Below are 54,569 nucleotides of genomic sequence, written 5' to 3' on the forward strand. Positions count from 1 at the left end.
AGGCCGCGCCCGCCGAGAACCGCGAACTCTGGCGGGGGCTGGCGCAGCTCGCGGTCGGCATCACCCACGTCCAGCGCGGCAACCGGCCAGGCGCACAGGCCTTGTTGATGCGGGCGTCGGCGGCGATCGCGCACGGTCCCGCCGTGCACGGAGTCGACGTGCCCGGCCTGGTCGCCTACGCCGACGGGCTGGTCGAAGACCTCTCCGGCGACGCCGACATCGGCCCGGAGCGGCTGCGGCCACGCTTGACGGGTGCGTCCGGCGGCCGCGGGTGAAGATGTGAACATGACCGGTCCCCGCATCTACCTCAAGGCCTGCATCAACGGCGCCCGCACCCCGGACCAGCATCCGGGCCTGCCAGTGAGCCCGGACGAGTTGGCCGCTGCCGCGCTGGCCGCCCACCACGCCGGCGCGAAGGCGGTGCACCTGCACCCGAAGACGGCGGACGGCGTCGACTCGCTGCAACCCGACGTCGTCGCCGCGGCGGTGACGGCGGTCCGTCAGGCGGTGCCCGGCCTGCCGCTGGGGGTGACCACCGGCTACTGGGCGCTGCCGGACGCCGCCGAACGGCAACGTGCCGTCGAGAGTTGGGACGTGCTGCCCGACTTCGCGTCGCTGAACTGGCACGAGCCGGGATCCCCCGAGCTGGCGGCGGTGCTGCTGGCCAAGGGCCTGGGCGTCGAGGTCGGGATCTTCCATGCCGAGGCGGCGCAGTCGTGGGCGACCAGCGAGATCGCCAGGCACTGCATGCGGGTGATGATCGAGTTGCAGGCCGACGCCGACACCGAACTCGCGGACGACCTGCTCGGTCAGGTGAACGCGGCCGGCTCACCGGCGCCGGTGCTGCTGCACGGTCTGGACGAAAGCTGTTGGCCGCTACTGGAACACGCCGGGATTCGCGGTGTGCAGACACGCATCGGGCTGGAGGACACGGTGCACCTGCCCGACGGTTCGCTCGCGCCGGACAACGCCGCGCTGGTCTCGGCGGCCGTGGAACTGCTCAGCCGGTAGGGCCGGCCAGTGCGAAGTCGGCGAAGTCGAAGCCCGGCACCACCACACAGCTGACCAGGCTGGGTTCGTCGTCGCGTGGTCGCGCCCGCTGCCAGTGCCCGGGCGGCACCACGATCTGCGGCTGTTGACCGTTGGCGAGATCGCCGCCGAGCAGTTGCGTTGCGGCAGAACTCTGCTCGGCACCGACCTCGAGCAGCAATGGGCTGCCGCGGTGGAACAGCCAGAGTTCGGCGCTGCGCACGGTGTGCCACGCCGACTGCTGGCCGGGCATGAGCAGGAACAGGATCGCCGTACCCGCGCTGCGGGGCCCGGTGTAGTCCGGCGGCAGCGCCGACGGCGGCATCGACAGCTCGCTGCGCCAGGTCTCCCGGAACCACCCGCCCTCCGGGTGGGGGGACAGGTCGAGGCCGCGGGCCCAGTCCGGGAGATCGCTCATCGGCACCGCCTTGAATCGAGGTCGTCGTTCAGCCTAGAGCGCCGCGGCGAGCCGAGCCGCTCACCGGCACCCGATAGGCTCGCCGCGTGCTGCGTGTCAATCCGGGATGGCTGGTCGCCGTGTGCGCAGCGGTGGTGGCGGTGAGTGGCTGGTTGCCGTGGCTGACCGCGCGCGGCGGCGGCCGGGCCAACGCGATCGGCGGGACGGTCGGCGGCCTGGATTCGGTGCCCGCGCGATTCGGGGTGGGCCAGCTGATCGTGCTGCTGGCCGCGGCGCTGATCGTCGCCGGGGCGATGGCCGCGCGCGGCCTGTCGGCCCGCCTGGCCGCGGCGACTGCGCTGGTGATCTCGCTGCTGCTGGTGGTGCTGACCGGCGTGTACTACAGCAACTACGTGGCGGCGCCGGTGGCGGCCGGCTACGGCCTCTACCTCGGCGGCGGGGTGTCCGTCGCCGCCGCGCTGTGTGCGGTGTGGTCGCTGGTCGGGACGCTGTCGACGGGTCGCCCCTCGTGACCGGGTTCGTCGAACCGGTGCGTCTGACCGGCCGGCGCTGGGTCTCGCTGGAGCCGCTGACGGCCGCACACATCCCCGAGATCGCCGACGTCGCCGCCGACGGGGAACTGGGCGCGCTGTGGTTCACCTCGGCCCCCGGGGCGCAGGACGCCGACGAATGGGTCCGGCGGATGGCCGCCTTGCGCGCTGCCGACGGCGGCATCACGTTCGCGGTGCGCGGTCTCGACGGTGCGCTGGTGGGTTCGTCGAGCTACCTGAACGTCGACGCGGGCAACCGCCGGCTCGAGATCGGGCACACCTGGTACACCGCGGCGGCGCGGCGCACCGGCGTCAACACCGAGACCAAGCTGCTGATGCTCGGCCATGCATTCGACGAACTCGACTGTCTGGCAGTCGAGTTCCGGACGCATTTCTTCAACTTCACCAGCCGCCGGGCGATCGAGCGGTTGGGCGCCAAGCTGGACGGGATCCTGCGCAGCCACCAGGTGCTGCCCGACGGATCGCGCCGGGACACGGTGGTCTACTCGATACTCGACATCGAATGGCCCCCGGCGCGTGCCCACCTCGAGCACCGTCTCAACCGCGGCGGGTGACGCGCCGTACCCCCGGCGGACTCGATTCCGCCGGGGGCACGGGCACTGCGTCAGCCGGCCTCGACCGTGTTGGTCTGGATGGATCGCTGTTCGCCGCTGTGGGCGACTTCGATCCGGCGCTTCTTGGCCCGTTCCGCCATCGGGATGGTGACGGTGAGCACACCGTTCTCGTAGGTCGCGGAGATCGCGCTCGCGTCGATGCCTTCGCCGAGTGACAGCTGACGGCGGTAGGTGCCGAAGAATCGCTCGTTGGCCAGCCACTGCACCGAATCCTCCGAACGCGCGGTCCGGTGCGCCGAGATGGTCAGGGTGCCGTTGTCGACGTCGACATCGACCGACCCCGGATCGACCCCCGGCAGGTCGGCGGTGAGCACGTAGTGATCATCGATCTTGCAGAGATCCATCGGCATGAACCGCGGCGTCCTGTTCGTCCCGGACGAACTCGTCAGCAAACCGCGGGTGAGGGCATCGAGGTCACTGAAAGGATCAAAGCGAAGCACAGCAATCCACCTCCTATGTCACTCCAGGGCCCGCCACCTCGACGGGCAGCCAATCACTGTGCGGCATCAGATTAGCACTCTCCCACTGAGAGTGCCAAGAACTTTTTTCGGTCAACCGCATGGTCAAAACGCTGGACCGACTCGGGCCGGGGCGGGAGGAAGGTGGAATGTCGCTCGGTCGGCACGTCGGCATCTGCAGGCGACGACAGGGCGCGCAACGGCCGCGCGGTCGGTCCTGCACCCGACACGGGGAGGTGGTCGTCGTATCCGACAGCAACCCCGCTCAGCAGCGGCACGAGGTCCAGAAAGGCGGTCCCGTCGGCTCGAGGTCTGAACCGACGAGACCTCGACGGGCGCGCTGGTCGACCAGCGCACCCGCCTGCGCAGCAGCATGCCCAACCGCCCACACCACAAACCCAGTGTGTGAGCGGCCGTCTGCGGGAACCCTGGAGCTCATGACGCAGCCACAGTCACAGGATCTGGCCATGCGGATGGCCGAACTCGCGCGCACGGTCGCCATGCCGCGCTCCGTCGAGCAGGTGCTGAGGGACGTCACCTCGACAGCGACCGAGCTGATCCCCGGCGCCGACACGGCGGGCATCCTGCTGGTCGGCCCCGGCGGGAAATTCGAATCGATCGCCGGCACCACCGATCTGCCGCACCAGCTGGACGAGCTGCAGATGACCTTCGAAGAGGGTCCATGCGTGCAGGCCGCGCTCGACGACGTGATCGTGCGCACCGACGACTTCCGCGAGGAGACCAGGTGGCCGCAGTACTCGAAGGCCGCGGTCGAGATCGGTGTGCTCAGCGGGCTGTCGTTCAAGCTCTACACCGCCGACCGCACGGCCGGCGCGCTGAATCTCTTCGGATTCGAGCCCAACACGTGGGACAACGATTCGGAGACCATCGGCACCGTGCTGGCCGCGCACGCCGCAGCCGCCATCCTCGCCAGCAGGCAAGGCCAGCAGCTCGAATCGGCGCTGTCCACCCGTGACCGCATCGGCCAGGCCAAGGGCATCATCATGGAGCGCTACGACGTCGACGACGTGCAGGCGTTCGAGATGCTGCGGCGGCTGTCGCAGGAGAGCAACACCAAGCTCATCGAGATCGCCCAGCAGGTGATCGAGACCCGCGGCTAGGCAGGTCGCCTCGGGTCAGTCGTGGCCGTGTCCGTGCCCGTGTTTCCAGTGGCCGCGACCACGCGGGCCGTCGTACCAGTCGACCCAGCCCGGTGTGTCGACGCAGGCGTACGCGTAGCCGAGCGGGCCTCCGACACACACGTCGGGTCCCGCCGAGGCCGGTGCGGCGATGACCACCGCAGCGCCGAACGGCAGCGCCGCCACACTCAGGCCGAGCACGGCCCTACGGAACAGATTCGAACGGATCACACTCAACCTCCGGTTTCGCTTCGTTCGAGCGGACCCCCGTCCGGTCAACACTCTAGTACGCGAACATCATCCGTTCGCGTTGCCCCCGCGCGTCGCAAACCGCAGTGCGGCAACGTCTTTGCCCGCAAACACCGATTCCCCGCAAGTAGTGCGAAGGGGAGTCGCCGACGGTTTGCCCGCGCTCAGGCCTGGCTCGCGAGGTCGGCGAGGATCGCCGCGGTCGGCTTCTGCTGCGCGTGCCGATAGCCCGTCCCGGCCCACAGGTGCACCAGATCGGACTCACCGGCAGCCGCCGCGGCTTTGCGCAGGGGGCTCGTCAGGTGGTGCACCGCCGGATAGCCCAGCGGCGCCGACGCCTCGAACTCGTCGATGAAGCGGTTGCGCAGGCCACGCGCCGGGCGCCCGGTGAACGCCCGGGTGATCACCGTCTCGGTGCGCGACGGATCGGTGAGCGCACGCTGGTGGGTCGCCGAGGCGCCGCTCTCGTCGGCCCGCAGCAGCACCGTGCCCACCGCGGCTGCGGTGGCGCCTGCGCGCAGGACGTCGGCGACGTCGGCGGGGGTGGCCAGTCCGCCTGCGGCGATCACCGGGAGGCGGACGGCGCCGGTCACCTGGGCGACCAGATCTCCGATGGGCAGCGGCGGGGGCATCCGGTCGGGGGTGAACGTCCCGGAGTGACCTCCGGCGACGGCGGCCTGCACGGCGAGCATGTCGACCCCGGCCGCCGCGGCCGCCTCCGCTTCCTGCAGCGACGTCACGGTCTGTACGACGGTCGTGCCCGCCTTCTGCAGCGCACGGATCACGTCTCCGCCCGGCAGACCGAAGGTGAAGCTGACGACGGGCACCGGATCGGACAGCAGGAGTTCGACTTTCGCGCCGAACGCGTCGTCGTCGTCGACCGGGTCGGTGGGCAGCGTCAGCCCGAACCGGTCCGCTTCGCGCTGCAGCGCGACCGCGTAGCGGCGGTAGTCCGCCGCGTCGATCGGCACCGGATTCGGCGCGAAGACGTTGACGCCGAACGGGACCGACGCCTCCCGCACGGCGGTGATCTCGTTGCCCACGGCGTCGGCCGTCTTGTAGCCGGCGGCCAGCAGGCCGAGGCTGCCCGCCTGCGACGCGGCGATCACCATGGCGGTGGTGCTGGCGCCGCCTGCCATCGGTGCGGCGATCACCGGCGACCGCACGCCCAGATTCGTCAGTGCATTCATCGGTACTCCTCCGTGGCACGGGTGGTCGGAACGGCGCCCGCCATCAACACGTACTCCATCATCAGTGCCCGGCGCTCTGGCCACCGTCGACATGCAGCACCTCGCCGGTGACGAACGGCGCCTGCTCCAGATAGCGGATGGCGTCGACGACGTCGTCGATGTCGCCCAACCTGCCGACCGGATGCAGGCGGGCGAGGTCGGCGTGCGTCTCCGGCGGATGCATCGGCGTGCGGATGATCCCGAGTGCCACCGCGTTGACGCGGATGCCGCGTGCGGCGTACTCGACGGCCAGCGACTTCGTGACCGCGTTGAGTCCGCCCTTGGTCAACGACGCCAGGGCGGACGGCACCGCTGAGTTGGCATGGTCGACGAGGCTCGTCGACACGTTGACCAGGTGGCCGCCGTCGCCGTGGTCCAGCATGGCCGCGACGGCGCTGCGCGAGACCTCGAAGAAGCCGCGCAGGTTCACGCCCGTGACGGCGTCGAAATCCTCGTCGGTGTACTCGGTGAACGGTTTGGCGACGAAGATCCCGGCGTTGTTGACCACGGTGTCGACGCGGCCGAAGCGGTGCAGCGCCGCGTCCACGACGTGGGCGCCCGCGCCCGGCACGGCGATGTCGGCGGCGACGGTGAGCACGTCGGGGTCGATGTCGATCTCGGTGAATGACCGCGCCGTCGCGACGACGGCGTAGCCGAGCTTGCGGTACGCCGGAACGAGGGCGGCGCCGATACCGCGTGACGCGCCGGTGATGATGGCGACCTTGGTGTCGTCGTTCTGCTGGGTCATGGGAGTTCCTTCCGTTCGGATGTCGCTCCGTGGAACCGATTCTGGGCGTCTGGGCGTCCGGCTGGATACGACCGGTTTCCTCGTTGCTGGGAGGCGCAGACTCCCACCACTTAGAATCGACCGGTGGAGCTGCGTCAACTGCGCTACTTCGTCGCCGTCGCCGAGGAGCTGAACTTCGGCCGCGCCGCGCAGCGCCTCCGCATCGCGGGTCCTTCGCTGTCCCAGCAGATCAAGGCGCTGGAACGGGACCTGCATGTCCAGCTGTTCGACCGGGACCGCCGCTCGGTCAGGCTGACGGCGACGGGTGCAGAACTGCTGCCCAAGGTCCGCGACCTGCTGGCGCGCGCCGACGACCTCCGGCACGCGGCCGTGCAGCTGGCCGACACGGAGCCGGTCCGGCTCGGCTATGTGAGCTGGCGGCCCGCCGATCTCGTCGAGCGCACCGCCGCCGTCGCGCAGCTGCACGTCGACACCTGGGTGATGCCGTCACACGCCCAGGCCGCGCGCGTCGCCGAGCGGGCCATCGACCTCGCGATCTGCTGGGTGGACGAGGACGACCTGGCCGCACTCGGACTGCGCGCCGACATCATCGGGGCGGACCGGTTGTACGCGGTGGCCCCCGGACCCGACGCGTCGGAGGTCGACGCCCGCGACACCGTCGTGCTGCTCGACGCGGACTCGGCGAGCTGGTCGTCGTGGAACCGGTACGCCGAGTGCTTCGCCCGTGACAGCGGCGCGAAGGCGGTGCGTATCGACGACGGCGGCATCACCGGGACGGCCTTCTTCGAGCATGTGCGGCGGCTCCGGCGACCGGTGCTGAACTCGCCCAAGGACCGCACCGGCTCGCTGCCGCCGGATCTGGTGCGCAGGCCGGTGGTGCGCCCGCAGCCGTACTGGCCGTGGTGGCTGGTGTGGCGCGACGACGAGCCGCGCGCCGCCGTCAACGCCGTGATCGCGGCGCTGGCCACCGGCAGCCCCGCGACGCGCGGCGCGGGCGAATGGTGGGGGACGTCGGGCCGGCCGACCCCGGCCTAACCGGCTGGACCGTCGAGCAGCGACCAGGACCCGGCGTCACCGGGCACCAGCCGGTCGGCGATGCCCGCCTCGTCGAACGCCGTCCGCACGTCGGCAATGGTCTCGCTGTAGATCGACCAGCCGGCGATGTGCGCGATCACGACACGCGGAACACGAAGTGCCGCAGCGACGTCCGCCGCGCGCGGTCCGGTGAGGGTGAGCGGACGGCCCTGGTTCTTGGTGGGCAGCCGCGACGCCCCGGCGAACAGCACCGCGACGTCGATGTCGGGGAACCGCCCGGCGATCTCGACGACCGGGGCCAGCGAGGCGTTGTCGCCGCTGACGTACACCGTCGGCAGCCCGGCCGCCTGCAGGACGAAACCGGTGACCTCGGCGTTGACATGACCGGAGGCGTCCCGCGTGCCGTCCAGCGGACCGTGCACGGCAGGCACGGCGGTGAGCGTGATGACTCCGTCGCCGTCGGCGCGCACGAGTTCGGTGGTGGCCCACGTGGCCAACCCGAGTGCCTGCGCTCCGAGGCGGGCGGCGGCGCCGGGTCCGGTCACGATGGCGGGCACCGCGGTGGTGGCCCACTCCCGGCCGGCGACGTCGAGGTTGTCGTTGTGGTCGTCGTGGCTCAGCAGCACGGCGTCGACGGGACCGAGGTCGGCGGCGGGCACCGCGGGTGGCGTCAGCTTGGCCATGGCGCCGTAGTCGCGCGGCTGGTCGAAGGTCGGATCGGTGACGAATCGCGTTCGACCGTAGTCGATGACGACGGTGGGACCGCCGACCACGCCGACGGCGAAGGTGTGGCGTGCGGCGCTGATCGGGGAGGCGTTCACCGGGTCGCCCTAGTCGTCGGCATCGCCGAGCCGGCCGACGTGGTGGCCCAGGCGTGTCTCGACATCACCGGGTTGGTGGAAGCCGCGCTCGAACAGCTTCTGGATCCGAGCCTGCGCTGCGGGACGCCCGAGCGCGGCGACGAAGGCGTCCCACTCAGGGGCGATCTCGTCGTCGGGAGGCAGGCTGTTGACGTTCACCAGGTGCTTGGTCTCGGCGATCGCCTGCTTGTCGAACGACGCGATCCGGGTGGCCAGCGCGTCGACGAACGCGTCGAGTTCGGCGTCGGGCAGTGAGCGGTTGACGTAGCCGTACAACTGCGCGAGGTCGCCGTCGACGTCGTCGGCGCCGAGCAGCACCTCCAGCGCTCGTCCGCGGCCGATCAGCCGGGGCAGCCGGGCCATCGGCCCACCCCCGGGCACCAGCCCGGCGCCCACCTCCCACTGCGACAGGATCGCCTTCTCGCGGCTGGCGAAGCGCATGTCGCTGGCCAGCGCCAGCTCACTGCCGACCCCGGTGGCGCGACCGCGGATGGCGGCGATGGACACCACCGGGGCGCGGCTGAGCCGGGCGAGCATGTCCGGAAGTGCCTGCAGCCCGGTGCTTCCCGCGGGGTAGCGGGTCGACTCCTCGAGATCGGCGAGGAAGTTGTAGTGCGTCAGGAAGAACCCGTCGACGGCACTGTCGAAGACGACCACCTTGACGTCGTCATCGTCCTCCAACGCCGTGACGACGGCGTCGAGCTGCGGCAGCGTCTCGGGTCCGAAGATGTTCAGCGGCGGGTTGTCGAACGTCACCCGCCAGTAGGCCGGCGACCGTCTGGTCACGGAAATCTGTTCGGCCTGTGCTGGACCGGTCATGTGTCGCTCCCGTTCGGATGAGTGGTGCAGGGTGAGATTACGACGGCCGACGCCGGCGCGCCGCGGTTGTCCGGCACTGGGAATGAGTCGCCGGTCATTCGACGTTCATGCGTGCATTCCGGTGACAGAATCGCCGGACAGACGTCCGAACCGCGACAACCGCGCCACGGCTCGAACCAGGACAAGGGAGCCGTCATGGACATGAAACTCGAAGTCGTCGTATTACCGGTGTCCGACGTCGACCGGGCGAGAGATTTCTACCAGAAGCTCGGCTGGCGGTTGGACGCGGATTTCCCTGTGATCGAGGGATATCGGGTGGTGCAGGTGACTCCGCCAGGGTCGCCGACCTCCGTCATCTTCGGCACCGGCGTCAGCACGGCTACGCCAGGTTCTACCCAGGATCTATATCTGGTGGTCACCGACATCGAGGCCGCTCGCGCCGAGCTGGTGGCCCGCGGCGTCGAGGTGAGCGAGGTCTTCCACGACGGCACCGGAGTCTTCAACCAGGCCGGCGGGGCAGGTCGCGTGCCGGGGCCGGATCCGGAGCGCCGCAGCTACAGCTCGTTCGCGTCGTTCCAGGACCCGGACGGCAACGGCTGGGTGCTGCAGGAGATCACCGAGCGCCTCCCCGGTCGCTGACCGGCGGCCCCGATTCCCGCTAGCTGCAATCTTCGGCGGTTCCGGGATTGATCCGGCCGTCGCGCGGCTTGTCACTGACAGCCGTGAACATCGCACAACCACATGCCATGGAGGCACATCATGAACACCGAGAACATCGTCGCACTGGTATCGGGCGCCAACCGTGGACTCGGCCGGCGGTTCGCCGCCGAGCTGGTTGCCCGCGGCGCAAAGGTCTACGCGGGTGCGCGCAACCCCGACACCGTGGACCTGCCGGGCGTCGTACCCGTGCAGCTCGACATCACCGATCCCGAATCGATCCGTCGCGCCGCGGAGTTCGCCGCCGACGTGAACTTGCTGGTGAACAACGCAGGCGTGTCGACGCGCGCGTCTGTGCTCGAGGGGCCGCTCGAGGACATCCGCCTGGAGATGGAGACGCACTACTTCGGGACCCTGCAGGTGATCCGGGCCTTTGCCCCCGTCATCGAACGTAACGGCGGGGGAGCGATCCTCAACGTGCTGTCGGTGCTGTCCTGGCTGCACCCGCCGACCAGCGGCGCCTATTCGTCCGCGAAGGCCGCCGCGTGGGCGATGACCGACGCGGTGCGAGCGGACCTCGCTCCGAAGGGTATTCACGTCGCCGCGCTGCACGTGGGCTACATGGACACCGACATGGTCAGCTACATCCCGGCCGACCAGAAGAGCGACCCGGGTGTGATCGCCAAGCTCGCGCTCGACGGTGTGCTCGCCGGCGACAACGAGATCCTCGGGGATGACCTGACGCGCGGCGTCAAGGCGTCGCTGTCCTCGCCGGCACGCTGACCCTCCCGTTGACTTTGCGCTGAGGGCGTCGATCTGCGAGTGGATCGCGCCCTGGGTGCAAAGTCAACGACGCGGTCAGGCCAGCCAGGGCGCGAGCGCTGCCCGCGGCACCGACACCTCGAGTGGACCCTCCGGATGTCCGAGCAGTTGGCCCTGACCGAAGAAGAAGATCACCGCGTCGTCGGTGAGCGCGAAGTTCGCGAAGGTGTGGTCGTCGACCTCACCCAGCATCTCCGCCAGTACCTCAGGCTGCCAACGCTTCTCCAGTTCACGGCGAACCGCGGGGAAGGCGACGTCCACCGGACGTACGCCCGGGGTGAACAGGGTGGCGAGCGTGATCGGTGCGTGACTGCCAAGGTCATAGTTGAACGCCCGGTACCAGCTCACCGGGTGCGGGTCGGCGTCCTGACTCAGTTGGATGACCACCGAGTCGGTGCCGGCGCCGGAACGGTAGGTGGTCGGCGTCGCCGTCAGCGTGTAGGGCCGGTCGTGTGCGGGCCCCGACTGGGCGAAGTCGATGAAGTCGCCGCGAAGCGGGACCAGGTAGTCCGTCAACGCCTGCTGATCGGGATACCCGAGTGGGAAGTCGAGATTCAACTCGTAGCCGGCGCCGGCGTCCTCGACGTGGCAGGTCTGGTCGGGACCCAGCGTTCCGGCGAGTGCGTCGCACGCCGATTGCGCCTCGGCCGTTCCGCTGCCGAACAAACCGGCCAGCACTATGGCGGCCAGGGTCACGCGCAGTCGCGCTCGCATGTCAGCCGAGCTCATAAGCCAGGCGTGACACCCGGAAGAAGTGACCGCTGCTGGTGTCGGTGCACGTCAGCGCCGACGACTCACTGTCGCAGGCGATCGCGCCGAAGATCATCGTGTCCCCGTATTCCAGCGTGGGCCAGTCGGGAACGCCGGTGCTGATCGACGCGAACGAGCAACGGACGTAACCGGATTCGCCCTGCATGAGCATGACGTCGTTGCCGGACCCGGTGTTCGACGGGCACGGCTTGCCGTCGGCGTCGTGCGCGACTCCCGGCGGCACGACATAGTCGACGTCCTCCAGCTGGCAGATCGCGTACGGCCTCTCACCGCGGTCACGGTCCAACACGCAGCGGATGTTCCCCGACGGCGTGGTGAAGTTCATCCGGTGCTCGTCGGCGTGCGCCGTCGCAGGCATCGTGCTGATCGCTGCCAGTGCGACGGTCGCCGCCGCGATGGCCAAACGTTTCGGGGTCGTCATGTCGATGCGGTTCCTCGCGCCCAGACGTCGCCCCAGCGGCTTCGTCGATGCCGTCATCCGACACCGTTCGAGTGGCTACCGATACCAACAACCAGGAATCGCCGAGTGGTGCCCCCGGCATGATTCGAACATGCGACACCGGCTTTAGGAGAGCCGTGCTCTATCCCCTGAGCTACGGGGGCGGGGACCGCGTGAGAGTTTACCGCCCCCGCGCAGTCCGTTCGCCACGCGGGAGTTTCGGCAAAATTGTCAAAACGTTCGGCATCGGCCGGTAGCCTGCCGACGTGGAGCTGAGGATGCAACGCGTCGGCGCCTGGTCGGGAACAGTGATGATCCTGCTCTACGGCACCTGTTTCTCCGGGCTGGCGCGGTTGTTCCCGCCGCTGTCGCCGACGGCGTCGGCCGACGAGATCGCGGAGTTCTTCATCGACCACAAGCTGTGGATCCGCTTCGGCGTCGCGGGCGCCCTGCTCACCGCCGTCCTCGCGCTGCCCTTCCTCGCCGCACTCGTGCTGCGCATCCGCCGCGCCGAAGGCGGCTGGGGCATGCTCTCGGTCACCCAGGTGTTCGCCGCGACCATCTTCGTGCCCGCGCTGATCTTCCCGCTGATGATGTTGGCGGCGGCCGCTTTTCGGCCCGAGGACCGCCCACCCGAGATCACCCGGGCCCTCAACGACCTGTTCTGGCTGTGGTTCATCGGCATCGTCGGCACCATCGTCGTGCAGAACATCACGCTGGCGGTGGCGTCCTTCATCGACAAGGCGGACCCGCCGACCTTCCCGCGCTGGTACGGCTACCTCAACCTGTGGGTGGCCACCCTGTCGCTGCCGGGATGCCTCGTCGTGGTGTTCAACGACGGCCCGCTGGCGTGGAACGGCGTGTTCGCCTTCTACCTGCCCGGCCTGGTGCTGGTGATCTGGATCGTGGCGACGACGGTCGTCATGCTGCGGTCGATCTCGGCCGAGCAGGCCGCCGCATCGCCGGCCCTCGTGCCGTGACTGCCGCGGCTGCCGCGCCCGTCGACTCCGACGCCCGGCGCATCCCCGGCGAGGCAGGCACATGGGTCTTCCTGTTCGGCGACATGCTGGTGTTCGGCGTCTTCTTCGTCACCTTCATGGTCGCCCGCGGCCGCACACCCGAGGCCTTCGACGCCGCACGCACGACGTTGCACATCGGGGTCGGGCTCCTCAACACGCTGGTGCTGCTGACCAGTTCGCTCTGCGTCGTGGTCGCCCTCGGCGCCGTGCGTACCGGTGCCCGTTCGATCGCCACCGCCGCCGTCACCGCCGCGATCGGCTGCGGCCTCGTCTTCGCCGGCCTGAAGGTCTACGAGTACACCGCGCTGGTCTCCGCCGGCCACGGCGCCGGGGCGGGGGATTTCTACCTCTACTACTTCATCCTGACCGGCCTGCACCTGTTCCACGTGGGCCTCGGGCTGCTCGCGCTGACCTTCGTGTGGACGCAGACGCGCAGGCCCCAGTTGAGCGGCACCCGAATGGCGCTCGTCGAGGGCGGCGCCTGCTTCTGGCACCTGGTCGACCTGCTGTGGATCTTCCTGTTCGCGCTGCTGTACCTGGTGTCATGACGGTGCTGCAGCTGGTTCGCAACCGCGCGGGCGTGACGTGGCTGCTGCTGATCGCCGCCACCGTCGTCTCGTGGGCGGTCGGCGCGGAGCACGGCACCGGCTCGGCCGTCGCCGTGGTCGTGCTCGCCATCGCGGCCGTCAAGGTGCGGCTCGTCGGCCTGGACTTCATGGAACTGCGCCGCGCACCGGTGGCGTTGCGCGCGGTCTTCGAGGTCTACTGCATCGCCGTGTGGGCGGTGCTCAGCGGGCTGTACCTCTGGTACTAGCGCAGTTCCGCGATCACCTTCGCGAATGCGTCGGCGTGCGGCGCCTGCACGATGATGTAGGAGATGCCGTAGTCGTCGCGGTAGCCGCAGATGCGGTCGGCCATGTCGCGCGTCGACCCGGACAGCGTGCCGGGATGGCGCAGCAGCTGCTCGTCGGTCAGCTCGGGCAGGAAGTGTCGCGGGATCGACAGGTCGGGCAGCCCGGAGCCGTCGACCGGCATCGCCGTCACGGCGAGGTTGAGTTCCAGCTCGGCGAACCGGTCACCCGCGGCAGCCCGCACGAACGCGATCCGCTCGGCGAGCGGGTCCTCGTCGCCGGACGCCGGGCGGTCACCTCCGGTCAGCCCGATGATGTCGGCCCTGCGGGCAGCGAGGGTGAGCACCCGGTCGCCGTTGCCGGCGATGAGGATCGGCACGCTCGGCAGGTGTTCGCGCAGATATCCGGTGACGTGCGCCAGGTGGTCGACGCGTGCCCCCGCGCTCGGGTACGGCAGCTCGGCGGCCTCGAACTCCTCCCGCACGTACCCGGTGCCCAGGCCCGCCTCGAACCGCCCGCCGCTGAGGTCGTGCAGCGCCGCGACATCGCGGGCCAGCAGGGCGGGCCGGTAGAAGCCGGCGTTCAGCACGAACGTCCCCAGCCGCAGCGTGCGGGTGGCCGCCGCGGCGGCCATCAGCGCGGGGAACGGCGCCGGGGCGCCCAGATGGTCGGGAACGTGCAGCACGTCGAAGCCGAGATCCTCGGCGCGGCGCGCTGTGTCCTGCACTTTCGTCAGTGACCGGGCGGCGTGCAGACCGAGTCCGAATCGGAGATCCCGCGGCATCAGTCGATCGTAGGAGGTTGCCAGACCCGGATGTTTGACCCTCGCGGGAAGTGGGCACAAAAGATCCGCACGGTTCGCCTCACCGCGGTGCGGACCCCCACGAACCACCACCAGATCCGGCCCGTTGTGAGTACTCCGGCGGGCCGGATCAATATTTCGGAGAGACCGCAGGCCCGATGTCCAGCCACCCCACCGTTGGCGTCGAGGAGGAGTTCCTCCTCGTCGACCCGGACTCGGGCGAACCGGTCGCGTACAACCGCCGCGTCGCCGAGCTCGCCGCCGCCGACGGCGTCGACCTCCAACTCGAGCTGACCTCCTGCCAGGTCGAGACCGCCACCGAGGTGGCGAGCAGCACCGCCGATCTCCGTGAGCAGCTGACCCGGCTGCGGCGGATCGCCGGACGCTCCGCCGACGCGGCCGGCGCACGGCTGCTCGCCGTCGGGCTGCCTCCCACCGTTCCGCACCACTTCCCGATCACCGACTCACCGCGCTACCGCAAGATCGCGGACATGTTCGGGATGATCGCCCACGAACAGGGCATCTGCGGCTGCCACGTGCACGTCGCGGTGCCGACCCGCGAGGCGGCGATCAGGGTGAGCAACCGGCTGCGGCCGTGGCTGCCGCTGCTGCTGGCGCTGACCGCCAACTCGGCGGTCTACCGCAACGCCGACAGTGGGCACGCCAGCTGGCGTCAGGTGCTGTGGTCGCGCTGGCCGAGCGCCGGGCCGCCGCCGCACTTCGAGTCGGTCGACGAGTACGACGCGGTGGTGCAGATGATGCAGCACGCCGGCGCCATGCTCGACGACGGCATGGTCTATTGGGACGTCCGGCCGTCGGCGAACTTCCCGACCGTCGAGGTGCGGGTGTCCGACGTGCCCGCCACGGTGGACGAAACCGTGCTGCTGGCAGCCCTGACCCGCGCCGCGGTGATGACGGCACTCGACGACGAGCGCAGTGGTGCCGGGTTGCCGCGCATCTCCCCGCACGCCCTGGCCGCGGCGTACTGGAAGTCGGCGCGTGACGGCCTCGACGGGCAGGCCGTCGACCTGTTCGACGCGCACTCACCGGCGCCGGCCGTCGACCTGCTGCGGGCCTTCGTCGACCGGATCGCACCGGCGCTGCGCGCCGTCGGCGACGAGGACCTGGTGCGGGCCGAACTGGACCGCATCGCCGAGCAGGGCAACGGCGCCATGCGTCAGCGTGCCGCCTGGCGTAGGCGCCACGACGTGGCCGACGTCATCGACGAGGCGGCGACGGCGACGCTGTCGGGGTGTTAGACCAGCGGTAGTTCGGCGAACACGGGGGTGGTGGGCGCCTGTGAGCCCGAGCCCGGTTCGACGGTGAAGGCCAGCGCGTCCGAGTTCCCGAGATCGGGCAGCACCGCGGTGGTCGACGGCGCGACGGCCTTGGCGTCCATGGTGCCTGCGGACTCCGCACCCTCGGACCCGACCAGCCACATCTGGTAGACCGTGCCCTGCGCGGGCGGCGCGACGTTGTTCATCACCAGCACGCCGGCGTTGCGGTCGCGCGAGAACACCAGCGTCGCCGTGCCGCCGGTCGGGATCGGCCCCGACACCGTGCGCACGTCGGACGCGGCGAAAACCTGCTCGGCGGTCGACGGACTGGGCGCGGGCCGCAACGCGTAGCCGACGCCGAGTGCGCCGAGCCCGATCACCAGCACCGCGGCCGCGGCGAGCACCGCCTTCTGCCAGCGTCTCGGCCGCAGTTCGCGTACCGGGTCGTCGGCCACGACGCCGAGCACACGGTCCCGCAGCTGATCCGGCGGGTCGACCGCCGTGCCGGCCGAGAGGACCGCCATGGTCTCCCGCACGGCGCGCACCTCGTCATCGAAGGCGCGCACCACCTCCGGCGGGGCGTCGGCAAGGCGCCGCTCGACGTCGTCGAGGTCGGACTCGGGAATCGCATGCAGCGCATACGGAGTCGCGAGCTCGATCAGCTCGTGTTCCATCGGCGCGGTCATGAGACCCCCAGGCAGCGGCGCAGTCCGCGGATCGCGTCGCGCATCCGTGACTTGATGGTGGCCAGGTTCGCCGACAGCCGCTCGGAGACCTGGACGTACGTCATCCCGTCGTAGTAGGCCAGCTGGATCGCCTCGCGCTGCACCTCGGTGAGTGAGTCCAGGCAGGCGGTGACCCGGCGCCGCTCGTCGTGGTTGATCGCGGCCTCGGCGACGTGGTCGACGGGCGGCTCGACGGTGGCGGCGCCGTAGCGCGATTCGCGCACGGATCCCGCCTGTTCGGAGCGGACCCGGTCGACGGCACGGCGGTGCGCGAGGGTGAGCAGCCACGCCAGGGGAGAGCCGGCGGTCGGGTCGTAGTTACCGGCTGACCGCCAGACCTGCAGGTAGACGTCCTGCGTGGTCTCTTCGCTGTATCCGGGGTCGCGCAGCACTCGGGTGACCATGCCGAACACGCGGGAGCGGGTCTGGTCGTAGAACGTGGCGAACGCGTCGGCGTCCCGCTGTGCGACCCGACGCAGCAAATCGTCGAGGTCGGTGGTCACGAGCGGTAGCCTAACCGGACACAGCAGCAACGTCATAATAATTGCGATCTGGACTCGCGTGCGATCAGAGGCGTTGCGGGCGAATCAGTTTCATGCGTCACCGGGCAGCCTTCGGCATGTCGCGGCACCACCGGCACCCGCCGCAGCCACAGCAGGGCGCCCTGCACCTTCATGCTCCAACGCCCCATCAGCGGCGCCACGGGCGCCGTCAGCTGCATCCGCAGCACCTGCCCGGCGCCCGCGGAGCGCCGCGTGCCGCGCAGGGTGGCCACGAAGGCCGGGTGCTGGTCGCGGTGCAGGGAGATCGACACGTCGACGGCGTCGGCCGGGCGCGGTGCGCGCACCAGGTAGTAGCCGTCGACCCCGTTGAACGCCGAGGCGTAGATCCGCTTGCGCACCATGACGGGCTGCTCGCCCGAGGGCGGCAGCAGGTAGGCGTGCCGCTCGCCGTGGGTGTTGTGCACCTCGGCGATGACGTGGCGCAGGGTGCCGTCGGCGTCGTGGCACCAGTACAGCGACAGCGGGTTGTACACGTAGCCGAGCACCCGGGCCTGCAGCAGCGCGGTGATGCGGCCGCCGCGCAGGTCGATGTCGCGCTCGGCCAGGAACCTGTCGATGCGGTGCCGCAGTGACTCGTTGGGGCCGCCGGTGAAATGGTCCTCGGCCTCGAACCGGGCGAACGGCCGCAGCCAGCGCGGCAGCCGCGGCAGGTCGTCGACGTCGACGTACCAGGAGTAACCACTGTTCTCGAAGTAGTGGTGCACCGGTGAACGGCGCAGATGCGTCACCCGGGTCCGGTACAGCGCAGGGGCCTGCGCGATGCATGAACTTTCCACACCCGGTATTCGGAGTCGCTGCGCGCCCGGATGGCCGCGGGACTCGATGTGATCGGCGGGTCGCTACGGTGTGGGCGGCCGCCAGGTCCTGGCGGCCGCGACGAGCCCCTGCACCAGCGCCGATGTCGCCGGCGACAGGCCGTCGTCGGCCGGCAGCGGGCTGCGGGGACCGAGGCCCCGCACCCGCGGTGTCAGTTCGAGCTGGGTTCCGCCGCCCCGCACCCTGTTGACCGGGTTGTCCGGGTGCAGCCCCCGGAGCTCCCGCGGGATCGCGTCGAGATCGGTGACGACCTGGTAGCCGGGCACCTCGACGTGTTGGGCCAGATGCCCGGCCAGCGCGCGGTTGAGCCCACCGGCCAGCAACTGCGTGCTGCGGCCGATGCGGCCGTATCCGTGCAGCGACACCGCGACCTCGACATGGTCGAGGAACTCGGCGAGGCGCGGGGACTGCGCGGCGAGGTAGCGCGCGGACGGCAGGTGGTGCGGGTAGTTGTCGGGGTGGCGCACCACGTACACCGACGCGCCTGCCGCCTCGGCGGCGCGCTCGGCGATGACGTCGGTCATCTGCTCCAGACCGCCGCCGTGGATGGCGAGGAAGCCGAAGCGGGATCGCAGGGTGCTGTCCTCGACGACGGCGCGGTCGGCGAGCAGCTCGGAAAGTGACTGCGGTCCTTCGTCTTTCGCCGAGCCCGCACGGCTCGGCCAGTGCGCCGGGTCCCACCGGCGGAGGAACTCGACCCAGCGGTGCGGCAGACCGTGATGCTCGGCGCCGTCGATGATGCGCTCGAGGTACCCGGGCCTCGGGGGGCCGGGCTCGACCCGATGGTCGATGTAGACCCACGCCTCGGCAGGCCCGTCGTCGGTGTGCACCGTCATCCGGTCGCGTCGGTACCGCACGGGGACACCCTCGGCACTGTCCAGCGTGGCCAGGTCGTGGTCGGTGAGCCGCCACAGCACACCGTGCACCTCTGAGCCGTCGAACGGTTCGACCGTGGCCACGCCGCGTTGGTTGATCAGCCAGTCGTGGTCGGCCAGTGTCGCCGGCCGCGGGTCCACGGCGCCCGGGCATCGCTGCGCCATCTGCCGCACGCACAGGTTGGACCCGTACGCGAAGTAGGTGTGCGCCGGACGCATCAGCCCGTGACGCTGGAATAGATGAGCACTGATTCAAGACTTTACCGCGCGGACGGCCGATCGCCGTCCGAGCTCAGCCTCTGACGGTCAGGTAGATCAGCACCACGTTGAGCACGCTGATCAGCACTGCGACCAGCCAGCCGAGCGCGGTGGTCACCCGGTGGTTGGCGTCGTCGCCCATCAGCGTCCGATTCGCGGTCAGCCGGATCAGCGGGATCAGCGCGAACGGGATGCCGAACGACAGCACCACCTGAGACACCACCAGGGCGCGGCTGGGGTCGATCCCGATCGCCAGGATGGCGAGTGCCGGGACGAGGGTGACCAGCCGGCGCAGCAGCAACGGATAGGAGCGCCGCAGCAGGCCCTGCATGATCATCGCGCCCGCGTAGGCGCCGACCGAGGTCGACGCCAGGCCGGAGGCGAGCAACCCGACCGCGAAGAACAGCGCGACCGTGTGGCCGAGCGAGTTCTGCACGGCGGCGTAGGCGCCTTCGATCGAGTCGGTGTTCTCCATGCCCTGCAGGTTGGTGGCCGCGACCAGCAGCATGGCGAGGTTCACCGCGCCCGCCACGAGCATCGCCAGGGCGACGTCGACACGGGTGATGCGCAGCAGTCGGCGGCGCGGTGCGCCGGGATCGGGGCAGCCGTGCCGGTCGCGGGCCAGACCGGAGTGCAGGTACACCGCGTGCGGCATCACCGTCGCGCCCAGCATCGCGGTGGCCAGCAGCACGCTCTCGGCGCCGTCGAAGCGCGGGATCAGGCCGCCCGCAACGTCGCTGGCGGCGGGGGCCTCGACGAACAGGCTGGTGAGGAATCCGATCGCGATGACCAGCAGCAGACCGCTGATGACCCGCTCGAACACCTGCTGACTGCGGCGGTTCTGCAACGCCAGCAGCAGCAGTGACACCAGGCCGGTGATCACGCCGCCCACCACCAAGGGCAGGTCGAACAACAGGTAGAGGGCGATCGCGCCGCCCACCACCTCGGCGAGATCCGTGGCCATCGCCACGAGTTCGGCCTGCAGCCAGTACGCGATGCGGGTAGGGGTGCGGGTGTGATCGGCCACCGCCTCGGGCAGCGTCCGGCCGGTGACGAGTCCCAGTTTCGCCGACAGGTACTGCACCAGGCCCGCCATGACGTTGGCGAGCAGGATCACCCAGACCAGCAGGAATCCGTACTGTGCGCCCGCGCTGACGTTGGCGGCGACATTGCCCGGGTCGACGTAGGCGATGGCGGCCACGAAGGCAGGACCGAGCAGCAGGAAACCCGGTTTCAGCGGCGGGGCGGCGTCTCGAAGCACCAACGAACCTCTTCTCTATCCGGCGATGCGAATAGAAAAGTTAGGTTAACCGAAACCTAGCCGTCAAGCCGGGCATCCGCATTGCTCGAATGCCCGTTACCCCGACCGGCGGCGTTCACGCCGCGCGGCCGGTGACGGTTCGCGCGGCTACCAGCCGCCGATCATCATGGCCGGGCCGTAGTACTCGTCGGACCACGGGTAGGCGTAGACCGGCGGCGTGGCGTTGAGCTGTGCGTTACCCGGTGACTCGCACAGGGTCGACGAGCCACCAAGAGCCGCTGAGCCACCGGTGTTCTCGCACTGCATGCCGGGCGCGGCACCTGCGGCCGGCGCGGCCAGGATGGCCACGGCGGCACCGCCTGCGGCGAGCAGCGGTGTGAGATAGCGGAGGGTGGTCCTCATGTGCGCGCTCTTTCTTTTCGGTGATCCCCGAGTTCGTTCAGTCAGCGTACAGCGGTTTTCCAGGTACTGAGGGGCAAGTCGAGCGTCGTCCTGATGCCGGGGGCGGCGGCCACCACGTCGGGGATCGCGTTGACGATCCGGGCGGCCGTGGCGACCAGACCGGCGTGGTTGTGGTCGCCGTTCGGGCTGCTCAGACAGAGGTCCAGCGCATAGGTCGGCTCGCCGGTGACCTCGATGCGATAGGACCCGCCCTCCTGCGCCGGCTGTGGCCATTCGGGGCAGAGGTCGTCGCGCAGCCGGGTGACGTGTTCGAGCACGACGACCACCTCACCGTCCTTCACGCCACGCACCTCGAAGCGCAACGCGGCTGCGGTGCCCTTCGCGATGTGACCGGAGGCGATGTCGAAATCGTCCGGTGCGGGCACCCGTTCGTAGGTCTCGGTGACCTCGTCGAGTTCGATGCCGAGGCCCGCGGCGAGCTGCCGGATGACCGAACCCCACGCCAGGCTGAGCACCCCGGGCTGCAGCAGCATCGGGAGGTCGTCGAGCGCCTTGCCGAAGCCCATCACGTCGAACATCACCGTGGCGCTGTCGTAGGTGTCGTAGTTGATGATCTCCATGCAACGGACCTGCTCGATGCTCTGGCAGGTGCCGGCCAGCGCGAGGGGAAGCAGGTCGTTGGCGAAGCCGGGATCGATGCCGTTGACGAACAGGCTCGAGCCGCCCTCGCGGGTGGCCGTCTCGATCGGGTCGACGAGCTCGGGCGGCAACACCTGCCACGGGTATTGGAGGAACACCGGGCCGCTGCCGACGACGTTCACACCGGCGGACAGGATGCGCCGGTAGTCCTCCAGCGCCTCGGGCAGCCGGTTGTCCGCCATCGCGGTGTACACCGCGCAATCCGGCTTCCCGGCGAGGATCTCGTCGAGGTCGTTCGTGGTGATCACACCGGTGGCGTCGGGCAGTCCGACCAGCTCGGCGGCATCCCTGCCGGCCTTCGCCTCAGACGACACCCACACGCCCGCCAGCTCGAACCGCGGATCGTTGATCAGCTGTGTGAGTGCATGGCCGCCGACGTTGCCGGTGCCGATCTGCGCGACTCTGATGGTCATGGGCGTGTCCTCACAGATCGGGGATGGGCAGGTCGAGATTCGGAAAGGTGAGGCCGCCGTCGACCTCGAGCGTCGTGCCGGTCAGGAAGCTGCCCGCAGGCGATGCGAGGTACACCGCGGCCGCCGCGATGTCCTGCGGGTCACCGAGTCTGCGCATCGGGGTGGCCTTCTCCATCGGCTGACGCAGGTCGTCGTTCGAGGCGACGATGTCCAGCGCGGAGGTGAGGATCGACCCGGGCGCGATCGCGTTGACGCGGATGCGCGGGCACAGGTCGAGAGCGCTCAGCCGGGTGTAGTGCGCCAGCGCCGCCTTCGCGGTGCCGTACGCGGCGAAGCCACGGCCGGCCAGCCGGCTCATCGTCGAGGTGATGTTGATGATGCTGCCGCCGCCGGAGTGTTCGAGCATCAGCGGGGCGGCGGCCGCGGTGAGCGCATGGGCGGTGGCGACGTTGAACGTGAACGCATCCCGCAGGTCCTTGGTGGAGGTGCTCAGCAGCGCGTTGGGCATGGTGCCGCCGACGTTGTTCACGACGATGTCTAGTTTGCCGAAGGCCTCGACCGCGGCCTGGGCGAGCTCGGCGGTGGCCTCGGGCCGGGCGAGGTCGGCGACGACGACGTGGGCGCGTCGACCGGTCGCGGCGATCTGCTCCGCCACCTCCTCGAGTTGACTCTGCGTGCGGGCCGCGATCACCACGTCCGCACCGGCTTCCGCGAAGGCCACCGCCATCGCGGCGCCCAGTCCGCGACCGGCTCCGGTCACCACCGCCACCCGGTCGTCGAGCCGGAATCTGTCCAGGATCACGTCGTCTCCACTTCTGTCGCCGGGCGACACCGTAACAAGGCGACGGACGCTTGGTGGCCGATTTCTGGAACACGTTCTAGTCCGACGGCGGCACCATTGCGGTCGGTGACTCGCGAGTGTGAAACACGGGCGGAGAATCGTCCCGAATTCCGCCCACGTTTCACAACCGCGGGCGCGGGACTACTTCTTGGCGGCGGCCTTCTTGGCCGGAGTCTTCTTCGCGGCCTTCTTGGCGGGTGCCTTCTTCGCCGCCGCCTTCTTCGCGGCCGCCTTCTTGGCCGGCTTGTCGCCGTCGTCGGACTTGCCGTCGTCGTCAGACTTGCCGTCGTCGTCGGACTTGCCGTCGTCGTCGGACTTGCCGCCGCGGCGCGCCTTCACGCTCGCCTCCAGCCTGGCCAACAGGTCGGACACGTCTTCGGTCTCGTCGAGTTCGGTCGGCTGCTCCTCGACCGCGAACGCCTCGCCGCCCTCGAGCTTGGCCTGTACCAGTTCGTGCAGCTGGGCCTGATAGTCGTCGTGATAGCGGTCCGGGTTGAAGTCGTCGGTCATCGACTCGACCACCTGGCCGGCCATCTTCAACTCGGCCGGCTTGATGTCGACCTCTTTGTCGAGCACCGGAAAGTCGGGGTCGCGGATCTCGTCGGGCCACAGCAGCGTATGGATCACCATCACGTCGCGCTTGCTGAAGTCCTTGACGCGCAGGGCCGCAAGCCGCGTCTTGTTGCGCAGCGCGAAGTGCACGATGGCGACGCGGTCCGTCTCGGCCAGCGTCTTGGCCAGCAGCACATAGGATTTCGACGACTTGCCCTCGGGCTCCAGGAAGTAACTGCGGTCATACATCAGCGGGTCGAGATCGGCGGCCGGGACGAACTCGAGCACCTCGATCTCGCGGCTGCGCTCCTCGGGCAGGGTCGCGATGTCCTCGTCGGTGATGATGACCATCTGGCCGTCGTCGGATTCAAAGGCCTTGGCGATGTCGCGGAACTCCACCACCTCACCGCAGACCTCGCAGACCCGCTTGTACCGGATCCGGCCGTTGTCCTTCTCGTGGACCTGGTGGAACTTGATGTCGTGGTCTTCGGTCGCGCTGTAGACCTTGACCGGCACGTTCACCAGGCCGAAGGCGATCGATCCCTTCCAGATGGAACGCATGGTTGCCAGTATGGCCGCAAATCGGCGGGAAAAGGCGATGGGCCTGGCTTAAGGTGCGTTCGTGGCGGGACGCTCCCACGTCGTCGATCCCGACGGCGTCACCTGGACGGTGAGACGACGGTGGTTGCCGTGGCGGCGCGCGATGGCACTGCGCGAACTGTGGCACACGGAGTCGAAAGAGGGCGAGACGCCCGAAACGCCTGCGGAGGCCGAGGAGTCGAAGGAACCGGCGAATCCCGTCGGCAAGGTGCTGTTCTGGGTGCTGGGGATCATCATCTGGGCGGTCATCGGGATCGGCAAGCTGCTGTTCATCGTGGTCGCGGTGGTGCTGACGGTGACGGTCTCGGTGCTCGACATGCTGGTGCAGGTGATCGTGCTGCCGATCGCGCTTGCCGCAAGGTCGATCGGGATCTCGCGCTGGCCGGTGCAGATCAACCGGGAGAAGCTCCATCACCGCACGGAGAGCGCCGCCGGATTCGATGCCGCCGGCGAACTCGTCGACCGGCTGGCGGCTCAGATCCGCGCCGGGGAGTTCACTGCCCAGGCGAGTTGAGCGCCGCGTCGCGGGTCGCGCGGTCGGGTAGGTCGGCGCCCGCCTTCGCGACGGTCAGCTCCGAGGACAGCGCCGCCGTCTGCAGCATGGTGTGCAGCGCCTCGAGGCTGATGCGGCGCAATTCCTGACGCCGGTCCGCGCCGAGCAGGCCGAGCGTCCACAGCGCGTCGATCATGCCCGCCATGAATGCATCGCCCGCGCCCACGGTGTCGACCACCTGCACCGGCCGCGCGGCGACACGCGCCGTACCCGCCTCACACATCGCGAAGGCCCCGCGGCCACCCATCGTCACCGCCACCACCGACGGGCCGAGGCTCAACCAGGTGCGGGCGATCTGCTTGGGCGTGCGATCCGGATCCAGCCAGTGCAGGTCCTCGTCGCTGACCTTGACGACGTCGCAACGCTCCACCAGTCGGTCGATGCGACTGCGCGCCGTGGCGTCGTCGTCGATCAACGACGGCCGCACGTTCGGGTCGAATGTGAGCGTCGCCGAGAGGTGGTAGGCGTCCAGCAGCGCCACGGCGGCGCGACAGCCCGGCTCCAGCACGGTGGCGATCGAGCCGGTGTGCGCGACGAGCGGCGGCGCGACCTCCGGCGTGCCGGACAGCTGCCAGTCGATGTCGAACTCGTACTTCGCCTGGCCGTCGGCGTCCAACGTGGCCAGCGCCGTCGGGGTGTGCGACGCGGTCATGCTGCCGGTGACCAGGGACGCCCCCGCGCGTTCGACGTGCTCGACGATGCGGCGGCCGCGGTCGTCATCGGCGATGTGGGTGAGGAAGTCGACGTCGCGGCCCAGCAGTGCGAGGCCGACGGCCACGTTCAGCGGGCTGCCGCCGACGTGTTCGCCCTCGATGACGCCGTCGCGTTCGACGATGTCGATCAGCGCCTCGCCGATCACCAGCGCGCGTTCGGTCATGGCGAGCTCACCAGCCTCTCCAGCGTGGCCCGCGCCCCGTCGCGGTGCAGTGACTCGAGTGCCCAGGTGTAGGCCTCGGCGAAGCGTGACTGCTCGGCGAGGTCGCCGAAGAGGTCGGTGTACTCGATGAAGGACAGCGGGTTGTCGTGCTGCGCCTTGGCCAGCGGCATCAGCGTCCCGGCGCGCTGATCCTGGACGTCGATCGGTTCGCCCTGTTCGTCGACGCCTTCGGCGTAGCGGGCCCAGCTCGCCACCACCGCCGCTGACAGCCGGACCGGCGCACCGCTTTTCAGGTTCTCCCGGATCACCGGCAGCAGCCACTGAGGGATGCGGTCCGACGAGCCGAAGCACAGCCGTGCGACGGTGTCCCGCACGCCGGGATTGGCGAAGCGTTCGATCAGGGTCCGTTTGTAGTCGGGCAGGTCGATCCCCGGCACCGGCTTCAGCGTCGGGGTGGCCTCGGAATCCATGTACTGGCGCAGGAACTCGGCGATCAGCGGGTCGCCCGCGGCGTCGTGCACCAGCCGGTAGCCGGATAGGTAGGCGAAGTAGCACAGCGCCTGGTGGCCGGCGTTGAGCAGCCGCAGCTTCATCAGTTCGTAGGGGGTCACGTCGTCGACCAGCAGCACGTCGACGTCCTCGAACGGCGGCCTGCCGTCGGAGAACGAGTCCTCCAGCACCCACGACGTGAACGGCTCGGCGACCACCGGCCATTCGTCGTCGACGCCGAATTCATCTGCGACGGTGGCGATCACCTCCGGCGTGGTGACCGGGGTGATGCGGTCGACCATCGAGTTGGGGAAGCGGGTGTGCTCGGTGATCCACTCGGACAGTCCGGGATGCACACGGTCGGCGTATGTGGTGAACGCCGACCGTGCGACGTCGCCGTTGCCCTCGATGTTGTCGCACGACACGATGGTCGGCGACGCCACGCCCCGGTCGCGGCGCCGCGCCAGCGCCTCGGCGACCAGGCCGAACACGTTGACCTCGGGCAGCGAGTCGAGCTGGTAGCCGCCCTCGGTGATCGTCAGCGAGATGATGCGGGTGGTGGGCGCGGCGAGGAGTTCGACGACGCCCTCGGGATCGTCGGGCGCGAATCGGTAGTCGACGATCGAGCCGATCACCCGGGCCTCGCGGGTGCCGTCGGGTTTCTCGAGCAGCAGGGTGTAGAGGCCGTCCTGGGCGGCCATCACGTCGGCCATCCTGCGGTCCCCGGGCAGGATGCCGACGCCGCAGATCGCCCACTGAGATGCGGCGCCGTCGCCGAGCAGGCGGTCGACGTACATCGCCTGGTGGGCCCGGTGGAATCCGCCGACGCCGAAGTGCACGATGCCGACAGTCGTTGCCGCGCGGTCGTACTCGGGCTTGGGGATCCCGAGCTGCGCCAGTGTGGACGCGTTGAGGTTCATGACACCGTCACCACTGCCTTGACGCTACCCGGCGTGCGGTCGGAGTCCAGTGCTTCGGCGGCCCGTTCCAGCGGGAAGCGGGCGGTCACCATCGCGTCGAGGTCGACGCGCTTGGACTCGATCAGCGCGATCGCGGTCGGCCAGGTGTTCGCGTAGCGGAACACGCCCGTCAGCATCAGCTCACGGTTCTGGATCACCTGCGTCGGCAGCTCCATCGTCTCGGCGCCCGATCCGACGAGCACGACGGTGCCTGCCGGCCGCACCGCGCGGATACCGGCCGTCACCGCCGAGGGCGCGCCGGAGGCGTCGATGAACGCGTCGACACCGAGATCGCCGATCGACCCGGCCGTCGGGTCGACCGCCGCGGTCGCGCCGAAGCCCAGCACCTGCCGCCGCCGCGCCTCGTCGGGATCGCTCACCACGATCTCGGTGGCGCCGTAGGCGCTGCAGATCTGCGAGATGACGACGCCGATGGGGCCTGCGCCGGCGATGAGCACCCGGGAACCGCCGGTCACCGCGGCCTTGCGGACCGCGGCGATGCCCACCGACAGCGGCTCGCACAACGCGGCGGCGTCATCGGAGACGGTGTCGGGCACCGGGTGGGCGAAGGCGGCGCCGATGGTGACGTAGTCGCAGAACGCGCCGTCGATCGGCGGCGTCGCATAGAACTGCATGTGCGGGCACAGGTTGTAGTGGCCGCTGCGGGTCTCCACGGTGTCGGGGTCGGGCCGCTGCGGCTCGATCGACACGCGCTGCCCGATCCGTGCCGGGTCCACCCCGTCGCCGACGCCGACGATCGTGCCCGCCGCCTCGTGGCCCAGCACCAGCGGCGATTCGACGACGAACGAACCCACCCGTCCGTGCCGGTAGTAGTGCGTGTCCGATCCGCAGACCCCGACTGACGAGACCCGGACCAGCACGTCACCGGCCTGCGGTGTGGGTACCGGCCGCTCCTGCATCGCGATGGTCCCGGGTTCGATCAGCACGGCGGCCCGCATCCGCTGGTCCGGGGAAAGTGTTGTCTGCGTCACACTCAACATGTTAACGTGATGAGCATCTACACGCACCCCTGAGCAAATGCTCATGGTGACGACGCGAGAGCGGGGTGGAGGAATGACGGTGACGACGGATCGCGCCGCGACGGCGAGTCGCGTCCAGCCCGAGGACCTTCGTCTGGCGCTTCGCGCCGCAACGCTCTACTACCTCGACGGACTCACCCAGGCCGAGATCGCCGCACGCCTCGGTGTCTCGCGCCCGACGGCCGGCCGGCTGGTGGCCCGCGCCAAGGCCCGCGGCCTGGTCCGCATCGAGGTGGTGGTGCCTGCCGACCTCAGTGACGACCTGCACGCCGAAGAGGAGCGTGAACTCGAGCAGCGGTTCGGTCTCACCGAGGTGGTGGTCGCCGGACACGGTATGGACATCGGTGCGCCTGGCCGCCCGCCCGCCTACGCCAGCGTCGGCCGTGCCGCCGCGGCGCTGCTGATGCGCCGCCTCACCCCCAACGACGTGCTCGGCTTCACCTGGGGGCCCGAGCAGGTGGCGGTGGCGACGGCGCTGACCGCCGGTGTGGCGACGTGCCGGGCCGTGGTCCAGCTCGACGGCTCCATGTCGAGCGCCGCCTACCAAACCGGTGTCGAGCTGATCCTCAGCCGCTGCGCGGACACGCTGCGCGCCAACACCATTCGCCTCCCCGCCCCGCTGTACGCCGACCCGTCCACGGTGGCGTCCATGCGCAGCGACTCGATGATCTCGCGCACGCTGGAAGCCGGCAGGCGCGCCGACGTGATGCTGTTCGGCGTCGGCGCGGTCTCCACCTCGACCACCCTCTTCGAGGGCAGCTTCCTGGACACCCGGATGCTCGACGAGCTGATCTCGATGGGTGCCGTCGGCGAGATCGGCGGACGGTTCTTCGATGCCGACGGTCGGCCCGTCGACAGCGAGCTGCAGGCCCGGGCGGTGTCCGTTCCGCTGGAGGACGTTCGGGCGTGCAAGAAGACCTTGCTGATCTCCAGCGGTGCAGGCAAGCACCAGGCCACGCTGGCCGCCCTGCGGGGCGGCCTGGCCAAACTCCTCGTGTGTGACATCGATTGTGCCCGTTGGCTACTCGCCCGATGACTGTGCAGTGAAAGGTAGGTACTCCTGAGATGACTCGACGAAGAGTGCTCAAGCAGATGGCGGCGTGCGCCGCCGCGGTCGGGCTGACGTTCACCGCCGGTTGCGCGGGTGCGGGCAGCCTGGGTGCATCGGACAACGAGGTGACCATCGCCCTGGTGTCCAACTCGCAGATGGCCGACGCCCAGGAGCTGTCGACCGAGTTCGAGAAGGAGAACCCCGGCGTCAAGCTGAAATTCATCTCGCTGTCGGAGAACCAGGCACGGGCGAAGATCACCATGTCGACGGCCATGGGTGGAAGTCAGTTCGACGTCGCGATGATCAGCAACTTCGAAACCCCGCAGTGGGCCAAGGACGGCTGGCTGCTCAACCTCTCGGACTACGCGAAGAACACGCCGGGGTACGACGAAGAGGACTTCATCCCGTCGCTGCGGGAGTCGCTGTCCTACGAGGGCAACATGTACTCGGTTCCCTTCTACGGCGAATCGTCGTTCCTGATGTACCGCAAGGATCTCTTCGAGCAGGCCGGCATCAAGGTCGACCAGAATCCGAACTATCAGCCCACCTGGCAGGAAGTCGCCGGCTGGGCGAAGACCCTGAAGACCGGCGACCGCGCCGGAATCTGTCTGCGCGGCAAGCCGGGCTGGGGTGAGGTGCTCGCACCGCTGGACACGGTGATCAACACCTTCGGCGGCCGCTGGTTCGACGACCAGTGGAATGCCCAGCTCAACAGCCCCCAGGTGAAAGAGGCCGTCAACTTCTACGTCAACACGATCAAGGAATCCGGCGAACTGGGTGCCTCCTCGACCGGATTCCAGGAGTGTGCCAACCTGTTCGGGCAGGGACAGACGGCCATGTGGTACGACGCGACGTCGGCGGTGTCGGTGCTCGAGGACCCTGCGACCTACCCGGACCTCGTCGGCAAGATCGGCTACCTGCCTGCGCCGATCGTCGAGAAGCCCAACTCCGGTTGGCTGTACACCTGGGCCCTCGGCATCCCGAAGGCCGCCAAGAACCCCGACGGCGCGTGGAAGTTCATCTCGTGGATGACCAGCAAGGACTACATGAAGCTGGTCGGCGAGAAGCTGGGCTGGGCGCGGGTGCCACCGGGTAGCCGCACCTCCACCTACACCGAACTGCCGGAGTACGAGGCGATCTCGAAGTCCTACGGTCCGTTGACGCTGAAGTCGATCGAGAGCGCCACGCCGAACAAGCCTACGGTGCAACCGGTGCCGTACACCGGCATCCAGTTCGTCGGCATCCCAGAGTTCCAGGACCTCGGGACGCGGGTGAGCCAGCAGATCAGCGCGGCGATCGCCGGGCAGAAGTCCGTCGACGAGGCGCTGGAGCAAGCACAGTTGTATGCCGAGGTCGTCGGCAAGAGCTACCAGGAGAAGTGATGACTACAACTTCGGTAACCGCCGGATCCACGGCCACGGCCGACGAGAATGCCGTCGCCGAACGGGTTCGCAAGATCAAGGAGTCGCAAGGCGTCGGCGTGAGTCGCGCCGAGGGATGGCGACGGCGAGGTCCGCTGCTGCCCGCCCTGATCTTCATGATCGCGGTGACGCAGGTGCCGTTTCTGTTCACGCTCTACTACTCCACGCTGTCGTGGAACCTGGTGCGGCCCGGCTCGCGTCAGTTCGTCGGATTCGACAACTACGTCGCGGTCATCCAGGACAGCCAGTTCTGGTCGGTGGCGGGCAACACCGTCATCCTGATCGTCGGGGTGGTGCTGATCTCGGCAGCGCTCGGATTGGGAATCGCGCTGCTGCTCGATCGCGCGTTCCTCGGCCGCGGTGTGGTCCGCACGCTGTTGATCACCCCGTTCCTCATCACACCCGTCGCGGGTGCATTGGTCTGGAAGACGACGATCCTCGACCCCAACAACGGCATCCTCAACTGGGTGCTCTCGCTGGTGGGAATCGGTCCGGTCGACTGGATCGGTCAGTTCCCGCTGGCCATGGTGATGGTCGAATTGATCTGGCAGTGGACGCCGTTCATGATGCTGCTGATCCTGGCCGGCCTGACGTCCATGCCCCGCGACCAACTCGAGGCGGGCCGGGTGGACGGTGCGACCGGGATCCAACTCTTCCGGGAGCTGACCCTGCCGCATCTTCGGCGCTTCATCGAACTCGGCGTCGTGCTCGGCGCGGTCTACCTGGTCAACACCTTCGACGCGATCTTCATGATGACGCAGGGCGGGCCGGGTGTCGCCAGTGCCAACCTGCCGTTCTACATCTATCAGCGCGCGTTTCTCGGCTTCGACATGGGGCAGGCGGCGGCCATGGGCGTGGTGGTCGTCATCTTCACGATGATCATCGCCAGCTTCGCGCTGCGGTTGATCTTCAAATCATTCTCTGGCAAGGAAGAGGCGGCCTAGCATGACTACTACTGCCGAAAGGACCACGGCGACCAAGGATGTCGCTCCGGTCCGCAAGAAGAAGTCCAAGAAGTTCAGCCCGTGGGGCATCGTGGCGTGGCTGGTCGGACTCGGCTTCTTCTTCCCGGTGTTCTGGATGGTGCTCACCTCGTTCAAGGCCGAGAGCGACGCGGCGACCAATCCGCCGAAGCTGTTCTTCGTCCCGACGCTGGACCAGTATTCGGCCGTCTTCAATCAGGGCATCGGGCCGGCCATGCTGAACTCGGTGTTCGCCACGGCGATGTCGACGATCCTGGTGCTGCTGCTCGGTGTGCCCGCGGCGTTCGCGCTGTCGCTGCGGCCGGTCCGCAAGACCTCCGATGCGTTGTTCTTCTTCATGAGCACGAAGATGCTGCCCGTCGTCGCGGCGATCCTGCCGCTGTACGTGATCGTGTCCAACATCGGCCTGCTGGACAACATCTGGGCCCTGGTGATCCTGTACACGTCGATGAACCTGCCGATCGCGGTGTGGATGATGCGGTCGTTCTTCCTCGAAGTGCCGGGCGAACTCCTCGAGGCCGCCAGCCTGGACGGCGCGAGCCTGTGGCGGTCGGTGCGAGAGGTGATCCTTCCGTTGGTCTCGCCCGGCATCGCGGCGACGGCGCTCATCTGCGTGATCTTCGCTTGGAACGAGTTCTTCCTCGCGGTGAACCTGACCGCGGTGAACGCACAGACGATGCCGGTGTACCTCGTCGGCTTCATCGCCGGTGAGGGACAGTACTGGGCCGTGTTGTCGGCGGCCGCGACCATGGCGGCGCTGCCTGTGATCCTCTGCGGGTGGTTCGCCCAGAACAAGCTGGTGCGCGGACTCTCGTTCGGCGCGATCAAGTAAACGTCAGAAAACGAACCGGGAGAAGAACAATGGCATCGATCACCTACAGGAACGCCTCCTGCATCTACGAAGGCTCCGACAAACTCGCGGTCGACGACCTCAACCTCGACATCCAGGACGGCGAATTCGTCGTCCTGGTCGGACCGTCCGGTTCGGGCAAGAGCACCGCACTGCGCATGCTCGCCGGACTCGAGGACATCGACGAAGGCGCCATCGAGATCGGCGGCAAGGACATGACGGGCGTGCCGTCCAAGGATCGCGACATCGCCATGGTGTTCCAGAACTACGCGCTGTACCCCAACAAGACCGTGGCCGAGAACATGGGTTTCGCACTCAAGCTGCGGGGCGTCTCCGCTGACGAGCGGCGCAAGAAGGTCGAGGACGCCGCCAAGATCCTGGACCTCACCGAGCACCTGGATCGCAAGCCCGCCAAGCTGTCCGGCGGTCAGCGGCAACGCGTCGCGATGGGCCGCGCCATCGTGCGCGAGCCGCAGGTGTTCTGCATGGACGAGCCGCTGTCCAACCTGGACGCGAAGCTGCGCGTGCAGACCCGCACCCAGATCGCCGCGCTGCAGCGGCGTCTCGGCACCACCACCGTCTACGTGACCCACGACCAGGTGGAGGCGATGACGATGGGCGACCGGGTGGCCGTGCTGCGCTTCGGCAAGCTGCAGCAGTTCGCCTCACCGAACGAGCTGTACGACCGGCCGGCCAACGCGTTCGTCGCCGGCTTCATCGGCTCGCCGGCGATGAACCTGCTGACGGCTCCCGTCGTCGCCGACGGTGTGCGGATCAGCGAGGATTCCACGTTGCCGCTCGAGCGCGAGCATCTGACCAAGCTGCACGAGGCCGGCGTCGACAAGGTCACGCTCGGCATTCGGCCCGAGGACCTCGAGGTGTCGCCGGGCGGCGGCATCGACGTCGTCATCGACCTCGTCGAGAACCTCGGCAGCGAGACCTATCTGTACACCCATGCACATCCCGACGTGGAGTTGGTGGCGCGGTCACTGTCCCGCACCCCGGTGAAGCTGGCCGACACCGTCGAGTTGCGGATGAATCCGGAGGGCAAGGTGCACCTCTTCCATCCGGAGACCGGCGAACGCCTGAACTGACATCATGCGCCCGCCGGAACTGAGGCTGCGGGCCCCCACGGCGGGTCTGCTCGCCTTGCCGTGGGACCTGCCGTTGGTGCAATGGAAGGCTCCCGACGTCCCACTGCGCGACATCGCGGTCGGACCGAGCCGGCACCTGGTGAAGTTCGTCGAGGCCGACGGCGCGCTATGGGCGGTCAAGGACATGCCGCCGCGGGTTGCGGCCAAGGAGTACGACGTGTTGCGCCGTCTCGAGGAGATGGCGCTGCCCGCGGTGCGTCCCGCCGGCCTGGTAGTGCAGCCCCAGTTCGACACCGCGATCCTGTTGACCCGCTACCTGGATGGGTCGTGGCAGTACCGCCGGCTGTTCATGCGGCTGCCGCCCGACGAGCCGAAGCACCGCGCCCGGCTGCTGGACGCGATGGCCGGCCTGCTGGTGGAACTGCATCGCCATGGCGTCTTCTGGGGTGACTGCTCGCTGGCGAACACCCTGTTCACCCGCGACGGGCAGCTCCTCGCCGCCCACCTCGTCGACGCCGAGACGTCCGAGGTGCACCCGTCGCTGAGCCGCGGGCAACGCCGGCAGGATCTGGACATCATGGTGCAGAACGTGGCGGGCGGCATGATTGACGTGGCCGAGCGCATCGGCGCCTCGGAAGCGTTGCAGGACAAGCTGATCGACGAGGCCAAGCAGGTCGAGAGGCGTTACCGGGATCTGTGGGACGCGCTGCACGCCGAGCCTGTGTTCGCCTTCACCGACCGCTACCGCGTCGAGGGCACCATCCGCCGGCTCAACGACCTCGGCTTCGCCGTCGACGAATTGTCGCTGCACCCGGACAGCGCCGATCCCAGCCGGCTGCGCGTGCACGTCGTCGTCGGCGACCGCCGGTACCACGCGCAGCGTCTGCGAGACCTCACCGGCCTCGACGTCGGAGAGGGGCAGGCCGCGATCCTGCTCGGCGACCTGCACGCCTACCAGGCGCAGCTGGCCCGCGAGGCCGGCCACGACGTCGACGAGTCGACCGCCGCACGGCTGTGGGTGATGGAGGTGCTGACCCCCTACGGCCACCTGGCGCATCAGGCCGTCCACGGCACCGGCACGCAGATCCAGGCGTACTGCGACATGCTCGAGGTGCGGTGGCTGCTCAGCGAGAAGGCCGGCCGCGACGTCGGCACGAACAAGGCCCTGGCGGCGCTGGCGGGTGACGTCATCCCGGTCGACTCGGCGGCGAAGCTGGCCGTCGCCGAGGTCCCGACGGCGCCGTTCGCGGTGTTGAGCGCCGACGACGACTAGCGGAGCTGCGCTTTTGCGTTGAGATTGCACACAGATCGCGAAATCACTCGGAATTGCGAGCTGTGTGCAAAGTCAACGCGGAACTCGCGAACAGAAGCCTCACACGGCGGGGTCGTTGCCGGGGTCGAGCCCCACGGGCACCTGCGGGTTGGCGCCCGGCGCGTCGTGGGTGAAGTGCTGGTGGGCCATCGGCCTGCAGTTGTCGTCCATCGGCGACTGATCGCCCGAGCAGTAGGGCACCCAGTCGCGTGGATCGGCGGCGGCCTGCGGCGCGGCGATCACGGCGCCCGCCGCGATGATGCACGCCGCGCACAGGATCTTCACTGGTACGACGCTACAACGGGTAATACCGTCGTGTGGTGGATCAACTCGGGCGGGTGCGGCTGACCAACCCGGACAAGGTGCTGTACCCGGCGACCGGGACCACCAAGGGTGAGGTCTTCGACTACTACGTGGCGATCGCCGACGCGATGGTCCCGCACATCGCCGGCCGCGCGGTCACCCGCAAGCGGTGGCCGAACGGCGTCGGCGAGCTCGAATTCTTCGAGAAGCAACTCGCCTCGTCGGCACCGGAATGGCTGCATCGCGAGAGCGTCGTGCACAAATCCGGGACGACGACCTATCCGGTGATCGACACCCGCGAGGGGCTGGCGTGGCTCGCCCAGCAGGCGTCGCTGGAGGTGCACGTCCCGCAGTGGCGCTTCGTCGACGGCAAGGTCGGCCCGGCCACCCGCATCGTCTTCGACCTCGACCCGGGCGAGGGGGTAACGTTCCGCCAGCTGTGCCAGGTCGCCCACGAGGTGCGCGACCTGATCACCGACATCGGCCTGACCACGTATCCGCTCACCAGCGGCAGCAAGGGGCTGCACCTGTACGTGCCGCTCGAGGAGCCGATCAGCTCGCGGGGGGCGTCGGTGCTGGCGCGCCGCGTGGCCCAGCAGCTCGAGAAGTCGATGCCCAAGCAGGTCACCGCGACGATGACGAAGAGCCTGCGCACCGGCAAGGTGTTCGTCGACTGGAGCCAGAACAGCGCCGCGAAGACGACGATCGCGCCGTACTCGCTGCGCGGCCGCGACGAGCCCACGGTGGCGGCGCCGCGCACCTGGGACGAGATCGACGATCCCGACCTGCGGCACCTGCGGTTCGACGAAGTGCTCGAGCGGGTGGAACGCGACGGCGACCTGCTCGCCGAACTCGACGAGCAGGTCCCGCTGGCGGATCGGCTGACGACCTACCGCAGCATGCGTGACCCCGGCAAGACGCCGGAACCCGTGCCCGCCAAGGCGCCCGCGGTCGGCAACAACGACAAGTTCGTCATCCAGGAGCACCACGCCCGGCGGCTGCATTACGACTTCCGCCTCGAACGCGACGGCGTCCTCGTCAGCTGGGCGGTGCCGAAGAACCTGCCGGAGACCCCGAGCGTCAACCACCTCGCCGTGCACACCGAGGACCATCCGATGGAGTACCTCACCTTCGCCGGTGAGATCCCGAAGGGGGAGTACGGCGGCGGCGAGGTCTACGTCTGGGACACCGGCACCTACCAGACCGAGAAGTTCAACGATCACGCCCCGGACGGACCTGCCAAGGGCGGCGAGGTGATCGTCACCCTCAAGGGCGAGAAGGTCAGCGGCCGTTACGCACTCATCCAGACCGACGGCAAGAACTGGCTCGCCCACCGGATGAAGGAGCAGGCGCAGCCCACTCCGGGCGATCTGGCGCCGATGCTCGCCACCGAAGGGTCGGTGGACAAGCTCAGGGCGAATCAGTGGGCGTTCGAGGGGAAGTGGGACGGTTACCGCCTGCTGGTGGACGCCGACCGCGGCACGCTGACCCTGCGGTCGCGGCGGGGCCGCGACGTCACCCGCGAGTACCCGCAACTGACCGCGCTCGGCGCAGACCTCGCCGACCACCACGTCGTCCTCGACGGGGAGGCGGTCGCCCTCGACGAGTCCGGGGTGCCCAGCTTCGGCGAGATGCAGAACCGGGCGCGCTCCACCCGCGTCGAGTTCTGGGCGTTCGACATCCTGGCACTCGACGGCCGGTCGTTGTTGCGCGCCAAGTACTCCGACCGACGCAAGATCCTCGAGGCGGTGGCCGAGGGCACCGGCCTGATCGTTCCCGACCGGTTGCCGGGCGACGGCCCGGAGGCGCTGGAGCATGCGCGCAAGCAGCGGTGGGAGGGCGTGGTCGCCAAGAAGCTGGACTCGACGTACCAGGCGGGCAGGCGGTCGTCGTCGTGGATCAAGGACAAGATCTGGTGCACCCAGGAGGTGGTGCTCGGCGGGTGGCGCGAAGGCACGGGCGGACGCACCAGTGGGATCGGCGCCCTGATGCTGGGCATCCCCGGCGCCGACGGCGCGTTGCAGTTCGTCGGGCGGGTCGGCACCGGCTTCACCGAGAAGGAACTGGCGAAGCTCAAGAAGACACTGACCCCCTTGCAGACCGACGAATCGCCCTTCGCGGCACGGCTTCCGACGCAGGACGCCAAGGGCGTGACGTTCGTGCGGCCGGAACTGGTGGGGGAGGTGCGCTACAGCGAGCGGACGTCCGACGGCCGGCTGCGCCAACCGTCCTGGCGCGGTCTACGGGCGGACAAGACGCCCGACGAGGTCAGGTGGGAGTAGCAGCCGCTACGTAGGATCGCCGTTCGGATCGCACGGTACGACGTGACCGTCGTCGATGAGACTCAGGGTCACTCGCATCTCGTCGGGTTGAATGCTGCCCGCCCAGTCGGCGTACGGGTGATCGAGGAACGCCACCACGAGCAACGCCGACGTGACGAGGGCGGACACGAACGCGATGGGAACCGCCTGAACGACGGCGCTTTCGCGGCGGTCGGCCTGGACGCACATGTAGATGAAGATCGCCGACGCACCGATCCCCAGCACGATCCACAGCGGCGGCGGCACCGACGGATCGATCTCAGCGGCGCGGGCACGGCGGCCGTCCCTGCGCTGTGCCTGCTGGTCGAACCACTGCGAATAGGCCGCTTCCTGTTTGGGGTTGGTCGGATCGGTGGCCGCGAAATCGAAGACCGTCGCGTCGACCCAGTGCTGCACGGTCTCCGATCGTTCGCCGCGCGCCATCGCGGGCCATTCGTGGTTGACGACTGCACGCGAGTAGCAGATGAGGTCGCCGTGCAGGCGTTCCCCCTGGTGCCCTTCGAGCACATCGGCGACGTTGTGCAGCTCGGTGACCGCGATCGCCTCCATGCTGCCGCCGTCTCGCGCGCGTTGGTAGTTCTGCAGTGCGTAGAAGATCGTGAAGGCCATCAGCACCGCGAACATGGTGCCGATCACCGTGAGCGCGCCCGCGGCGCGGGTGCTGTCGATGAACCAGCCGGGGTCGGGCGCGCGCCTACGGGCGAGAAGCTTGACGACGACGACGGATGTCACCACGACGACGAGCACCAGAGCCGCCAGCCACGTCAGCATCTGCCGGCCTGCTGCCTGCCACTTCTCCATGCCAGAGCCAAGGCCCCGACCTGTTCGACGTGTAATGCACGGCCCATGTAATCCCCATCATCAAGGGCGGTGCATCGCTGCGATCACCGCCCGCCGATTGTCGGGCATGCGGCGCCGTAACGGGTACGGAACCCGATTTCTCGATTTCCGAGCGGGCCGCAATGAGCTCGGCGGTGCGCGGCGGACGTGACCGCTGTCAGGGGCAACGTTCACCGGGGTGGTGCGGTCGTTGCTCTGATGACGAGTTCGGGTGTCAACAGGAACGACCGAGCGTCTGTGCGACCCATGTCGAGGCGCTCGATCACGGCTGCGACCGCGTGATCGGCCTGCTCCTGCGGCTTCTGGCCGACCGTGGTGAGATCGATGTGGCCCAGTCGCGCCAGCATGCTGTCGTCGTACCCGGTGACCGACACCTCACCGGGAACGTCCACTCCGGCGCGCCGCAGCGCGTCCAACACACCCGCACCCAAGCGGTCGTTGGCGCACACGACCGCCGTGGGCAGCGGCCCCTCCAGCAGTCGTTGCGCGGCAACGATTCCGGCTGACTCGGTGAAATCGGCTTCGATGACCTCTGCATTTCTGTCCAGACCGTGCCTGCGCATCGCGCGAAGGTAGCCGTTGCAGCGATCGGTTGCGATCACCCCGGACCCGCCGGAAACGTGGACGACCTCACGGTGGCCGAGCCCGACGAGGTGATCGACCACCGACGCGATACCGCGGCCATCAGCGGTGCGTACGACGTCCAGTTCGTCGGTCCGGACACGCCGTCCGATGACGACGGAGGGTATTTTGCCGCCGAGGTCGGCCAGTTCACTCACCGATAGTTCGGGGCCGAGCAACAGGATTCCCTCGCAACGAAAGTCGAGCAGGGTCTCGATCACCTTGGCCTCGCCATGGGTGGGGGTGACCGCCCCGAGCACGATCTCGTAGCCGGCCCGGTCGGCTGCAGCGACGATGTGTTCGGCGATCTCCGTGTGGAAGCTGTTGCGGATGTTGATCGTGACACCGAGATGATGGGACCTGCGGGAGGTCATCAACGCCGCGGTTCGGTTGACCCGGTAACCCAGCTCGTCAGCGGCGGCGAACACCCGCTGACGGGTTTCCGCGCTCGGCCCGGCGGCATTGCGGAAGACCAGCGACACCAGTGCCTTGGACACTCCGACCTTGTCGGCGATGTCCTGCATGGTCGGCCGATCGCGATCCCTCGCCACGTGCACCTCGTTTCGACCAGCCCGGCAGGGGTTGACAGCCGGGTGTGACAGCGCTCATAGTAGCGGAGTTAGACCGGTCTAGTAGACCGGACGAAGGAACCACAGGCAGATATGCGCACGACGGCGTGTCAATCAGACGGGAGCAGCAGGGAGTGACGAAGCCATCGGTCGGAGTCGCCGTCATCGGCGGGGGAATGGCCGGCCGGGCACATGCCGCCGGATACCGTTCCGCCACCACCGTGTTCGGCACCGACCGTCCCGACGTGCGACTCGTCGCTGTCGCCGACACCAATCAGGCCGTGGCCGACGACACGGCACGCCGGTACGGGTTCGGGCGGGCGGAGTACGACTGGCGGGCGATCGCCGAGGCGCCTGACATCGACGCCGTCAGCGTGGTGGTGGCCAACCATCTGCACCGCGAGATCGTCGAGGGCCTGCTGGCCGCGGGCAAGCACGTGCTGTGCGAGAAGCCGTTGGCGGGATCGCCGGCCGACGCCGAGGCGATGGTCGCCGCCGCGGACGCTTCCGACCGCGTGACAGCCGTCGGCTACACCTACCGCCGTTCGCCCGCTGTCGAGCAGATCCGGCGCGAGCTCGCCGGCGGCACGATCGGCGAGCTGGTGCACTTCAACGGGCATTACTGGTGCGACTACGCGCTGGATCCGACGTCGCCGATCACCTGGCGCTACCGGGGCGGCCCGGCCACCGGTGCCCTCGCGGACGTCGGCAGCCACCTGATCGATCTGAGCGAATTCATCTGTGGCGCGATCACCGAAGTGGGCGGCGCAGCCTTCGCCACCGTGATCAGGGAGCGGCCCGTGCCGCTCGGCGTCACCTACGGTCACACCAAGGGCGCCGTCAGCGACGAGTTGGCACCCGTCGAGAACGAGGACGTCGCGACATTCACGGCGACGTTCGCCAATGGTGCGGTGGGAACGTTCTCGGCGTCCCGGGTCGCCCACAACCTGCCCGACGGGTTGGGCTTCGAACTCTTCGCCTCCACGGGATCCGCGGCGTGGAATCTGCACCGTCCGGGCGAATTCGAGATCTCGACCGGCGGGGGCCGCGCCGAGCTGAGCGGCCCGCGACGCGTGATCGTCGGACCCGACCACCCGTACATCCGCGGCGGCCTGCCGATGGACGCCGGTGGCGTCGGACACGGGGTTGCCGACCTGTTCGTCTACCAGACCCGTGCCTTCCTCGACCAGATCGCCGGGATCGGCGACCTGGGGCCGCTGCCCGACTTCCAGGCCGGTCTGCACGGACTGCGCGTCGTCGCCGCCGTCACCGAATCCGCCCAGTCGGGCGGCACCACCGTCAAAGTCGTCTGACCACAAAAGGAGTCGCACCATCATGAAGCTCGGTGTCTACACCGCGATCCTGCACGACAAGCCGCTGCGCGAAGCACTGGAGGTCATCGCCTCACTCGGGCTCACCGGAGCCGAGATCAACGCAGGCGGATTCCTCCCCACCCCCCACCTGCCCGTCAAGGAGCTACTGGCCGGCGAGGTCACGCCACAGCAGTACCTGTCGACCTTCGACGGCACCGGGGTGTCGATCGCCGGACTGAACTGCAACGGCAACCCGCTGCACCCCGATCCGGAGGTCGGTCCCGAGGACGCCGAGGATCTCCGCAACGCGATCCGGGTGGCCGGGCTGCTGGGTGTGAACCGAGTCGTCACGATGTCCGGTCTGCCGCAGGCCCATCGGGGTGGGCAGTGGCCGGCGTGGCACGTCAACACGTGGGACTCCGGATACCTCGACTCGCTGGACTACCAGTGGGACGACGTGGCGGTGCCGTTCTGGACCGAGATCGACGCGCTCGCCCGCGAGAACGGCGTCAAGGTCGCCATCGAGATGCACCCGCAGAACCTGGTGTTCAATCCGCCGACCATGAAGCGCCTCGTCGACAAGACGGGAGCCACGCACGTCGGTGCGGAGATGGACCCGTCGCATCTGTTCTGGCAGGGCATCGACCCGGTCGCGGCCATCGAATGGCTGGGCCCGCTGGTGTTCCACGCCGCGGCCAAGGACACCCGCATCAACGACAACTGCAAGATCTACGGCGTGCTCGACGACCGCTTCACCCGAATCCCCTTGGATCAGCACCCCACCGGGCTCGGCGGCAGGCATGTCGTGAACAAGTGGCCGGAGGACTCGGCGTGGGACTTCGTCGCCGTGGGCCGCGGGCACGACACGGAATTCTGGACACGGTTCCTCGCCGCACTGGAAGCCGTCGATCCCGACATGTGGGTGAACATCGAACACGAGGACGTCGCGTTCGGCCCCCTGGAGGGTCTTCGGGTCGCCGCCGAGACACTGAAAACCGCCAACTCGGCCAGCGTCGGCTGACCGGAGAGAGCTGAACAACATGACCACACATGCGGATTCGCCGGCTGAAGCCGACCTTCCACCCCTGACCAGCGGTCCTCACCGACAGCGGATCGGCCTCATCTCGGTCGTCGCGTGCCTGGGCGGCCTGCTCTTCGGCTACGACACCGGCGTGGCCAACGGCGCCGAGGGTCCGATGGCCAAGGAACTCGGACTCTCCCTGCTCCAACTGGGCGTGGTCATCAGTTCCCTGCTGTTCGCCGCCGCATTCGGTGCCCTGCTCGGCGGGATCATCTCCGACAAGATCGGGCGCCGCAAGACCATCCTGATCCTGGCGCTGTTGTTCTTCTTCGGCGTCCTGCTGGTCGTGTTCTCCCCGTCCGGGCCCGAATCCGGCACCTTCTCCGCGGCAGGCTTCGCGACTCTGGTGGCAGGCCGCATCGTGCTCGGACTCGCCGTCGGCGGCGCGTCGACGGTGGTCCCGGTCTTCCTCGCCGAACTGGCGCCCTACGAGATTCGCGGATCGATCACCGGGCGCAACGAGTTGGCCATCGTCGTCGGCCAACTCTCCGCATTCGTGGTCAACGCGATTCTCGGTGTGACACTCGGCCACGTGGACGGCGTCTGGCGCATCATGTTCGCGGTCTGCGCGCTCCCGGCGGTAGCACTGTTCTTCGGCATGCTGCGGATGCCGGAGTCGCCGCGCTGGCTGGTGGAGAAGGGCAAGAACGACGAAGCACTCGCGGTACTGAAGACCGTGCGCTCCGAGGACCGGGCCGAGGCGGAGATCGCTCAGGTGGAGCTGGTCGCCCGGCACGAGAGGCAGGCCAACCAGATCGGCATCCGTGCCGTCATGGGCAGCAAGTGGCTGCGGCGCATCATCCTCGTCGGCATCGGCGTGTGTATGACCCAGCAGCTCACCGGGATCAACTCGATCATGTACTACGGCACGCGGGTGCTGGAGGAATCGGGCATGACCGAGGAGCGGGCCGTGCTCGCCAACATCGCATTCGGTGTGGTCGCCGTGATCGGCGGCATCATCGCGCTGCGCAACATGGATCGCATCGACCGCCGCAAGACCTTCCTGATCGGCCTGTCGTTGACCACGACGTTCCACTGCCTCGTCGGTGTCGCGTCGATGCTGCTTCCGGCGGGAAACCCGGCGCGGCCCTACGTGATCCTCGTCCTCGTCGTCGGGTTCGTGCTGTCGATGCAGACGTTCCTCAACGTCGCCGTGTGGGTGTGGCTGGCCGAAGTCTTCCCCCTGCACATGCGCGGCCTCGGCATCGGTGTCGCGGTGTTCTTCTGCTGGGTCACCAATGGATTCCTCGGGCTCTACTTCCCCACCCTGGTCGCGGCGGTCGGCATCACCGGCTCGTTCTTCCTGTTCGCCGCGATCGGAGTGGTGGCATTGATCTTCGTGTACACCCAGGTGCCCGAAACGCGCGGCCGCTCGCTGGAGGCGCTCGAGGAGGATGTGTCCAGCGGGCAGATCTATGTCGGCATGCGCTGAGCCGACTCGGCTTTGACGATGGGCGACGCAGGCACTGCGGATGCGCGGGCGGACGAGTTGTGCAGCTTCCTCTCTGGAATCGAGCCGTTCACCGCTCTCGGTTCCTCGCCGTTGGCAGAGATCGCGGCTGCAGCGACGGTCCGCGAGTTCTGCGCGGGCGACCTGGTGGTCGACGCGTTCACGGCGCCGCCCACGGAGATCTACGTGGTGCTGACCGGCGAAGTCGACCTCTGGCACGATCAGGACCAGGTGACGAAGGCCGGTGACGACCGGTTCGTCGCCGGCGACGTGTTCGGGTTCTCCGCCATGCTCACCGAGCGCCCCATCGGCCCACGGGTGGTCGCCACCACGGCGGCGAGCATTGCCGTCCTGCCGGGCAACCTGGTCGAGCCGGCGTTCTACTCTCGCAGCGGCGCCCGGTTCCTCGCCGACTACATCTCCCGAACCCGACGCCGCAACACCTCGGCGCCGATGTTCAGCACGGTCGCAGACCTGGTCGCGAGCACGCCGTTGGTCATCGGTCCGGACACACCCGTCGCCGTCGTCGCGCGGCAGATGGCGGAACGTGACATGCACTGCGCGGTCGTCGAATCGGGCGACGGCTCCTACGGCATCGTGACCGACGCGGTGCTGGGCCGCCGAGTCGTCGGCGACGGGATCTCCGGGGACACCCCCGCGCGTGAGGTGATGGTGCACCCGGCCACGACGGTGGAGCTCTCCGGCTCGTCGGTCGAGGCACTGATCACGTTGCTCGACACCCGATCTGAGTACCTGCCGGTCGTCGATCGAGCCGACAACCTGCGCGGCGTACTCGGGGCGCGTGATTTCGTCCTGGCGCCGACGACGGCGGGATTCGGGATGCTCGAACAGATTCGGCGCGCTCGCAACCGCGCCGAGTTGATCGAGCGGGCCCGGCGCGCACCGTCGATTCTGGGTGACATCCTCGATCGGGGGCTGGCCGTCGACCGCGTCATCCGGGTGTACTCCGCGATCGTCGACGCGATCGTCCGGCGATCCATCCAGTTGGTCTTCGCCGACCATCCCGACCTGGCCCTCGACCAGTTCACCTGGCTCTTCCTCGGCAGTCACGGCCGACGCGAGGCCGTGCCGTGTTCGGATCTCGACGTGGCCATCGCCTTCGACGACACCATGTCCGCGGAGACGATGGTGCTCTTCCGCGACGCGTTCGGTGAGGTCAACGAACTGCTGACCGCTGCAGGGCTCGGCGTCGACGTCAACGGCGCGAACGCGTCGAACAAGGCGTTCTCCCGGACGAACAGTGAGTGGCGGGCCGCGGCAACCCGTTGGCTGACGGCGCCCGAGGAACACTCGCGTGCGACGATGGCGCCGCACCGCAAGGGCCTGGCGGTCATCGCCTCCCTGCTGGTGGACGCCCGGCCGATCCACGGCACACCCGGACTGCCGCAGGTGGCGCAGGTGTTCACCGAGTTCCGGCGGCATCCGGCGGCAATGGATCTGCTGCTGTCGGAATCGCTGTCGCACCGGGCGAAGGTGCGGGATCGCACCCTCCGCGACGTGTTCACCGGGAAGGGCGACACCTTCGACGTCAAGACCCACGGGCTGCTGCCCGTGGTGAGCATCGCCCGGTGGGCCGCGCTCGGGGTCGGTTCCACCGAACTGCAGACCGTCAAACGCCTGCGCGACGCGTCGGGATCGGCCATCCTGCACGGCGCCGAGGCCGACCGCCTGATCGAGGTGTTCGAGATCCTGCAGCGAATGCGGCTGCGCCATCACCTCAATCGGCTTCGCCACGGCCTGCAGCCCAGCGACATGATCGACCGCGACGACCTGTCACCGATCGAACGCAGCATGATCGGCCAGGCCGTCCGGGAGATCAACACCATCGCACGTCGCATGGACCGTGTCGCGCTTCGTTCTACATCCCTGCCCCGGCCGGTCCGGCGAAAGGCGACCTGACCGCACATGCGGATCGCCGTCATCGGTGACGTCGGTGGACACGCCAGAGCGCTGCGCGACGAACTCAACCGCCTGGGCGCGCACCCCGACGGCTCGCTACCCGATGAGCTGATCGTCGTGCAGGTCGGCGACCTGATCCATCGAGGACCCGACTCCGCTGAGGTGGTCGACATCGTCGACAACTACCTGCGCACCCAGCCCACGCAGTGGATCCAGCTGCTCGGCAACCACGAGGCGCACTACCTCCGTCCGCCGGTCTTCGCCTGGTCGGAAACCCTGGATGGCAAGCACATCAGCACGATCAACGGCTGGTGGCAGAACGGTGTCCTGACCGTCGCCGCCGCCGCCGTCGACACCGCACACGAGTCCTTCCTCATCACCCACGCCGGCATCACGGCAGAATTCTGGGCCGCCGTCCTCGGCGGTCCACCCACCGCCGCCGAGGCCGCCCACCGGATCAACGAACTCGCGAGAGCGGACGCCGAGTCGGTCTTCCGCGCCGGCATCCTGTTGCACGGCAGGACCGTCCCGGACGCCGGACCGCTGTGGGCGGCCACCGCCACCGAACTGCTGCCCGGATGGGCGGACGGCCGGTTGCCCTTCAGTCAGATCCACGGCCACAGCAGCGTCACCGCGTGGCGCGACGACGACACCACCGTGCCGCGATCCGGCGTCGAAGCGCTCGTCACCATCGACGCCGACGCCAAGCACGAGACCGTTCACCTCGCCGGCGGCCGCCTCATCGGCATCGATCCCGACCACCGCGGCACGCCGACAATCCCCTGGCGCGCATTCGAATTCGCCGGAACCGTCACGGCTCGCTAGCAGCTCACGTCGGTTCGCCGACCACCTGATTCCCCACCACGTCGAGCAGCCGTAGATTCGCCAACGCATCGGAACCGGGCGGTGGGGTGAGCAGCACCAGCCGCTGACCGTCCGTCGTCGCCAGTACCTCGCAGTCCAGCGTGATGGGACCGACCCTCGTCAGGAACGTCTTGCGGTCCATCCGGCGGGTGGCCACTTCGTGACGCGCCCACAGGTCGGCGAACTCGGGGCTGTGCTCAAGCAGCGCGTCGACGAGTTCGCGCATGTCGGCATCGTCGGGCCGGCGTGCCCACGCCGCGCGCAGGTCCGCCACCGTCGTCCGGCTCAGCCGGTCGTGGTCCTTTTCGGGTGCACCCGCGCGCGACCGCGGATCGGTGAACCAGTGCCACGTCATGCTGGCCTCGACACCCGATCCGCCCGCTGCGGGAAGCTCACTCATGAGCAGTGCGGCGAGCCTGTTCTGCGCGAGGATGACGTCGGTGTCGGAGCATACGAAAGCGACTGCGTCGCTGAGCTGGTCGAGGACGAAGAGCAGGGCGGGCCGCACGTTCACCGAATGCGTGCTGCGGTCGGGGACTGCGTGACCCGCGAGCCGGTGAAGATGATCGGTCTCGTCGTTGGTCAGGCGCAGGGCCCGGGCGAGCGCTCGCAACATCTGCGGTGACGGCTGGGGCCCGCGCGACTGCTCCAGCCTCCCGTAGTAGTCGACCGACATCCCGGTCAGCTGCGCCACTTCCTCTCGGCGCAGCCCCGCGGTGCGGCGACGAACGCCCACCGGGAGTCCCACGTCCACCGGGCTCAGTGCCTCCCGGCGGCGCCGCAGGAACTGGGCCAGCGCTTCGCGATCCATCGGTTCATTGTCCGCCAGAGGTGCAGGCTGAGGCAGGGACTCCCGATCCCTGCCTCGACGCGTCCTGGTAGCTCCGCTGATTCGGGAACACGCTGATCTCATGCGAACCAAGACACTCGGAACCTTGAAAGCGTCGGCGGTCGGCCTCGGATGCATGGGCATGTCGGGGGCGTACGGCGAATCCGACCGCGACGAGAGCATCGCCACCGTGCACGCCGCGCTCGACGCGGGGGTCACGTTGCTGGACACCGGCGACTTCTACGGCATGGGTCACAACGAACTGCTGATCGCCGAGGCGTTGGGCTCCGCCCAGCGTGACGCGTACCAAGTCAGCGTCAAGTTCGGTGGTCGACTCGACCCCGCGGGCGCCTGGGTCGGCTACGACGCAAGCCCGGCCGCGGTGAAGTCCGCGGCCGCATTCTCGTTGCAGCGCCTCGGCACCGACTACATCGACGTCTACCGTCCGGCTCGGCTGGACCCCGCCGTGCCCATCGAGGACACCGTTGGCGCGATCGGCGAGCTCGTCGACGCCGGATACGTGCGGCACATCGGGCTCTCGGAGGTCGGATCGGAGACCATCCGCCGAGCGGCGGCCGAGCGGCCGATCAGCGACCTGCAGATCGAATACTCACTGATATCGCGCGGCATCGAGGGCGGCATCCTCGACACGTGCCGCGAGCTGGGGATCGGCGTGACCGCGTACGGAGTGCTCTCGCGAGGACTGATCGGCGGGCACTGGACGAAGACCAGCGGCGGCCCAGGCGATTTCCGCACCATGAGCCCTCGATTCGCCGAGGGCAACGTGGACCGCAACCTGGCCCTGGTCGAGGCGTTGCGCGGTGTCGCCGACGAACTCGGGGTGTCCGTCGCCCAGGCTGCCATCGCGTGGGTGGCCGCCCGGGGAGACGACGTGGTGCCGCTGATCGGCGCGCGCACCCGGAACCGGTTGACCGAGGCACTCGGAGCGGTCGACGTGACGCTGACCGAAGATCAGCTGGCCCAGCTCGAGTCGGCGGTGCCTGCGGCCGAGGTGGCCGGCGACCGATACCCGGCCGAACACATGGCTGCGCTCGACTCCGAGCGCTGACCGGTCAGGCGAGTAGAGCTGCCCCGTCGATCGCTTCCTGCATGCCCCGGGTCGCCAGCACGTCGGCCAGTTCGTTGTCGGCGACGCCGGAATGCCCCTTCACCCAGAACCACTCGACCTGGTGCCGCGCGCACGCCGCCTGCAGCCGCTGCCAGAGGTCGACGTTCTTCACGGGTTGCTTCGCGGAAGTCAACCAGCCGTTGCGTTCCCAGCCGAAGACCCACTTGGTGATGCCGTTCCGGACGTAGGTGCTGTCGGTGTGCAGATGCACCACCACGGGACGGGTCAGCGCCTCCAGCGCCATGATCGGCGCCGTCAACTCCATCCGGTTGTTGCTGGTCTCGCCGGGCTCGCCGCCGCACATCTCGCGGACGTGCTGGCGCTGGCGCAGCACGGCTCCCCAACCGCCGGGTCCGGGGTTCGGTCTGCACCCGCCGTCGGTGTGGATGACGACGACGTCTTCGGTCATGCGCCGAGGATAGGCAAGGGTCGGGTGGTCGAGCTCATCGACGCGCCGTCATCATCGCCGTCCGGACCGACATGCCGAGGTCGTGATGGCGCAGGGTGGTGATCCGGCGTCCGGGCTGCACCGCGTCCTTGACAGGTCCGGTGCGATCACCGAAGAACGCGGCGGTCGCGTCGATGTCAGCGACGACGTAGGTGATGCCCCACAGGGTGGACGGCCCCTCGTCCGTGGTGTCCGGCGAGCCGACCACCTCGACGATCACCTCGCCGAACCGGAAGAAGATCTGGCGCATCGGCCGTCCGCCGAGTTCGGCATCCCGTTCCCGGCGTGGCTCCACTCCGACGGCGCCCAGCGCCGCGACCGTCCGGCGAAGGTCGGGCGACAGCAACACGACGTGGTCGACCGCGACGACGCCGTTCGGGTGCGCGGCCGGCGGCTCGGCGGCGACGTCCGTCCAGGTCGTCGGTACGCCGTCGAGGTCGTGGGCCGAGGCGCGGGGTGGCAGGCCGCGCAACGACCACCCGACGATGCCGGCGCCGCGAGAACGTCCCACCAGCCGGATGCCGACGCCGCCGACCCGGCAGACGTCCCCCGAGACGCTGAAGCCGGCCCGTGTCCAGGCGTCCGGCGGATCGGCGACCTCGAACGACTCGACGGTGACGGTCATGGGTCAACGGTCGCATGCCCCCGGCTTGTCGGTGCCCTCGCCTACCGTCATGCCATGCGAACCGCGGACCTCGTCCCCACGCCCGAACTCGTCGACCAGATGGTGCGGGACAAGCCGCCGGGCTGGGCGTTGGCGGCCTTCGCGTCCGTGATGTTCCAGCGCTGGGCCGCGCTCGAGGATCGCAAGATCGCCCAGGTGGTCGGGCGGGCCGCGCATCCGGCCGGCAGGCTGCGGACGGGCCACGACGTCGCAAAGTTCCTCACCCGGCACCTGCGCGCCGCCGACGACATCGTCGCGGAGGCAGCGGCCTACCTGCGCGCGCCGGAGTTCGCGGCGGTGTTCGGCGACGGCCAGGACGATGCCGACCCCGACGGCGTCGTCCGCGCCGCACACCATCTGGGCGACCTCTACGAGAGAATGCTCGAGATCGCGGAGAACTGCCGAAGGCGTTCCGTCGCATGGCAACACGTCGAGCTCCTCGACAGCTGTACGCGGTTCCTGAACCAGCACCTCCAGGACTTCGGCGGCTTGGTCAACGACGTGCTGGAGCGTCATGACGAGATGCAGCGGCAACTGCCCTCGGGCCGCAGCCGCCTCGAACCCGTGCGCCTGCACACCACCACCGACGACCAGCTGCTCGGGTCGATCCTCGACCACCTGCACGCACTCGGGTAGTCAGCCCTCGCGCAGCAGCAGCTCGAGCTTGTCGTTGGCGGTCTGCAATGCCGTGGCGATCATGCCGAGCAACCGCTCACGGCTTCTCGGCCGCGCCAGCAGCGGGATGAACATCTCGCGCAGCAGGTTCAACCGTGACGTCGCCAGCCAATCCATCAGTTCGGGCTCGGCGAGCCAGCGCAATTCGTTGCGGTGCTCGGCCAGCGTCATCGCCAGCCAGTCGACGTCGGTGTTCGGATGGGGCACCGGCCGGCACAGCGCATTGTTCGCGGCGTCGTCGGCGCCGCTGAGTTCGAGGTGGGCGATCATGCCGGCGCTGAACACCTGCTGGCAGCCGCGCACACTCTGCAGCACCAGCCGGTCGCCGTCGAAAACGTCCACCGCCGGGCGCTTCTCGAGTCCGTCGGCGGTGCAATCCACGTACAACGTCGAACCGGCGGACGGGACCTCGCCGCCGGTGAGCACGATCGCGGAGGGCTCGATCCGCTCGACGCGGCCCAGCCGGATCACGTCGTCGATGCGGCGCAGCTGGTCGAGCTCGGCGCGCGACACCGTGGCGCAGCGGTACATTGTGGGCCGGACCGCCGGATCGAGCCGCAGCAGGTTGCCGTTGGCCTCCAGCTGTGCTAACAGCTCGTCGACGGAATCGGCGTCGGTGATGGACTTCAGCCGCGCCCCGAAGCTCGCTTTGAACCGGTCGAGGAAGTCGGGTCCCGGCTGGATGTTCTCGCGGTCGAGCAGCCATGCGTCGCGCGGCATGATCCACCGCAGCCGCTCGGGTGCGATCCCGGCGGCGAGCAGCCACAGGCACGCGTCGATGCCCGTCTTGCCCGCGCCGACGACGGTGAAGTGGTCAAAACCCGCTGCCAGCAAGGGTAATTCGTTGGGTGGCACGCACGTGACGCCATCGGCGACGCCGTATGCCGGCGGGCGCATCGACGGCACCACCGTCTGCAGGTACGTCGCGTCGACCGTCCGGCGTCGCACGTCGACGGTCACCTCGTCACCGTCGTGCCCGACGATCCGGCCATCGCCGAGGTACTCGCTGTCCGGCAGGTACGACACCCGGCCCGTCGGCAGTAGCACCTTCTCCATCACCTCGTCGAAGTATCCGCACACTTCGTCACCGGCAGCCAGCTCGTGCAGGCCGGCGTTCCACCCGGCGTCGTCGACGGCGCCGGATCCCAGCGGACGGGAGTTGACGCCGTAGTAGGCCGACGGCTGGTGTAGGCGGACGAACGGATAGGCGCGCGTCCAGTGCCCGCCGGGGGAACTGCCACGGTCGACGATGACGACCCGCGCATCGCTCTCGGCGACCAGGGTGTCGGCGAAGGCCATACCCATGGCACCGGCGCCGACGACCAGGTAATCGGTCTCGATCGTCCGCATGTCGCCCCCTCGCTCCGCGCGACCCTATCCGAGGTCATGGCATGCATTACCGTCGGTACCGTGTCGACAGCCCAGCCGGACGCGGCGAGACCGCTGCACGCGTTGCCGGACACCGGCTACGTGTACCGGACGGGGTGGCGGCTGACCACCAGCGACATCGACGAGCACCGGCGAATCCGGCTGGACGGCGTCGCCCGGTACATCCAGGAGGTCGGGGCCGAGCACCTGATCGACTCCGGGTTCGCCGACGTCAATCCACACTGGATCGTGCAGCGCACCGTCATCGATGTCGTCGAACCGATCGAATGGCCGAGTGACATCACCTTCCGGCGGTGGTGTTCGGGTATCTCCAACCGCTGGTGTTCGATGCGGGTGCGGCTCGACGGCGCAGAAGGCGGCCTGGTCGAGACCGAGGGCTTCTGGATCAACATGAACAAGGACACCCAGACGCCGTCATTGATCGACGGTGACCTGTTCGAGCGGTTCGCTTCCACCACGGACGACACCCGGCTGAAATGGCGGCCGTGGCTGCCCGGCCCGGCCGACTCGGAGTCCTCGGTGCCGTTCGCGCTGCGGCACACCGACATCGACCACTTCAGGCATGTCAACAACACGGTCTACTGGCATGGCGTGCACGAGGTGGTGGCCCGGTACCCGGACATGACGACCGGTCCGTACCGCGCAGTCGTCGAGTACCGCAAGCCGATTCAGCGCATGGACGACGTCGTCATTCACTGGGGGCGGCGTGACGGCGACCTTCGGCTGTGGTTCGTCGTGGGCGAGACCGTGCACGCCGCCGCACTGGTCCGCAGCCTGTAGCCCCTCGGTCAGCGCGTTCCAGCGAGCCTGTCGGTGAACACGTCGAGCATGTGCTCGAACGTGGCCGAAGAATCGGGTGTCTGGCCGATCCCCGTCTGTTCGATGGTGACGGCGCCGTGGATGGCACTCCAGACGATCTGGGCGGCCTCAGACGAATCATGTTGTGGAGTGCCGACTCCCAGCGCCTCGATCAACCCGACCAGGACGGCGAACACGTCGCGACCGGAACCGGCGACGGCCGACGACTGGTCTTCCAGCGGGCTGCCGGACCCGAAGATCAATGCGTACCGCGCGGGGTGGTGCAGCGCGAAGTCCCGGTAGTCACGGCAGGCCTGGCGGAAGCGGTCGGCGGGAGCGAGATCGGTGGACACGTCGATGGCCTCGGCAAGCTGTTCCAGCGTCCGGGTCGCCAGGGCGATCAGGAGGCCGTCCTTGTTCTCGAATCTGTTGTACACACTCATGGGAGACACTCCGGCTTGCTGTGCGACCGCCCGAACGGTCACGCCGCCGGTGCCGTCGCGATCCAGCACGGCCTCGGCCGCGTCGAGTAACGCGGCCGAGACCTGGTGGCTGGCGGTGCGGCGGCGGGCCGTCATGCCGGGGTGGCGACGTTCCGGTGGGCCAGCCAGGCGAGCGATACGTCGGCGACGTCGCGCCACCCACCGTCGATGGTGAGTGAGTGCCCTCGTCCCTCGAACTCACGGAAGTCGGTGATCGCCCCGGACTTCGCATAGAGCTTGTGCGCGGCCTTCGCCGAGACGAACGGCACGGTGTGATCCGCCGTGCCCGCGGTGATCAGCAGCGGCCCGCGGGTGCCGTTGGCGATGTCGACCCTGGCGGGCGAACCACCCGACAAGTTGGCCGTCGCGGCCTCGAACAGCGGCTTGCCGGGCGACGGGATCGACCACTGCTCCCACAGCTCGTCGGACTCGGCCTGGGTCAGCGCATTGCCGAACCCGTAGCGCCACTGCGCCTCGGTCAGTCCCTTGGCGCGGCCTCGGTTGAGGGGGTTGCCCAGGACCGGGAAGGCGCTGCGCAATTGAGCGACGGGCAGCGGCCTGACGCCTTTGATGGGGGCCGGGTCGATGGCCACGGCTGCGGCGACCTTGTTCTGTCCCAGTAGTTTCTGCGCGATCAGGCCGCCGAAGGAGTGCCCGATCACCACCGGTGGAGTGTCGAACCGGTCCGCGATCGTCGCGAAATGCGCGGTCAGCTCGTCGATGCCGATGCCCGCCTGATCGGCGGGCTTGCGCCGGGTCTCCTCGACGGTGGGTCGTTCACCGGGCCACGCCGGCGCGACGGCGTGATGGCCGTGGGCGGCGAAGTAGTCGATCCACGGCTGCCAGGCGGTGTGGGAGATCCAAAGGCCGTGGATGAAGACGACGTTGGTCATGATGCGTTCCTGTCTCGACTTCGGTGCCCGCTCGCGTCCGCGGGCGGTGCGCGTCGCCTATGTAACAATGTTCCATAAGTCTCGCAGCCACAAGAACCGCGCCGGGGCTACGATTATTTCCGTCCGCAACCGGTCCTCCCGGCGCGCCGGCGAGTGATGCGGAATTTCATCTTTTCCGAATGTTTGCTCGGTACCTTCAACCGAAGGAAATCGGCATGTCACCGGAGGGCGAGACACCATGGCGGGCGGGATAGCGGCCGAGTTGGCGGCCGCCGGCTTCGGGGACGCGAGCGAAGTGGGCCGCGGTGGCGGCGGGGTGGTCTACCGCTGCCATCAGAAGTCCCTCGGCCGCAGCGTCGCCATCAAGGTGCTGGCCTCCGATCTCGACGACGACGACCGGGAGCGGTTCCTGCGCGAGGGTTATGCGATGGGAGCGCTGTCCGGGCACCCGAACATCGTGAACATCCTGCAGGTCGGCGTGACCGAGAGCAGCCGGCCGTTCATCGTGATGCCGTACCACCCACGGGGTTCGCTCGCGGAACGGTTACGCCGGGAAGGCCGCATCGCGTGGCCGGAGGCGCTGCGCATCGGGGTGAAACTGTCCGGGGCGCTGGAGACCGCCCACCGGACCGGGACACTGCACCGGGACATCAAGCCGGCCAACGTGCTTGCCAACGACTACGGCGAACCGCAGCTCAGCGACTTCGGCACCGCCCGCATCACCGGCGGATACAAGACCGTGACCGGTTATTTCACCGGCACCCTGTCCTACACCGCACCCGAGGTGCTCGCGGGCAACCCGCCCACGGTCGCGGCAGACGTGTACTCCCTCGGCGCGACGCTCTACGCGCTGATCGCCGGGACGCCACCGCACGAGCGCAAGGCCGACGAGGACCTGATCGCGCACTACCTGCGCATCACGTCGACGCCGGTGCCGGATCTGCGTCCGCAGGGCATCCCGGCCGACGTCTGCGCGGCCATCGAGAAGGCGATGTCGCGCGAGCCGGGGGACCGGCAGGCGTCTGCGGCGGAGTTCGGCCGCGAACTGCAACTGGCACAGGGCCACAACGGGTTGACCGCCGACCCGATGGCGCTCAGCGACGCCGGTCCCGCACCGGAGCAGGAGGACGGCACGCAGGCGCTGCCGCTGGTGAGTGACGCCGGCGACCCGTCCGGCTCCGGTGCGCAGTCACCGGACGACGGCCTTCCGCCGCCGGTCCCCGGCATGTTCGCGCACACCACCTCGATCAGCGGGTCGAGCCTGCCGTGGCAGGCCGCGCAGATCCCACCGAAGGTCCCCGAACCCCCGCGGGTGATGGAGTCCGATCCCGGCCCGCCCGCCAAGCGCGACGGCAAGAGGCTGCTGATCGCCGGAGCCGCCATCGTGGCGGTGCTGCTCCTGGTGATCAGCGGCATCGTCATGGTCACCTCGTCGCAGGACGCCGCACCGCCGACGGAGGCCGCGTCGAGCCGTCCGACCGCTGAACCGCCGCCCGTCTGGGAACCGGTCGCCGATGCGCGGGTCGCGCGGGACGCGGTCGCGGCCACTCAGGCCGACG

Annotated in this window: 60 protein-coding genes and 1 tRNA gene (2 of these 61 cut by a window edge); 29 read left to right on the top strand and 32 right to left on the bottom strand. The window is 68.9% G+C overall.

Going from position 1 to position 54,569, the window contains the following annotated elements; genetic code table 11:
• Positions 1-275 carry the 3' portion of a DUF309 domain-containing protein gene (locus ACPCHZ_RS08910; protein WP_423484388.1) on the top strand. 214 nt of this gene lie to the left of the window's left edge, so only the last 275 of its 489 coding nucleotides appear in the window; its start codon lies off the left edge, out of view; the stop codon is at positions 273-275.
• 10 nt (positions 276-285) lie between these two features.
• Positions 286-1,011: a 3-keto-5-aminohexanoate cleavage protein gene (locus ACPCHZ_RS08915; protein ID WP_423484389.1), complete on the top strand. Its 726-nt coding sequence runs from the start codon at positions 286-288 to the stop codon at positions 1,009-1,011.
• On the opposite strand, the gene ACPCHZ_RS08920 is transcribed toward ACPCHZ_RS08915, so the two are convergent.
• On the bottom strand, positions 1,001-1,447 hold the full coding sequence (locus tag ACPCHZ_RS08920; RefSeq protein ID WP_423484390.1) for a cupin domain-containing protein: 447 nt from the start codon (positions 1,445-1,447) through the stop codon (positions 1,001-1,003). The two genes, ACPCHZ_RS08915 and ACPCHZ_RS08920, sit on opposite strands and share 11 nt — an antisense overlap.
• Positions 1,448-1,533: 86 nt before the next feature.
• Between ACPCHZ_RS08920 and ACPCHZ_RS08925 the strand changes: the two genes are divergently transcribed.
• Both ACPCHZ_RS08925 and ACPCHZ_RS08930 read left to right on the top strand, forming a co-directional pair.
• Positions 1,534-1,959: a hypothetical protein gene (locus tag ACPCHZ_RS08925; protein ID WP_423484391.1), complete on the top strand. Its 426-nt coding sequence runs from the start codon at positions 1,534-1,536 to the stop codon at positions 1,957-1,959.
• The gene (locus ACPCHZ_RS08930; protein WP_423484392.1) at positions 1,956-2,552 is read left to right on the top strand and encodes a GNAT family N-acetyltransferase; all 597 of its coding nucleotides are present in this window, start codon (positions 1,956-1,958) and stop codon (positions 2,550-2,552) included. The genes ACPCHZ_RS08925 and ACPCHZ_RS08930 overlap by 4 nt, the downstream gene beginning before the upstream one ends.
• 50 nt (positions 2,553-2,602) lie before the next feature.
• On the opposite strand, the gene ACPCHZ_RS08935 is transcribed toward ACPCHZ_RS08930, so the two are convergent.
• The gene (locus ACPCHZ_RS08935) at positions 2,603-3,052 is read right to left on the bottom strand and encodes an Hsp20/alpha crystallin family protein (RefSeq protein WP_423484393.1); all 450 of its coding nucleotides are present in this window, start codon (positions 3,050-3,052) and stop codon (positions 2,603-2,605) included.
• A gap of 455 nt (positions 3,053-3,507) precedes the next feature.
• Here ACPCHZ_RS08935 and ACPCHZ_RS08940 point away from each other — a divergent pair, with 455 nt between their 5' ends.
• Complete coding sequence (locus ACPCHZ_RS08940; protein ID WP_423484394.1) at positions 3,508-4,191, top strand: GAF and ANTAR domain-containing protein; 684 nt, start codon at positions 3,508-3,510, stop codon at positions 4,189-4,191.
• A 15-nt stretch (positions 4,192-4,206) separates the two neighbouring features.
• Here the strand turns inward: ACPCHZ_RS08940 and ACPCHZ_RS08945 are convergent, their stop codons facing one another.
• The 3 genes from ACPCHZ_RS08945 to ACPCHZ_RS08955 form a co-directional block, all read right to left on the bottom strand.
• Complete coding sequence (locus tag ACPCHZ_RS08945; protein WP_364975232.1) at positions 4,207-4,410, bottom strand: hypothetical protein; 204 nt, start codon at positions 4,408-4,410, stop codon at positions 4,207-4,209.
• A gap of 212 nt (positions 4,411-4,622) precedes the next feature.
• Complete coding sequence (locus ACPCHZ_RS08950) at positions 4,623-5,648, bottom strand: NAD(P)H-dependent flavin oxidoreductase (RefSeq protein ID WP_423484395.1); 1,026 nt, start codon at positions 5,646-5,648, stop codon at positions 4,623-4,625.
• Between the two features lie 61 nt (positions 5,649-5,709).
• The gene (locus ACPCHZ_RS08955; RefSeq protein WP_423484396.1) at positions 5,710-6,435 is read right to left on the bottom strand and encodes an SDR family NAD(P)-dependent oxidoreductase; all 726 of its coding nucleotides are present in this window, start codon (positions 6,433-6,435) and stop codon (positions 5,710-5,712) included.
• Positions 6,436-6,558: 123 nt separating this feature from the next.
• Between ACPCHZ_RS08955 and ACPCHZ_RS08960 the strand changes: the two genes are divergently transcribed.
• Positions 6,559-7,470, top strand: coding sequence for a LysR family transcriptional regulator (locus ACPCHZ_RS08960; RefSeq protein ID WP_423484397.1), 912 nt, complete (start codon positions 6,559-6,561; stop codon positions 7,468-7,470).
• Here the strand turns inward: ACPCHZ_RS08960 and ACPCHZ_RS08965 are convergent.
• Positions 7,467-8,291 (bottom strand): MBL fold metallo-hydrolase, encoded by an 825-nt coding sequence (locus tag ACPCHZ_RS08965; protein ID WP_423484398.1) that lies wholly within the window; start codon positions 8,289-8,291, stop codon positions 7,467-7,469. The genes ACPCHZ_RS08960 and ACPCHZ_RS08965 overlap by 4 nt on opposite strands.
• Positions 8,292-8,300: 9 nt before the next feature.
• Entirely contained in the window at positions 8,301-9,116 is an 816-nt protein-coding gene (locus ACPCHZ_RS08970; protein WP_423484399.1) for an enoyl-CoA hydratase/isomerase family protein, read from the bottom strand.
• Positions 9,117-9,344: 228 nt separating this feature from the next.
• Here ACPCHZ_RS08970 and ACPCHZ_RS08975 point away from each other — a divergent pair, with 228 nt between their 5' ends.
• The gene (locus ACPCHZ_RS08975; protein ID WP_423484400.1) at positions 9,345-9,788 is read left to right on the top strand and encodes a VOC family protein; all 444 of its coding nucleotides are present in this window, start codon (positions 9,345-9,347) and stop codon (positions 9,786-9,788) included.
• A 120-nt stretch (positions 9,789-9,908) separates the two neighbouring features.
• Positions 9,909-10,589 (top strand): SDR family oxidoreductase, encoded by a 681-nt coding sequence (locus ACPCHZ_RS08980; RefSeq protein WP_423484401.1) that lies wholly within the window; start codon positions 9,909-9,911, stop codon positions 10,587-10,589.
• 75 nt (positions 10,590-10,664) lie between these two features.
• Here ACPCHZ_RS08980 and ACPCHZ_RS08985 read toward each other — a convergent pair whose 3' ends face one another.
• The 3 genes from ACPCHZ_RS08985 to ACPCHZ_RS08995 form a co-directional block, all read right to left on the bottom strand.
• Positions 10,665-11,342 carry an esterase gene (locus tag ACPCHZ_RS08985; protein ID WP_423484402.1) on the bottom strand — a complete coding sequence of 226 codons (678 nt, stop codon included), beginning with the start codon at positions 11,340-11,342 and terminating at the stop codon, positions 10,665-10,667.
• Between the two features lies 1 nt (position 11,343).
• Positions 11,344-11,877: a hypothetical protein gene (locus ACPCHZ_RS08990; protein ID WP_423484403.1), complete on the bottom strand. Its 534-nt coding sequence runs from the start codon at positions 11,875-11,877 to the stop codon at positions 11,344-11,346.
• Positions 11,878-11,926: 49 nt separating this feature from the next.
• Positions 11,927-12,002 (bottom strand) — tRNA-Arg (locus ACPCHZ_RS08995).
• Positions 12,003-12,104: 102 nt separating this feature from the next.
• On the opposite strand from ACPCHZ_RS08995, the gene ACPCHZ_RS09000 reads away from it, so the two are divergent.
• The 3 genes from ACPCHZ_RS09000 to ACPCHZ_RS09010 are packed head-to-tail and all read left to right on the top strand — an operon-like array spanning position 12,105 to position 13,671.
• The gene (locus tag ACPCHZ_RS09000; RefSeq protein WP_423484404.1) at positions 12,105-12,818 is read left to right on the top strand and encodes a hypothetical protein; all 714 of its coding nucleotides are present in this window, start codon (positions 12,105-12,107) and stop codon (positions 12,816-12,818) included.
• Positions 12,815-13,405: a cytochrome c oxidase subunit 3 gene (locus tag ACPCHZ_RS09005; RefSeq protein WP_423484405.1), complete on the top strand. Its 591-nt coding sequence runs from the start codon at positions 12,815-12,817 to the stop codon at positions 13,403-13,405. The genes ACPCHZ_RS09000 and ACPCHZ_RS09005 overlap by 4 nt, the downstream gene beginning before the upstream one ends.
• Positions 13,402-13,671 (top strand): cytochrome C oxidase subunit IV family protein, encoded by a 270-nt coding sequence (locus ACPCHZ_RS09010; protein ID WP_423484406.1) that lies wholly within the window; start codon positions 13,402-13,404, stop codon positions 13,669-13,671. Before ACPCHZ_RS09005 ends, ACPCHZ_RS09010 begins: the two co-directional genes overlap by 4 nt.
• On the opposite strand, the gene ACPCHZ_RS09015 is transcribed toward ACPCHZ_RS09010, so the two are convergent.
• Complete coding sequence (locus tag ACPCHZ_RS09015; protein WP_423484407.1) at positions 13,668-14,492, bottom strand: TIGR03621 family F420-dependent LLM class oxidoreductase; 825 nt, start codon at positions 14,490-14,492, stop codon at positions 13,668-13,670. The genes ACPCHZ_RS09010 and ACPCHZ_RS09015 overlap by 4 nt on opposite strands.
• Positions 14,493-14,668: 176 nt before the next feature.
• Between ACPCHZ_RS09015 and ACPCHZ_RS09020 the strand changes: the two genes are divergently transcribed.
• Positions 14,669-15,769: a glutamate--cysteine ligase 2 gene (locus tag ACPCHZ_RS09020; RefSeq protein ID WP_423484408.1), complete on the top strand. Its 1,101-nt coding sequence runs from the start codon at positions 14,669-14,671 to the stop codon at positions 15,767-15,769.
• Here ACPCHZ_RS09020 and ACPCHZ_RS09025 read toward each other — a convergent pair.
• The 9 genes from ACPCHZ_RS09025 to ACPCHZ_RS09065 all read right to left on the bottom strand — a co-directional run bounded on the left by ACPCHZ_RS09025 (position 15,766) and on the right by ACPCHZ_RS09065 (position 23,753).
• Complete coding sequence (locus ACPCHZ_RS09025) at positions 15,766-16,473, bottom strand: anti-sigma factor domain-containing protein (protein ID WP_423484409.1); 708 nt, start codon at positions 16,471-16,473, stop codon at positions 15,766-15,768. The two genes, ACPCHZ_RS09020 and ACPCHZ_RS09025, sit on opposite strands and share 4 nt — an antisense overlap.
• Positions 16,470-17,051: a sigma-70 family RNA polymerase sigma factor gene (locus tag ACPCHZ_RS09030; RefSeq protein WP_264010763.1), complete on the bottom strand. Its 582-nt coding sequence runs from the start codon at positions 17,049-17,051 to the stop codon at positions 16,470-16,472. Before ACPCHZ_RS09030 ends, ACPCHZ_RS09025 begins: the two co-directional genes overlap by 4 nt.
• Positions 17,048-17,836, bottom strand: coding sequence for a DUF1365 domain-containing protein (locus ACPCHZ_RS09035; protein WP_423484692.1), 789 nt, complete (start codon positions 17,834-17,836; stop codon positions 17,048-17,050). The genes ACPCHZ_RS09030 and ACPCHZ_RS09035 overlap by 4 nt, the downstream gene beginning before the upstream one ends.
• Positions 17,837-17,914: 78 nt before the next feature.
• Positions 17,915-18,985, bottom strand: coding sequence for a poly-gamma-glutamate hydrolase family protein (locus ACPCHZ_RS09040; protein ID WP_423484410.1), 1,071 nt, complete (start codon positions 18,983-18,985; stop codon positions 17,915-17,917).
• 73 nt (positions 18,986-19,058) lie between these two features.
• The gene (locus ACPCHZ_RS09045) at positions 19,059-20,285 is read right to left on the bottom strand and encodes an Nramp family divalent metal transporter (protein ID WP_423484411.1); all 1,227 of its coding nucleotides are present in this window, start codon (positions 20,283-20,285) and stop codon (positions 19,059-19,061) included.
• Between the two features lie 147 nt (positions 20,286-20,432).
• Entirely contained in the window at positions 20,433-20,687 is a 255-nt protein-coding gene (locus ACPCHZ_RS09050; protein WP_364975186.1) for a hypothetical protein, read from the bottom strand.
• Between the two features lie 41 nt (positions 20,688-20,728).
• Positions 20,729-21,799, bottom strand: a complete 1,071-nt coding sequence (locus ACPCHZ_RS09055; RefSeq protein WP_423484412.1) for a diacylglycerol kinase — start codon at positions 21,797-21,799, stop codon at positions 20,729-20,731.
• 10 nt (positions 21,800-21,809) lie between these two features.
• Positions 21,810-22,601 (bottom strand): SDR family oxidoreductase, encoded by a 792-nt coding sequence (locus ACPCHZ_RS09060; protein WP_423484413.1) that lies wholly within the window; start codon positions 22,599-22,601, stop codon positions 21,810-21,812.
• 180 nt (positions 22,602-22,781) lie between these two features.
• A complete protein-coding gene (locus tag ACPCHZ_RS09065) occupies positions 22,782-23,753 on the bottom strand; it encodes a Ku protein (RefSeq protein WP_423484414.1) in 972 nt (323 codons plus the stop codon).
• Between the two features lie 61 nt (positions 23,754-23,814).
• Here ACPCHZ_RS09065 and ACPCHZ_RS09070 point away from each other — a divergent pair, with 61 nt between their 5' ends.
• Positions 23,815-24,306, top strand: coding sequence for a hypothetical protein (locus ACPCHZ_RS09070; protein ID WP_423484415.1), 492 nt, complete (start codon positions 23,815-23,817; stop codon positions 24,304-24,306).
• Here the strand turns inward: ACPCHZ_RS09070 and ACPCHZ_RS09075 are convergent.
• The 3 genes from ACPCHZ_RS09075 to ACPCHZ_RS09085 are packed head-to-tail and all read right to left on the bottom strand — an operon-like array spanning position 24,287 to position 27,629.
• Positions 24,287-25,222, bottom strand: a complete 936-nt coding sequence (locus ACPCHZ_RS09075) for a carbohydrate kinase family protein (RefSeq protein ID WP_423484416.1) — start codon at positions 25,220-25,222, stop codon at positions 24,287-24,289. The genes ACPCHZ_RS09070 and ACPCHZ_RS09075 overlap by 20 nt on opposite strands.
• On the bottom strand, positions 25,219-26,631 hold the full coding sequence (locus tag ACPCHZ_RS09080) for a mannitol dehydrogenase family protein (protein ID WP_423484417.1): 1,413 nt from the start codon (positions 26,629-26,631) through the stop codon (positions 25,219-25,221). Before ACPCHZ_RS09080 ends, ACPCHZ_RS09075 begins: the two co-directional genes overlap by 4 nt.
• Positions 26,628-27,629, bottom strand: coding sequence for an NAD(P)-dependent alcohol dehydrogenase (locus ACPCHZ_RS09085; RefSeq protein ID WP_423484693.1), 1,002 nt, complete (start codon positions 27,627-27,629; stop codon positions 26,628-26,630). Before ACPCHZ_RS09085 ends, ACPCHZ_RS09080 begins: the two co-directional genes overlap by 4 nt.
• Before the next feature lie 115 nt (positions 27,630-27,744).
• Between ACPCHZ_RS09085 and ACPCHZ_RS09090 the strand changes: the two genes are divergently transcribed.
• The 6 genes from ACPCHZ_RS09090 to ACPCHZ_RS09115 are packed head-to-tail and all read left to right on the top strand — an operon-like array spanning position 27,745 to position 34,382.
• Positions 27,745-28,746: a sugar-binding transcriptional regulator gene (locus tag ACPCHZ_RS09090; protein WP_423484418.1), complete on the top strand. Its 1,002-nt coding sequence runs from the start codon at positions 27,745-27,747 to the stop codon at positions 28,744-28,746.
• A gap of 29 nt (positions 28,747-28,775) precedes the next feature.
• Positions 28,776-30,143, top strand: coding sequence for an ABC transporter substrate-binding protein (locus ACPCHZ_RS09095; protein WP_423484419.1), 1,368 nt, complete (start codon positions 28,776-28,778; stop codon positions 30,141-30,143).
• Positions 30,143-31,126, top strand: a complete 984-nt coding sequence (locus ACPCHZ_RS09100; RefSeq protein ID WP_364975169.1) for a carbohydrate ABC transporter permease — start codon at positions 30,143-30,145, stop codon at positions 31,124-31,126. The genes ACPCHZ_RS09095 and ACPCHZ_RS09100 overlap by 1 nt, the downstream gene beginning before the upstream one ends.
• Before the next feature lies 1 nt (position 31,127).
• On the top strand, positions 31,128-31,997 hold the full coding sequence (locus tag ACPCHZ_RS09105; protein ID WP_423484420.1) for a carbohydrate ABC transporter permease: 870 nt from the start codon (positions 31,128-31,130) through the stop codon (positions 31,995-31,997).
• Positions 31,998-32,026: 29 nt separating this feature from the next.
• Positions 32,027-33,109: an ABC transporter ATP-binding protein gene (locus tag ACPCHZ_RS09110; RefSeq protein WP_423484421.1), complete on the top strand. Its 1,083-nt coding sequence runs from the start codon at positions 32,027-32,029 to the stop codon at positions 33,107-33,109.
• Between the two features lie 4 nt (positions 33,110-33,113).
• On the top strand, positions 33,114-34,382 hold the full coding sequence (locus ACPCHZ_RS09115) for a DUF4032 domain-containing protein (RefSeq protein ID WP_423484422.1): 1,269 nt from the start codon (positions 33,114-33,116) through the stop codon (positions 34,380-34,382).
• Positions 34,383-34,481: 99 nt separating this feature from the next.
• Here the strand turns inward: ACPCHZ_RS09115 and ACPCHZ_RS09120 are convergent, their stop codons facing one another.
• Positions 34,482-34,706 carry a hypothetical protein gene (locus ACPCHZ_RS09120; protein ID WP_423484423.1) on the bottom strand — a complete coding sequence of 75 codons (225 nt, stop codon included), beginning with the start codon at positions 34,704-34,706 and terminating at the stop codon, positions 34,482-34,484.
• 32 nt (positions 34,707-34,738) lie between these two features.
• Between ACPCHZ_RS09120 and ACPCHZ_RS09125 the strand changes: the two genes are divergently transcribed.
• Positions 34,739-37,006 carry an ATP-dependent DNA ligase gene (locus tag ACPCHZ_RS09125; protein WP_423484424.1) on the top strand — a complete coding sequence of 756 codons (2,268 nt, stop codon included), beginning with the start codon at positions 34,739-34,741 and terminating at the stop codon, positions 37,004-37,006.
• A 6-nt stretch (positions 37,007-37,012) separates the two neighbouring features.
• Here ACPCHZ_RS09125 and ACPCHZ_RS09130 read toward each other — a convergent pair whose 3' ends face one another.
• Together ACPCHZ_RS09130 and ACPCHZ_RS09135 are read right to left on the bottom strand one after the other, a co-directional pair.
• A complete protein-coding gene (locus ACPCHZ_RS09130) occupies positions 37,013-37,846 on the bottom strand; it encodes a hypothetical protein (RefSeq protein ID WP_423484425.1) in 834 nt (277 codons plus the stop codon).
• Positions 37,847-38,055: 209 nt separating this feature from the next.
• Positions 38,056-39,057 (bottom strand): LacI family DNA-binding transcriptional regulator, encoded by a 1,002-nt coding sequence (locus tag ACPCHZ_RS09135; protein WP_423484426.1) that lies wholly within the window; start codon positions 39,055-39,057, stop codon positions 38,056-38,058.
• A 152-nt stretch (positions 39,058-39,209) separates the two neighbouring features.
• On the opposite strand from ACPCHZ_RS09135, the gene ACPCHZ_RS09140 reads away from it, so the two are divergent.
• The 5 genes from ACPCHZ_RS09140 to ACPCHZ_RS09160 are packed head-to-tail and all read left to right on the top strand — an operon-like array spanning position 39,210 to position 45,664.
• The gene (locus ACPCHZ_RS09140; RefSeq protein ID WP_423484427.1) at positions 39,210-40,388 is read left to right on the top strand and encodes a Gfo/Idh/MocA family protein; all 1,179 of its coding nucleotides are present in this window, start codon (positions 39,210-39,212) and stop codon (positions 40,386-40,388) included.
• A gap of 22 nt (positions 40,389-40,410) precedes the next feature.
• Positions 40,411-41,409: a sugar phosphate isomerase/epimerase family protein gene (locus tag ACPCHZ_RS09145; RefSeq protein ID WP_423484428.1), complete on the top strand. Its 999-nt coding sequence runs from the start codon at positions 40,411-40,413 to the stop codon at positions 41,407-41,409.
• Positions 41,410-41,428: 19 nt separating this feature from the next.
• Complete coding sequence (locus ACPCHZ_RS09150) at positions 41,429-42,901, top strand: sugar porter family MFS transporter (protein WP_423484429.1); 1,473 nt, start codon at positions 41,429-41,431, stop codon at positions 42,899-42,901.
• An 18-nt stretch (positions 42,902-42,919) separates the two neighbouring features.
• Positions 42,920-44,839 carry a putative nucleotidyltransferase substrate binding domain-containing protein gene (locus ACPCHZ_RS09155; protein WP_423484430.1) on the top strand — a complete coding sequence of 640 codons (1,920 nt, stop codon included), beginning with the start codon at positions 42,920-42,922 and terminating at the stop codon, positions 44,837-44,839.
• 6 nt (positions 44,840-44,845) lie between these two features.
• The gene (locus tag ACPCHZ_RS09160; RefSeq protein ID WP_423484431.1) at positions 44,846-45,664 is read left to right on the top strand and encodes a metallophosphoesterase; all 819 of its coding nucleotides are present in this window, start codon (positions 44,846-44,848) and stop codon (positions 45,662-45,664) included.
• A gap of 4 nt (positions 45,665-45,668) precedes the next feature.
• Here the strand turns inward: ACPCHZ_RS09160 and ACPCHZ_RS09165 are convergent, their stop codons facing one another.
• Positions 45,669-46,514 (bottom strand): helix-turn-helix transcriptional regulator, encoded by an 846-nt coding sequence (locus tag ACPCHZ_RS09165; RefSeq protein WP_423484432.1) that lies wholly within the window; start codon positions 46,512-46,514, stop codon positions 45,669-45,671.
• A gap of 100 nt (positions 46,515-46,614) precedes the next feature.
• On the opposite strand from ACPCHZ_RS09165, the gene ACPCHZ_RS09170 reads away from it, so the two are divergent.
• Positions 46,615-47,601, top strand: a complete 987-nt coding sequence (locus ACPCHZ_RS09170; RefSeq protein WP_423484433.1) for an aldo/keto reductase — start codon at positions 46,615-46,617, stop codon at positions 47,599-47,601.
• 4 nt (positions 47,602-47,605) lie between these two features.
• Here the strand turns inward: ACPCHZ_RS09170 and rnhA are convergent, their stop codons facing one another.
• A complete protein-coding gene (gene rnhA, locus ACPCHZ_RS09175) occupies positions 47,606-48,070 on the bottom strand; it encodes a ribonuclease HI (protein ID WP_364975151.1) in 465 nt (154 codons plus the stop codon).
• A gap of 34 nt (positions 48,071-48,104) precedes the next feature.
• On the bottom strand, positions 48,105-48,734 hold the full coding sequence (locus tag ACPCHZ_RS09180) for a VOC family protein (RefSeq protein WP_423484434.1): 630 nt from the start codon (positions 48,732-48,734) through the stop codon (positions 48,105-48,107).
• A 54-nt stretch (positions 48,735-48,788) separates the two neighbouring features.
• Here ACPCHZ_RS09180 and ACPCHZ_RS09185 point away from each other — a divergent pair, with 54 nt between their 5' ends.
• Complete coding sequence (locus ACPCHZ_RS09185; RefSeq protein ID WP_423484435.1) at positions 48,789-49,409, top strand: hypothetical protein; 621 nt, start codon at positions 48,789-48,791, stop codon at positions 49,407-49,409.
• Here the strand turns inward: ACPCHZ_RS09185 and ACPCHZ_RS09190 are convergent, their stop codons facing one another.
• A complete protein-coding gene (locus ACPCHZ_RS09190) occupies positions 49,410-50,798 on the bottom strand; it encodes an NAD(P)-binding protein (protein WP_423484436.1) in 1,389 nt (462 codons plus the stop codon).
• Between the two features lie 60 nt (positions 50,799-50,858).
• On the opposite strand from ACPCHZ_RS09190, the gene ACPCHZ_RS09195 reads away from it, so the two are divergent.
• Positions 50,859-51,617, top strand: a complete 759-nt coding sequence (locus tag ACPCHZ_RS09195; protein ID WP_423484437.1) for an acyl-[acyl-carrier-protein] thioesterase — start codon at positions 50,859-50,861, stop codon at positions 51,615-51,617.
• An 8-nt stretch (positions 51,618-51,625) separates the two neighbouring features.
• Here the strand turns inward: ACPCHZ_RS09195 and ACPCHZ_RS09200 are convergent, their stop codons facing one another.
• Positions 51,626-52,213 (bottom strand): TetR/AcrR family transcriptional regulator, encoded by a 588-nt coding sequence (locus ACPCHZ_RS09200; protein ID WP_423484438.1) that lies wholly within the window; start codon positions 52,211-52,213, stop codon positions 51,626-51,628.
• Complete coding sequence (locus tag ACPCHZ_RS09205; protein WP_423484439.1) at positions 52,210-53,010, bottom strand: alpha/beta hydrolase; 801 nt, start codon at positions 53,008-53,010, stop codon at positions 52,210-52,212. The genes ACPCHZ_RS09200 and ACPCHZ_RS09205 overlap by 4 nt, the downstream gene beginning before the upstream one ends.
• Positions 53,011-53,248: 238 nt before the next feature.
• Here ACPCHZ_RS09205 and ACPCHZ_RS09210 point away from each other — a divergent pair, with 238 nt between their 5' ends.
• Positions 53,249-54,569: the beginning of a Kelch repeat-containing protein gene (locus ACPCHZ_RS09210; protein WP_423484440.1), read on the top strand. 1,673 nt of this gene lie beyond the right edge of the window; 1,321 of the gene's 2,994 nt are visible here — the first part of the coding sequence; it begins with the start codon at positions 53,249-53,251; its stop codon lies off the right edge, out of view.

Source organism: Mycobacterium sp. NPDC050041, assembly GCF_049541695.1.
Lineage (GTDB): Bacteria > Actinomycetota > Actinomycetes > Mycobacteriales > Mycobacteriaceae > Mycobacterium.

Coding starts and splice junctions, on each gene's coding strand:
- ACPCHZ_RS09145 (WP_423484428.1), top strand. CDS start 40,411: ATGAAGCTCGGTGTCTACACCGCGATCCTGCACGACAAGCCGCTGCGC.
- ACPCHZ_RS09085 (WP_423484693.1), bottom strand. CDS start 27,629: ATGCGGGCCGCCGTGCTGATCGAACCCGGGACCATCGCGATGCAGGAG.
- ACPCHZ_RS09185 (WP_423484435.1), top strand. CDS start 48,789: ATGCGAACCGCGGACCTCGTCCCCACGCCCGAACTCGTCGACCAGATG.
- ACPCHZ_RS09075 (WP_423484416.1), bottom strand. CDS start 25,222: ATGACCGAACGCGCGCTGGTGATCGGCGAGGCGCTGATCGACATCGTC.
- ACPCHZ_RS09065 (WP_423484414.1), bottom strand. CDS start 23,753: ATGCGTTCCATCTGGAAGGGATCGATCGCCTTCGGCCTGGTGAACGTG.
- ACPCHZ_RS08950 (WP_423484395.1), bottom strand. CDS start 5,648: ATGAATGCACTGACGAATCTGGGCGTGCGGTCGCCGGTGATCGCCGCA.
- ACPCHZ_RS09090 (WP_423484418.1), top strand. CDS start 27,745: ATGACGGTGACGACGGATCGCGCCGCGACGGCGAGTCGCGTCCAGCCC.
- ACPCHZ_RS09190 (WP_423484436.1), bottom strand. CDS start 50,798: ATGCGGACGATCGAGACCGATTACCTGGTCGTCGGCGCCGGTGCCATG.
- ACPCHZ_RS08955 (WP_423484396.1), bottom strand. CDS start 6,435: ATGACCCAGCAGAACGACGACACCAAGGTCGCCATCATCACCGGCGCG.
- ACPCHZ_RS09150 (WP_423484429.1), top strand. CDS start 41,429: ATGACCACACATGCGGATTCGCCGGCTGAAGCCGACCTTCCACCCCTG.
- ACPCHZ_RS09155 (WP_423484430.1), top strand. CDS start 42,920: ATGGGCGACGCAGGCACTGCGGATGCGCGGGCGGACGAGTTGTGCAGC.
- ACPCHZ_RS09105 (WP_423484420.1), top strand. CDS start 31,128: ATGACTACTACTGCCGAAAGGACCACGGCGACCAAGGATGTCGCTCCG.
- ACPCHZ_RS09100 (WP_364975169.1), top strand. CDS start 30,143: ATGACTACAACTTCGGTAACCGCCGGATCCACGGCCACGGCCGACGAG.
- ACPCHZ_RS08980 (WP_423484401.1), top strand. CDS start 9,909: ATGAACACCGAGAACATCGTCGCACTGGTATCGGGCGCCAACCGTGGA.
- ACPCHZ_RS09165 (WP_423484432.1), bottom strand. CDS start 46,514: ATGGATCGCGAAGCGCTGGCCCAGTTCCTGCGGCGCCGCCGGGAGGCA.
- ACPCHZ_RS09115 (WP_423484422.1), top strand. CDS start 33,114: ATGCGCCCGCCGGAACTGAGGCTGCGGGCCCCCACGGCGGGTCTGCTC.
- ACPCHZ_RS09010 (WP_423484406.1), top strand. CDS start 13,402: ATGACGGTGCTGCAGCTGGTTCGCAACCGCGCGGGCGTGACGTGGCTG.
- ACPCHZ_RS09095 (WP_423484419.1), top strand. CDS start 28,776: ATGACTCGACGAAGAGTGCTCAAGCAGATGGCGGCGTGCGCCGCCGCG.
- ACPCHZ_RS09200 (WP_423484438.1), bottom strand. CDS start 52,213: ATGACGGCCCGCCGCCGCACCGCCAGCCACCAGGTCTCGGCCGCGTTA.
- ACPCHZ_RS09020 (WP_423484408.1), top strand. CDS start 14,669: ATGTCCAGCCACCCCACCGTTGGCGTCGAGGAGGAGTTCCTCCTCGTC.
- ACPCHZ_RS09110 (WP_423484421.1), top strand. CDS start 32,027: ATGGCATCGATCACCTACAGGAACGCCTCCTGCATCTACGAAGGCTCC.
- ACPCHZ_RS09015 (WP_423484407.1), bottom strand. CDS start 14,492: ATGCCGCGGGATCTCCGATTCGGACTCGGTCTGCACGCCGCCCGGTCA.
- ACPCHZ_RS09170 (WP_423484433.1), top strand. CDS start 46,615: ATGCGAACCAAGACACTCGGAACCTTGAAAGCGTCGGCGGTCGGCCTC.
- ACPCHZ_RS09030 (WP_264010763.1), bottom strand. CDS start 17,051: ATGACGTTGCTGCTGTGTCCGGTTAGGCTACCGCTCGTGACCACCGAC.
- ACPCHZ_RS08940 (WP_423484394.1), top strand. CDS start 3,508: ATGACGCAGCCACAGTCACAGGATCTGGCCATGCGGATGGCCGAACTC.
- ACPCHZ_RS08920 (WP_423484390.1), bottom strand. CDS start 1,447: ATGAGCGATCTCCCGGACTGGGCCCGCGGCCTCGACCTGTCCCCCCAC.
- rnhA (WP_364975151.1), bottom strand. CDS start 48,070: ATGACCGAAGACGTCGTCGTCATCCACACCGACGGCGGGTGCAGACCG.
- ACPCHZ_RS08915 (WP_423484389.1), top strand. CDS start 286: ATGACCGGTCCCCGCATCTACCTCAAGGCCTGCATCAACGGCGCCCGC.
- ACPCHZ_RS09160 (WP_423484431.1), top strand. CDS start 44,846: ATGCGGATCGCCGTCATCGGTGACGTCGGTGGACACGCCAGAGCGCTG.
- ACPCHZ_RS09130 (WP_423484425.1), bottom strand. CDS start 37,846: ATGGAGAAGTGGCAGGCAGCAGGCCGGCAGATGCTGACGTGGCTGGCG.
- ACPCHZ_RS08985 (WP_423484402.1), bottom strand. CDS start 11,342: ATGCGAGCGCGACTGCGCGTGACCCTGGCCGCCATAGTGCTGGCCGGT.
- ACPCHZ_RS09080 (WP_423484417.1), bottom strand. CDS start 26,631: ATGAACCTCAACGCGTCCACACTGGCGCAGCTCGGGATCCCCAAGCCC.
- ACPCHZ_RS08990 (WP_423484403.1), bottom strand. CDS start 11,877: ATGACGGCATCGACGAAGCCGCTGGGGCGACGTCTGGGCGCGAGGAAC.
- ACPCHZ_RS09055 (WP_423484412.1), bottom strand. CDS start 21,799: ATGACCATCAGAGTCGCGCAGATCGGCACCGGCAACGTCGGCGGCCAT.
- ACPCHZ_RS09040 (WP_423484410.1), bottom strand. CDS start 18,985: ATGCGTCCGGCGCACACCTACTTCGCGTACGGGTCCAACCTGTGCGTG.
- ACPCHZ_RS08975 (WP_423484400.1), top strand. CDS start 9,345: ATGGACATGAAACTCGAAGTCGTCGTATTACCGGTGTCCGACGTCGAC.
- ACPCHZ_RS09205 (WP_423484439.1), bottom strand. CDS start 53,010: ATGACCAACGTCGTCTTCATCCACGGCCTTTGGATCTCCCACACCGCC.
- ACPCHZ_RS09050 (WP_364975186.1), bottom strand. CDS start 20,687: ATGAGGACCACCCTCCGCTATCTCACACCGCTGCTCGCCGCAGGCGGT.
- ACPCHZ_RS09025 (WP_423484409.1), bottom strand. CDS start 16,473: ATGACCGCGCCGATGGAACACGAGCTGATCGAGCTCGCGACTCCGTAT.
- ACPCHZ_RS09180 (WP_423484434.1), bottom strand. CDS start 48,734: ATGACCGTCACCGTCGAGTCGTTCGAGGTCGCCGATCCGCCGGACGCC.